The 57,671-nt window shown below is 27.4% G+C and carries 60 protein-coding genes, 2 riboswitches and 1 other annotated feature (1 of these 63 running past the window's edge); of the genes, 9 read left to right on the forward strand and 51 right to left on the reverse strand.

Annotation, left to right across the window (positions count from 1 at the left end; all coding sequences use genetic code 11):
- Positions 1 to 19: 19 nt before the first annotated feature.
- From EIH23_RS12705 to EIH23_RS12750, 10 genes are all read right to left on the reverse strand, one after another.
- Positions 20 to 1,057: a sulfate/molybdate ABC transporter ATP-binding protein gene (locus EIH23_RS12705; protein ID WP_122640713.1), complete on the reverse strand. Its 1,038-nt coding sequence runs from the start codon at positions 1,055 to 1,057 to the stop codon at positions 20 to 22.
- A gap of 4 nt (positions 1,058 to 1,061) precedes the next feature.
- A complete protein-coding gene (modB, locus tag EIH23_RS12710) occupies positions 1,062 to 1,754 on the reverse strand; it encodes a molybdate ABC transporter permease subunit (RefSeq protein WP_122640715.1) in 693 nt (230 codons plus the stop codon).
- Positions 1,755 to 1,776: 22 nt separating this feature from the next.
- The gene (modA, locus tag EIH23_RS12715) at positions 1,777 to 2,574 is read right to left on the reverse strand and encodes a molybdate ABC transporter substrate-binding protein (protein WP_122640716.1); all 798 of its coding nucleotides are present in this window, start codon (positions 2,572 to 2,574) and stop codon (positions 1,777 to 1,779) included.
- 214 nt (positions 2,575 to 2,788) lie between these two features.
- The gene (locus EIH23_RS12720) at positions 2,789 to 3,898 is read right to left on the reverse strand and encodes a DUF362 domain-containing protein (RefSeq protein ID WP_122640718.1); all 1,110 of its coding nucleotides are present in this window, start codon (positions 3,896 to 3,898) and stop codon (positions 2,789 to 2,791) included.
- 187 nt (positions 3,899 to 4,085) lie between these two features.
- Positions 4,086 to 5,108 (reverse strand): ketol-acid reductoisomerase, encoded by a 1,023-nt coding sequence (gene ilvC / locus EIH23_RS12725; RefSeq protein ID WP_122640720.1) that lies wholly within the window; start codon positions 5,106 to 5,108, stop codon positions 4,086 to 4,088.
- A gap of 42 nt (positions 5,109 to 5,150) precedes the next feature.
- A complete protein-coding gene (gene ilvB / locus EIH23_RS12730) occupies positions 5,151 to 6,827 on the reverse strand; it encodes a biosynthetic-type acetolactate synthase large subunit (protein ID WP_122640722.1) in 1,677 nt (558 codons plus the stop codon).
- Positions 6,828 to 6,845: 18 nt separating this feature from the next.
- Positions 6,846 to 8,495 (reverse strand): dihydroxy-acid dehydratase, encoded by a 1,650-nt coding sequence (ilvD, locus tag EIH23_RS12735; RefSeq protein ID WP_122640724.1) that lies wholly within the window; start codon positions 8,493 to 8,495, stop codon positions 6,846 to 6,848.
- Between the two features lie 24 nt (positions 8,496 to 8,519).
- Entirely contained in the window at positions 8,520 to 8,747 is a 228-nt protein-coding gene (locus EIH23_RS12740) for an ACT domain-containing protein (protein ID WP_122640725.1), read from the reverse strand.
- Positions 8,748 to 8,828: 81 nt separating this feature from the next.
- Positions 8,829 to 9,078 (reverse strand) — a binding site (T-box leader).
- Between the two features lie 107 nt (positions 9,079 to 9,185).
- Positions 9,186 to 9,614: a hypothetical protein gene (locus tag EIH23_RS12745; RefSeq protein ID WP_122640726.1), complete on the reverse strand. Its 429-nt coding sequence runs from the start codon at positions 9,612 to 9,614 to the stop codon at positions 9,186 to 9,188.
- A gap of 41 nt (positions 9,615 to 9,655) precedes the next feature.
- A complete protein-coding gene (locus tag EIH23_RS12750; RefSeq protein ID WP_122640728.1) occupies positions 9,656 to 10,402 on the reverse strand; it encodes a M48 family metallopeptidase in 747 nt (248 codons plus the stop codon).
- A gap of 136 nt (positions 10,403 to 10,538) precedes the next feature.
- Here EIH23_RS12750 and EIH23_RS12755 point away from each other — a divergent pair, with 136 nt between their 5' ends.
- A complete protein-coding gene (locus EIH23_RS12755; protein WP_122640730.1) occupies positions 10,539 to 10,700 on the forward strand; it encodes a DUF3006 domain-containing protein in 162 nt (53 codons plus the stop codon).
- 82 nt (positions 10,701 to 10,782) lie between these two features.
- On the opposite strand, the gene EIH23_RS17000 is transcribed toward EIH23_RS12755, so the two are convergent.
- The 7 genes from EIH23_RS17000 to EIH23_RS17140 form a co-directional block, all read right to left on the reverse strand.
- Complete coding sequence (locus tag EIH23_RS17000; protein ID WP_330566288.1) at positions 10,783 to 10,935, reverse strand: hypothetical protein; 153 nt, start codon at positions 10,933 to 10,935, stop codon at positions 10,783 to 10,785.
- 208 nt (positions 10,936 to 11,143) lie between these two features.
- Complete coding sequence (locus tag EIH23_RS17005) at positions 11,144 to 11,602, reverse strand: hypothetical protein (RefSeq protein WP_330566289.1); 459 nt, start codon at positions 11,600 to 11,602, stop codon at positions 11,144 to 11,146.
- An 80-nt stretch (positions 11,603 to 11,682) separates the two neighbouring features.
- Positions 11,683 to 13,449 (reverse strand): hypothetical protein, encoded by a 1,767-nt coding sequence (locus tag EIH23_RS12765; protein ID WP_243113409.1) that lies wholly within the window; start codon positions 13,447 to 13,449, stop codon positions 11,683 to 11,685.
- Positions 13,450 to 13,680: 231 nt separating this feature from the next.
- Complete coding sequence (locus tag EIH23_RS12770) at positions 13,681 to 14,994, reverse strand: O-acetylhomoserine aminocarboxypropyltransferase/cysteine synthase family protein (protein WP_122640732.1); 1,314 nt, start codon at positions 14,992 to 14,994, stop codon at positions 13,681 to 13,683.
- A gap of 79 nt (positions 14,995 to 15,073) precedes the next feature.
- A riboswitch (SAM riboswitch) is annotated at positions 15,074 to 15,181 on the reverse strand.
- A gap of 85 nt (positions 15,182 to 15,266) precedes the next feature.
- Complete coding sequence (gene metA / locus EIH23_RS12775; protein ID WP_122640733.1) at positions 15,267 to 16,205, reverse strand: homoserine O-acetyltransferase MetA; 939 nt, start codon at positions 16,203 to 16,205, stop codon at positions 15,267 to 15,269.
- A 99-nt stretch (positions 16,206 to 16,304) separates the two neighbouring features.
- Positions 16,305 to 17,360 carry an ABC transporter substrate-binding protein gene (locus tag EIH23_RS12780; RefSeq protein WP_122640735.1) on the reverse strand — a complete coding sequence of 352 codons (1,056 nt, stop codon included), beginning with the start codon at positions 17,358 to 17,360 and terminating at the stop codon, positions 16,305 to 16,307.
- 572 nt (positions 17,361 to 17,932) lie between these two features.
- A complete protein-coding gene (locus EIH23_RS17140) occupies positions 17,933 to 18,079 on the reverse strand; it encodes a winged helix-turn-helix transcriptional regulator (protein WP_122640736.1) in 147 nt (48 codons plus the stop codon).
- Between the two features lie 66 nt (positions 18,080 to 18,145).
- On the opposite strand from EIH23_RS17140, the gene EIH23_RS17010 reads away from it, so the two are divergent.
- Both EIH23_RS17010 and EIH23_RS12800 read left to right on the forward strand, forming a co-directional pair.
- Positions 18,146 to 18,304, forward strand: coding sequence for a hypothetical protein (locus EIH23_RS17010; RefSeq protein WP_330566290.1), 159 nt, complete (start codon positions 18,146 to 18,148; stop codon positions 18,302 to 18,304).
- A gap of 588 nt (positions 18,305 to 18,892) precedes the next feature.
- The gene (locus EIH23_RS12800) at positions 18,893 to 20,440 is read left to right on the forward strand and encodes an ASKHA domain-containing protein (protein WP_122640737.1); all 1,548 of its coding nucleotides are present in this window, start codon (positions 18,893 to 18,895) and stop codon (positions 20,438 to 20,440) included.
- Between the two features lie 36 nt (positions 20,441 to 20,476).
- On the opposite strand, the gene EIH23_RS12805 is transcribed toward EIH23_RS12800, so the two are convergent.
- The 21 genes from EIH23_RS12805 to EIH23_RS12900 all read right to left on the reverse strand — a co-directional run bounded on the left by EIH23_RS12805 (position 20,477) and on the right by EIH23_RS12900 (position 39,126).
- Positions 20,477 to 20,935 carry a YdeI/OmpD-associated family protein gene (locus EIH23_RS12805; RefSeq protein WP_122640739.1) on the reverse strand — a complete coding sequence of 153 codons (459 nt, stop codon included), beginning with the start codon at positions 20,933 to 20,935 and terminating at the stop codon, positions 20,477 to 20,479.
- A gap of 265 nt (positions 20,936 to 21,200) precedes the next feature.
- Positions 21,201 to 21,317, reverse strand: a complete 117-nt coding sequence (locus EIH23_RS12810; RefSeq protein ID WP_122640741.1) for an ArsR family transcriptional regulator — start codon at positions 21,315 to 21,317, stop codon at positions 21,201 to 21,203.
- A gap of 156 nt (positions 21,318 to 21,473) precedes the next feature.
- Positions 21,474 to 22,664, reverse strand: coding sequence for a sensor histidine kinase (locus tag EIH23_RS12815; protein WP_122640743.1), 1,191 nt, complete (start codon positions 22,662 to 22,664; stop codon positions 21,474 to 21,476).
- 151 nt (positions 22,665 to 22,815) lie between these two features.
- Positions 22,816 to 23,439, reverse strand: coding sequence for a hypothetical protein (locus EIH23_RS12820; RefSeq protein ID WP_122640745.1), 624 nt, complete (start codon positions 23,437 to 23,439; stop codon positions 22,816 to 22,818).
- A gap of 706 nt (positions 23,440 to 24,145) precedes the next feature.
- Positions 24,146 to 24,454 (reverse strand): hypothetical protein, encoded by a 309-nt coding sequence (locus tag EIH23_RS12825; RefSeq protein ID WP_122640747.1) that lies wholly within the window; start codon positions 24,452 to 24,454, stop codon positions 24,146 to 24,148.
- A 169-nt stretch (positions 24,455 to 24,623) separates the two neighbouring features.
- Positions 24,624 to 24,881, reverse strand: a complete 258-nt coding sequence (locus EIH23_RS12830) for a (2Fe-2S)-binding protein (protein ID WP_122640749.1) — start codon at positions 24,879 to 24,881, stop codon at positions 24,624 to 24,626.
- A gap of 71 nt (positions 24,882 to 24,952) precedes the next feature.
- The gene (locus EIH23_RS12835) at positions 24,953 to 25,381 is read right to left on the reverse strand and encodes an MOSC domain-containing protein (protein ID WP_122640751.1); all 429 of its coding nucleotides are present in this window, start codon (positions 25,379 to 25,381) and stop codon (positions 24,953 to 24,955) included.
- A 4-nt stretch (positions 25,382 to 25,385) separates the two neighbouring features.
- The gene (locus tag EIH23_RS17015) at positions 25,386 to 25,943 is read right to left on the reverse strand and encodes a hypothetical protein (RefSeq protein WP_330566291.1); all 558 of its coding nucleotides are present in this window, start codon (positions 25,941 to 25,943) and stop codon (positions 25,386 to 25,388) included.
- Positions 25,944 to 25,966: 23 nt separating this feature from the next.
- Positions 25,967 to 26,356: a radical SAM protein gene (locus EIH23_RS17020; protein ID WP_330566292.1), complete on the reverse strand. Its 390-nt coding sequence runs from the start codon at positions 26,354 to 26,356 to the stop codon at positions 25,967 to 25,969.
- Positions 26,357 to 26,392: 36 nt separating this feature from the next.
- The gene (locus EIH23_RS12845; protein ID WP_122640753.1) at positions 26,393 to 27,595 is read right to left on the reverse strand and encodes a molybdopterin molybdotransferase MoeA; all 1,203 of its coding nucleotides are present in this window, start codon (positions 27,593 to 27,595) and stop codon (positions 26,393 to 26,395) included.
- Positions 27,596 to 27,756: 161 nt separating this feature from the next.
- Positions 27,757 to 27,891, reverse strand: a riboswitch (molybdenum cofactor riboswitch).
- Positions 27,892 to 28,398 (reverse strand): molybdopterin-guanine dinucleotide biosynthesis protein B, encoded by a 507-nt coding sequence (gene mobB / locus EIH23_RS12850; protein WP_122640754.1) that lies wholly within the window; start codon positions 28,396 to 28,398, stop codon positions 27,892 to 27,894.
- A gap of 41 nt (positions 28,399 to 28,439) precedes the next feature.
- Positions 28,440 to 29,666 carry an NAD(P)/FAD-dependent oxidoreductase gene (locus EIH23_RS12855; protein WP_122640756.1) on the reverse strand — a complete coding sequence of 409 codons (1,227 nt, stop codon included), beginning with the start codon at positions 29,664 to 29,666 and terminating at the stop codon, positions 28,440 to 28,442.
- 4 nt (positions 29,667 to 29,670) lie between these two features.
- Positions 29,671 to 30,078 carry a 4Fe-4S dicluster domain-containing protein gene (locus EIH23_RS12860; protein ID WP_122640757.1) on the reverse strand — a complete coding sequence of 136 codons (408 nt, stop codon included), beginning with the start codon at positions 30,076 to 30,078 and terminating at the stop codon, positions 29,671 to 29,673.
- Between the two features lie 12 nt (positions 30,079 to 30,090).
- A complete protein-coding gene (locus tag EIH23_RS12865; protein WP_122640759.1) occupies positions 30,091 to 32,181 on the reverse strand; it encodes a molybdopterin oxidoreductase family protein in 2,091 nt (696 codons plus the stop codon).
- 49 nt (positions 32,182 to 32,230) lie between these two features.
- On the reverse strand, positions 32,231 to 33,214 hold the full coding sequence (locus EIH23_RS12870) for a TDT family transporter (protein WP_330566293.1): 984 nt from the start codon (positions 33,212 to 33,214) through the stop codon (positions 32,231 to 32,233).
- A 184-nt stretch (positions 33,215 to 33,398) separates the two neighbouring features.
- Entirely contained in the window at positions 33,399 to 34,184 is a 786-nt protein-coding gene (locus EIH23_RS12875; protein WP_122640761.1) for a PhzF family phenazine biosynthesis protein, read from the reverse strand.
- Positions 34,185 to 34,231: 47 nt separating this feature from the next.
- Positions 34,232 to 34,603 carry a DUF6483 family protein gene (locus tag EIH23_RS12880; protein WP_122640763.1) on the reverse strand — a complete coding sequence of 124 codons (372 nt, stop codon included), beginning with the start codon at positions 34,601 to 34,603 and terminating at the stop codon, positions 34,232 to 34,234.
- Positions 34,604 to 34,748: 145 nt separating this feature from the next.
- The gene (gene panF, locus EIH23_RS12885) at positions 34,749 to 36,251 is read right to left on the reverse strand and encodes a sodium/pantothenate symporter (RefSeq protein ID WP_122640765.1); all 1,503 of its coding nucleotides are present in this window, start codon (positions 36,249 to 36,251) and stop codon (positions 34,749 to 34,751) included.
- The gene (locus EIH23_RS12890; protein WP_122640767.1) at positions 36,251 to 36,559 is read right to left on the reverse strand and encodes a YhdT family protein; all 309 of its coding nucleotides are present in this window, start codon (positions 36,557 to 36,559) and stop codon (positions 36,251 to 36,253) included. Before EIH23_RS12890 ends, panF begins: the two co-directional genes overlap by 1 nt.
- A 125-nt stretch (positions 36,560 to 36,684) precedes the next feature.
- A complete protein-coding gene (locus EIH23_RS12895; protein ID WP_122640768.1) occupies positions 36,685 to 37,821 on the reverse strand; it encodes an NAD/NADP octopine/nopaline dehydrogenase family protein in 1,137 nt (378 codons plus the stop codon).
- Between the two features lie 129 nt (positions 37,822 to 37,950).
- Entirely contained in the window at positions 37,951 to 39,126 is a 1,176-nt protein-coding gene (locus tag EIH23_RS12900; RefSeq protein WP_122640770.1) for a cation diffusion facilitator family transporter, read from the reverse strand.
- A 142-nt stretch (positions 39,127 to 39,268) separates the two neighbouring features.
- Between EIH23_RS12900 and EIH23_RS12905 the strand changes: the two genes are divergently transcribed.
- Positions 39,269 to 39,829 (forward strand): NUDIX hydrolase, encoded by a 561-nt coding sequence (locus EIH23_RS12905; RefSeq protein WP_122640771.1) that lies wholly within the window; start codon positions 39,269 to 39,271, stop codon positions 39,827 to 39,829.
- A 17-nt stretch (positions 39,830 to 39,846) separates the two neighbouring features.
- Here EIH23_RS12905 and EIH23_RS12910 read toward each other — a convergent pair whose 3' ends face one another.
- The 13 genes from EIH23_RS12910 to EIH23_RS12970 form a co-directional block, all read right to left on the reverse strand.
- Positions 39,847 to 40,422: an HDIG domain-containing metalloprotein gene (locus tag EIH23_RS12910; protein ID WP_122640773.1), complete on the reverse strand. Its 576-nt coding sequence runs from the start codon at positions 40,420 to 40,422 to the stop codon at positions 39,847 to 39,849.
- A gap of 283 nt (positions 40,423 to 40,705) precedes the next feature.
- Positions 40,706 to 41,866: a SpoIIE family protein phosphatase gene (locus EIH23_RS12915; protein WP_122640774.1), complete on the reverse strand. Its 1,161-nt coding sequence runs from the start codon at positions 41,864 to 41,866 to the stop codon at positions 40,706 to 40,708.
- Positions 41,866 to 43,578: a [Fe-Fe] hydrogenase large subunit C-terminal domain-containing protein gene (locus tag EIH23_RS12920; RefSeq protein ID WP_122640775.1), complete on the reverse strand. Its 1,713-nt coding sequence runs from the start codon at positions 43,576 to 43,578 to the stop codon at positions 41,866 to 41,868. The genes EIH23_RS12915 and EIH23_RS12920 overlap by 1 nt, the downstream gene beginning before the upstream one ends.
- A gap of 15 nt (positions 43,579 to 43,593) precedes the next feature.
- Positions 43,594 to 43,839, reverse strand: a complete 246-nt coding sequence (locus EIH23_RS12925) for a (2Fe-2S) ferredoxin domain-containing protein (RefSeq protein ID WP_122640776.1) — start codon at positions 43,837 to 43,839, stop codon at positions 43,594 to 43,596.
- Between the two features lie 30 nt (positions 43,840 to 43,869).
- Complete coding sequence (locus EIH23_RS12930; protein WP_122640777.1) at positions 43,870 to 45,279, reverse strand: MATE family efflux transporter; 1,410 nt, start codon at positions 45,277 to 45,279, stop codon at positions 43,870 to 43,872.
- A gap of 105 nt (positions 45,280 to 45,384) precedes the next feature.
- Positions 45,385 to 46,317, reverse strand: a complete 933-nt coding sequence (locus EIH23_RS12935; protein ID WP_122640778.1) for a peptidylprolyl isomerase — start codon at positions 46,315 to 46,317, stop codon at positions 45,385 to 45,387.
- A gap of 25 nt (positions 46,318 to 46,342) precedes the next feature.
- Positions 46,343 to 47,140, reverse strand: coding sequence for a polysaccharide deacetylase family protein (locus tag EIH23_RS12940; protein ID WP_122640779.1), 798 nt, complete (start codon positions 47,138 to 47,140; stop codon positions 46,343 to 46,345).
- 244 nt (positions 47,141 to 47,384) lie between these two features.
- Positions 47,385 to 48,140, reverse strand: a complete 756-nt coding sequence (gene hisF, locus EIH23_RS12945) for an imidazole glycerol phosphate synthase subunit HisF (RefSeq protein WP_122640780.1) — start codon at positions 48,138 to 48,140, stop codon at positions 47,385 to 47,387.
- Between the two features lie 157 nt (positions 48,141 to 48,297).
- A complete protein-coding gene (locus EIH23_RS12950) occupies positions 48,298 to 48,948 on the reverse strand; it encodes an FMN-dependent NADH-azoreductase (protein ID WP_122640781.1) in 651 nt (216 codons plus the stop codon).
- Positions 48,949 to 49,113: 165 nt separating this feature from the next.
- Entirely contained in the window at positions 49,114 to 50,532 is a 1,419-nt protein-coding gene (gltA, locus tag EIH23_RS12955; RefSeq protein WP_122640782.1) for an NADPH-dependent glutamate synthase, read from the reverse strand.
- A 1-nt stretch (position 50,533) separates the two neighbouring features.
- Complete coding sequence (locus tag EIH23_RS12960) at positions 50,534 to 51,424, reverse strand: sulfide/dihydroorotate dehydrogenase-like FAD/NAD-binding protein (RefSeq protein WP_122640783.1); 891 nt, start codon at positions 51,422 to 51,424, stop codon at positions 50,534 to 50,536.
- Between the two features lie 304 nt (positions 51,425 to 51,728).
- Positions 51,729 to 52,274 (reverse strand): NADH peroxidase, encoded by a 546-nt coding sequence (locus EIH23_RS12965; RefSeq protein ID WP_122640784.1) that lies wholly within the window; start codon positions 52,272 to 52,274, stop codon positions 51,729 to 51,731.
- A gap of 196 nt (positions 52,275 to 52,470) precedes the next feature.
- Positions 52,471 to 53,697, reverse strand: coding sequence for a VanW family protein (locus EIH23_RS12970; RefSeq protein ID WP_122640785.1), 1,227 nt, complete (start codon positions 53,695 to 53,697; stop codon positions 52,471 to 52,473).
- A 144-nt stretch (positions 53,698 to 53,841) separates the two neighbouring features.
- Here EIH23_RS12970 and EIH23_RS12975 point away from each other — a divergent pair, with 144 nt between their 5' ends.
- From EIH23_RS12975 to EIH23_RS12995, 5 genes are all read left to right on the forward strand, one after another.
- Positions 53,842 to 54,027, forward strand: a complete 186-nt coding sequence (locus EIH23_RS12975; RefSeq protein WP_122640786.1) for a hypothetical protein — start codon at positions 53,842 to 53,844, stop codon at positions 54,025 to 54,027.
- 342 nt (positions 54,028 to 54,369) lie between these two features.
- Positions 54,370 to 54,963, forward strand: coding sequence for a GNAT family N-acetyltransferase (locus tag EIH23_RS12980; RefSeq protein ID WP_122640788.1), 594 nt, complete (start codon positions 54,370 to 54,372; stop codon positions 54,961 to 54,963).
- A gap of 124 nt (positions 54,964 to 55,087) precedes the next feature.
- On the forward strand, positions 55,088 to 56,176 hold the full coding sequence (locus EIH23_RS12985; RefSeq protein ID WP_122640790.1) for an efflux RND transporter periplasmic adaptor subunit: 1,089 nt from the start codon (positions 55,088 to 55,090) through the stop codon (positions 56,174 to 56,176).
- The gene (locus EIH23_RS12990; RefSeq protein ID WP_243113411.1) at positions 56,169 to 56,861 is read left to right on the forward strand and encodes an ABC transporter ATP-binding protein; all 693 of its coding nucleotides are present in this window, start codon (positions 56,169 to 56,171) and stop codon (positions 56,859 to 56,861) included. The genes EIH23_RS12985 and EIH23_RS12990 overlap by 8 nt, the downstream gene beginning before the upstream one ends.
- Positions 56,852 to 57,671 carry the 5' portion of an ABC transporter permease gene (locus EIH23_RS12995; protein WP_122640794.1) on the forward strand. 422 nt of this gene lie beyond the right edge of the window, so the window shows 820 of its 1,242 coding nt (coding positions 1–820); the start codon lies at positions 56,852 to 56,854; the stop codon falls past the right edge of the window. Before EIH23_RS12990 ends, EIH23_RS12995 begins: the two co-directional genes overlap by 10 nt.

Here is a 57,671-nt window from a genome sequence, read left to right on the forward strand (position 1 = left end):
TTACATACTTTTTTATATATTAAAATAAGAATATTTTATCTTCTTCAAATTTTACTAACACATTATCTCCAATATTTAAAGGTTTTATATTTTTACTTACCTCTAATTGAATACTTTTTATACAATTATCATTTTTTGCAAACAAAGTATAACTAAAAGGATTTTCAATTATATTATTTATTTTTAAATTAAATGTATTATTAGATTCTTCATGTACAATTGATATATAGTGAGCTCTTATTCCTATGTACTTTATTTTTTTATCTATATTTTTATTTAGCTTAAATTTAATATTCCAATCTCTTGAATAAATTATATTATCATCGAATATATCTATTTCACTTATATTTTTGCATCCAGTAATTTTAGCCTCAGTATAAGACATAGGCTTATCAAATAAATCATGAACTTCCCTTTTGGGCATACTTATTCCCTTATCATATACTAATATATCATCACATACACGATAAGACTCCTCCCTATCATGCGTAACAAATATAACGTCACCTTTATATGCATTTAATATACTTATTAACTCCTTTTCCATACTTCCTCTTAAATGATAATCTAGGGCTGAAAATGGCTCATCTAAAAGTAGTATATCTGGTGAAGGTGCCAAAGCTCTAGCCAATGCCACTCTTTGTTGCTGACCACCTGATAGTTGCCATGGATACCTATCTTCTAATCCGTCTATACATAATCGTTTTATGTATTCTTTAGATATCTCTTTTCTTGTTGATTTTGGTAATTTAGAAAGACCTAGTTCAATATTTTGAGTTACATTCATATGAGGAAATAAGGCATAGTTTTGAAATAAAAAGCCAACTTTCCTTTCTTGAGTATTTAAATTTATATTTTTCTCTGAATCAAATAATACCCTATCATTTAATATTATTTTACCTTTACTTGGATTTTCTAACCCAGCTATACATTTTAATGTCATACTTTTTCCAGATCCAGACTCTCCTAAAAAACCTAATATACCACTTTTTTGTTCAAATTTAGTTTTTAGGGTTAAGGAAGATAAGTTCTTTTCTATATCTACATATAAGCTCATTTAGCTATATTCCTTTCTTTCTACTTTTTCCAATTATCTTTTGCTGATTTTCAGACCAATAGTTAAGTACTAATATCATAATTATAGAAATTAATGTAATAATTAATACCCATATCATTGCCTTTTGCATGTCTCTTCCTTCAACTGCAAAAAATATTGCAAGTGGCATAGTTTGAGTTTTACCTGGTATATTTCCTGCAATCATTAATGTGGCTCCAAACTCACCTAGTGCTCTTGCAAAAGATAGCACAATTCCTGCAATTATACCCGGCAATGCTAGAGGAATAGCAATTTTATAAAATATCTTCCACTCACTTAGACCTAACGTTCTTGCTGCAGATATTAGATTATCATCTATTTGTTCAAAGGCTGATCTTGATGTTCTATACATCATAGGAAATGCTACCGCTGTCGATGCTATAACCGTTGCAGTAAAGCTAAATACTAAGGTTAGATCAAAATTTAATAATAATTTTCCTACAAATCCATTTTTACCTATTAATAATAGTAAAAAAAATCCTACTACTGTAGGAGGCAATACTAATGGAAGGGTAAGTAATCCATCTATTAGTCCTTTATATCTACCTTTGTAATTTGCCATCAAGTAAGATACTAATATTCCAATTACAAAAGTTATTGCTGTTGATAAAAATGCTGATTTTAACGATATCCATAATGGAGAATATTCTGCAATCACTCCGTAGCCCTCCATTTAAAGTCTATTTAATACTTTTATACCCAAATTCTTTGAAAATTGATTGTCCTTGTTCACTTAATAAAAATTCTTCAAAATCTCTTGCTTCTTCTTGTTCCTTACTATCTTTTATAACAGCTATAGGATATATTATTGCAGTATGTGATGTATCCGATGTAGTTTCAACTATTTTTATTTTATCAGAATTTATAGCATCACTATAATATACAAATCCAACTTCTGCATTTTCCGATTGCGTCCATGCTAAAACCTCTTTAACATCTTTGGCAAAAACTAGTTTATCACTTACTTTATCTTTTAACTCTAAGTTTATTAAAACTTCATCTGCATACTTTCCTGCTGGAACACTTTCTGGCTCTCCAACAGCTATGTGTTTTACTTTATTTGTAGTTAAATCATCAATACTATTTATATCGCTACTTTTTGATGATATTAAAACTAAATCATTTTCTAATAAATCTTTATATGTACCTTCTAGCAAAAGCCCTTTATCATCTAATGCTTTCATTTGCTTTTGACCTGCTGATATAAATACATCGCATGGTGCTCCTTCTTCTATTTGAGATTGAAGAGATCCTGAAGAACCATAGTTTACAACTAATTTTACATTTTCATTTATATTGATATATTCTTCTTCTATTTTTTCCATAACTTCTTTTAAGCTTGCTGCTGCAGATATATTTAGTTCTATTAATTGTTTTGAATTAGATAAATTGCTACTCCCACTATTATTGCATCCTACTAATCCTAATGATAGGCATAGGCTCACAAATAACAGTCCTATAGATTTTTTTAGTTTCATTTTATTACCCTCCCAAATATGAATACTTTTTATTGAATTTTTAATATTTTAATCACTTTTTGTATATTTGTTTGATAAATTTATTTTATTATATTTTTCATAAGTTTATCAATAGACAATACCATTTTTATATTATATTTTTTAATTATAATATAAAAATGGAGCTGTTTTACTAATTATTATAAAACAACCCCTTTTATATACTTAATATACCTTATATTTCAATTAATTCATATTTCTTATTACCTAACCCTAACTTAACAGAGTGATCTATACAGACCTCCCAGTTAGTTTCTGGATGATTATTTATAAAGTGATCACAACAATTGTGATCCATTTCATCTAATCTACTTCCCTTTATTACACTCTGCTTATTACAAGCATCAGCACATGCCATATCAAGTGCAACTGGATCAAATGATGCAAACATACCTACATCTGGTATTATAGGTAAATCATTTTCTGCATGGCAATCACAATATGGAGATACATCAACAACTAAGCTTATATGGAAGTTTGGTCTTCCATTTAATACTGCATAAGAATATTCTGCAATTTTTTTATTTAATACATCATTTACTTCATCTCCAGCAGCTTTTACTGAATCAAAATTACAACTTCCTATACATCTTCCACATCCAACACATTTATCATGATTTATCTGTGCTTTTTTATTTACATTAAAACTTATAGCTCCATGAGCACAATTTTTGTAACAAGCCTTGCAACTCACACATTTATCTTCTTGTATAAATGGTTTACCACTACTATGCATCTCCATCTTACCAGCACGAGAACCACATCCCATACCTATATTTTTAAGTGCTCCTCCAAATCCAGTTGACTCATGTCCTTTAAAGTGATTCATACTAATAAATATATCTGCATCCATTATAGCTTGTCCTATTTTAGCTTCTTTGACATATTCTCCACCCTTAACTTCTACAAGAGCTTCATCTGTTCCCTTAAGTCCATCCGCTATTATAACATGGCATCCTGTAGCAAAAGGGTTATATCCATTTACATAAGCTGTATCAAGATGTTCTAAAGCATTTTTTCTTTTTCCAACATATAATGTATTACAATCTGTTAAGAATACTTTTCCACCGTTATTCTTTACTAAATCAACTATAACTTTTGAATAATTAGGCCTTAAATAAGCTAAGTTACCAGCTTCTCCAAAGTGTATTTTTATAGCAGTAAACTTATCCTTAAAATCTATTTCTTCTATACCTGCTTTTTTTACAAGCTTTTCTAGTTTTAATGGTAAAGTTTCTCCAAATTTTGTTCTTAAGTTCGTATAATATACTTTTGATTTATTCATAAATCTATTCTCCTTCCCCATTTGTAATATATACTTACTTTTCAACTTAATATTAATTATATTATAAAATTTGTTGCACCTCTACCATCTAATTGGTAATAATTAAAATTCTTTTATCTAAAAAATAAAAGTACTGCTATAATAAATATTTATTATAGCAGTACTAAGTAATCTTAATTTGTGTTAATTAACAATTTGTTGCCTTTACTTTTTGTTCATTTTTATTTAAAAAAGACATCATATTTCTTAAATTTCTTCCAACTTCAGATATTTGCGAATTGTATTCTTCATTTCTCTTAGCTAAAAAGTTTACGCATCCACTTTCATTTTCTTCTATCCATTCTTTTGCAAACTTACCATTTTGTATATCATTTAAGATATCTCTCATTCCTTTTCTTGCTTCATCAGTTATTACTCTTGGACCTGATACATAATCACCATATTCAGCAGTGTCACTTATACTGTATCTCATTGCTTCAAATCCACCTTCATAGATTAAATCCACTATTAATTTCATTTCATGTAAGCATTCAAAATATGCTACTTCTGGTTGATAACCTGCATCTACTAAAGTTTTAAATCCTGATTTTATAAGCTCACTTACTCCACCACAAAGAACTGCTTGTTCTCCAAATAAATCAGTTTCAGTTTCTTCTTTAAATGTAGTTCTAAGTACTCCAGCACGAGTTGCACCTATTCCTTTTGCATAGGCTAAAACTGTAGTTTCAGCATCACCAGTGTGATCCTGCTCTACTGCAAATAATGCTGGAACTCCACTTCCATTTTTAAATACACTTCTAACTAAATGCCCTGGTCCTTTTGGAGCTACCATTACAACATCTACAAAATCCGGTGGAGTTATTCTATTATAGTGTATATTAAATCCATGAGCAAAAGCTAAGGTTTGACCTTCTCTTAAATTATCTCTAACACTATCTTCATATATTTGCTTTTGAGCTGTATCTGGAAGAAGTAACATTACTATATCACTCTGTTTTGTAGCATTGGAAACACTTACAACTTCAAATCCATCATCTACAGCTTTTTGTCTTGATTTGCTGCCTTCATGTAATCCTACTACTACTTCTACTCCACTATCCCTAAGGTTTTGAGCATGTGCATGACCTTGACTTCCATAACCTAATATTGCAACCTTTTTATTTTTTAAAACATCTAAGTTTACATCATTTTCATAGTACATTTTTTTCATTTTTAAATCCCCCTATATTCTTAAGTATTTTTATATTTTAATCTAATGACATATTAAGTTTTCTAATGCATCATTAGGCGGTACTATCGGATATACATTATAATCTTTATTTATATTGCACTGTAAGATTATTGGTTTATTAAAATCTACTTTATTTAAAACTAAATTTAATTCATCTATATCACTTATACTGTATCCATCTATATTATATGCCTTAGCTAGAACTACATAATCTAAACTATTATCTATATCTGTTTCTGAGTATCTTTCATGTGAAAATAGTTTTTGCCACTGCCTTACCATTCCAAGTGCTCCATTATTAAGAAGTACTATAACTATTGGTATTCTATATTTTGACACTGTTGCAAGCTCATTACAGTTCATTCTAAAACTTCCATCTCCAGTAACTAAAACTACCAGTTTATTTTCATTACCAACCTTACTTCCTATTGCTGCACCTAACCCAAATCCCATAGTTCCAAGGCCAGCTGAAGTTATTAGTGTTTTTCCCTTAGAGTACTCCCAGTACTTCGCTGTCCACATTTGATGTTGACCCACATCTGTTACAACGATGCTATTTGAACCTATCTTTTGGTTTAATAACTTTAATATATTCTTAGGATGAAACTCATCTTTTTTTAACATTATATCTTCTTTAAATTCTTTTATATTCTCTTTCCAATTCTCATTATTTTTAACTTTTACGCTATTAATTAGTACTTTTAATACATTTGCTACATCTCCAGTTAAAACTACATCTGTCTCTACATTTTTATTTAATTCTGATGGATCTATATCTATATGAATTATATTTGCTTTTTTTGCAAATTCAGATGTCTTTCCTACAACTCTATCACTAAATCTAGCTCCTATTGCTATTACTAAATCTGAATTAGAAAGAGCTAAATTACTCTCTCTACTTCCATGCATACCAACTAATCCTAAAGATAGTTTATCTTTTCTATCTATACTCCCTAGCCCCATAAGTGTATTTACAACTGGAGTATCTATTTTTTTAGCAAATTCAAGTAATAAATCCTCCGCATTAGATGATTTAACTCCTCCACCAGCATAGATAATTGGTTTTTTTGATTTATGTATTAAATCTATAGCTTTATTTAAACTTTCATTATTAACTTCATCCAATTCAAAAGTGTTTAATTTATTTAAATCGATTTTATGTAAATAAGAAGTGTAATTGTCTGGATTAAAATCAATCTCCTCTAAAAATAAATCCTTAGGTATATCTATAAGTACAGGACCTTTTCTTCCAGTGTTAGCAACCTTAAAAGCTTCTTTTATAGTTGGAGCTATATCTTTAATATTTCTAACTAAATAATTATGCTTAGTTATTGATAATGTAACACCTGTTATATCTATTTCTTGAAAGGAATCCTTACCTAGTAATGTAGTTGGAACTTGGCCGCTTATTACTACTAAAGGGCTAGAATCCATATAGGCTGTAGCTATACCTGTTACAGCATTAGTTGCTCCTGGTCCAGATGTTACAAAACATACAGCAACTTTTCCTGTACTTCTTGCATATCCATCAGCTGCATGTACAAGTCCTTGTTCATGGCTAGTTCTTACATGCTTAAAATCATTTTTATAGTCATATAGTGCATCATATAAAGGTATTACCGCACCTCCTGGATATCCAAATATAGTGTTTACACCTTCTTTTTTAAGACACTCTAATACAATCCTAGCACCCTGCATACTACACCTCCTCATTTACTATTCACATACAGCTCCCTTACCTGCTGAACTAACTAAACTTGCATATTTCCTTAAGTACCCACTTAAGTTCTTAAGTTTTATTTCTGTATTTTCTTTTCTTTTGGTTATAACACCTTCATCTACTAAGAGTTGTAAACATCCTTCTTTCAAGTTTACTTTTATTAAGTCACCATCACATACATATGCTATAAGTCCACCTTCAGCTGCTTCTGGTGATACATGTCCTATTGAAAATCCCCTACTTCCTCCTGAGAACCTTCCATCTGTAATTAAACAAACATCAGCATCTAAACCCATACCACAAAGTGCAGATGTTGGAGTTAGCATTTCTCTCATACCAGGACCTCCCTTTGGACCTTCATATCTTATAACTACAGCATCGCCTTTCTTTATTTTTCCTGAAAGTATAGCATCTACACAATCTTCTTCACTTTCATATACCTTAGCTACTCCAGTAAATTCAACTACTTTAGAATCTAGTGCAGATTTTTTTATTACAGCTCCATCAGGTGCTAAGTTCCCTCTAAGTACTTTTATTCCACCCTCTTTGGAATATGGATTATTTATATCTCTTATTACACTATTATCATTTTTTTCTATTAATAGTTCTCCTACAGTCTTAACTTCACAAGTTAAAGTGTCTGTATTAATTAACCTCTTTTTATTTAGCTCATTCATTACTGCATACACTCCACCACATGCATTTAAATCTTCTATGTAATCATTTCCTGCCGGACTAAGCTTACATAAATTAGGAACCTTTGAGCTTACTTCATTTATTTTATCTAAGTTCATCTTTACTCCTGCTTCATGAGCTATAGCTGTTAAATGAAGAACTGTGTTTGTAGAACATCCTAAACTCATATCAAAAGCTAGAGCATTCTCAAATGACTTTTTATTCATAATATCTCTTGCTTTTATATCCTTTTCAATTAGTTCCATTATTTTCATACCAGTTTTTTTCGCAAGTCTTTTTCTTTCAGAGTAAACTGCTGGTATTGTACCATTACCTCTAAGTGCCATTCCAAGACCTTCAGTCATACAATTCATAGAGTTTGCAGTAAACATACCTGCACAAGAACCACAAGTTGGACATGCTGCATCTTCTAAATCTAAAAGTTCATCTTCACTAATTTTATTATCAGCAACTTTTCCAACAGCTTCAAAAGTAGTTATCAAATCAACTCTATTTCCATTAAGATTTCCTGCAAGCATTGGTCCACCACTTACAACTATACATGGTATATTTATCCTTGCTGCAGCCATTAACATCCCTGGAACTACCTTGTCACAACTTGGTATAAGAACTATACCATCTAATCCATGTGCTTTAACCATTATTTCTATACTATCTGCTATAATTTCTCTACTTACTAGAGAATATTTCATTCCTTCATGATTCATAGCTATTCCATCACAAACTGCAATAGATGGAAATTCAAGAGGTGTTCCTCCTCTCATTAAAACACCTCTTTTTACACATTCAGTTAACTCTCTTAAATGTATATGACCTGGAACTATCTCATTAAAAGAGTTTACTATGCCTACAAAAGGTTTACCTATCTCTTCATCTGTATACCCACTTGCCTTAAATAAAGATCTATGTGGTGCTTTAGTTAATCCTTCTTTTACTTTATCACTTCTCATTTTATCCCCCTTATTAACTGTTAACTATTGTACTTTTAAGTCTTTTACATCATACAACTTATTCATATAATTTATAACTTCTTGCAAAGAAGTTTTATCTTCATTTATTGTTAATTTTATCCCAGTATTTTCATATTTATCAGTAGTCATACTAATAGCTTTTATAGCTATCTCTTTTCTTCTTAATGTCATGGCTACTCTTAAAAAAGAGTCTATTCCTTGATTTAAATTAGCATATAAATTTCTATCCATATAAAACTACCTCCTAATTATATATAATTCACTATTTTAAATAAAAAAAACTCTCATCAATATAAGCAAACCTATCTTACTTATAAGGACGAAAGTTGTCTTCCGCGGTACCACCTTATTTGTAACTATAAAAATATAGTTACCACTCTTTTTCAGGTCATATATTAACCCTATCCATATAACGCTGGAATACGTTCATACTTACTAATAATTTCAGTATGAAAGCTTAGGAGTGATCATTATATACTTCAATTAATACCAACTCTCAGCAACAATTGGTTCTCTGTAATTAATTGTACTTAAGTATTTTTGTCTCCATCTTTGCTTTTTTAATAAAGTTGTTTGTTGTTAATAGAATTATATTCAATATATATATCTATGTCAATCGTATTATTTAAATTTTCTGAATATTTATTTTTTTACGTTAATTCATTTCTTTTATTTTTCTTTTTTCTTTTTTCTTTTTATCTTTTTTATACGTTTTTTCTTTTTTGAATTAGATCTAACGTTCCCAACAGATGCTAAAGTTGATGATGATGTTGAAGTATCTTCTGATCCAATTATAGATTCTGATTCTGTCTCTTCCTCTTGAGTAGATATTTGTTGAGCATTGTTAATACCACGACTAGTTCTAAGTATTGCTAAATCAGATACAATCATACCAAAAAATGCTATAAGCATATCCAAATCTGCATCATTTAGCTCTTCAGCTATTGCATATGACAAAGTAGACGATAAAATAACAAAATCTGCATAACTAATAGATGCTAATCCTAGACCACTTTGATTACTATTATTACTTGAACCATTAGTATTGCAATTGCTATTTCTAGAATTAGTTTTTCTACTATTAGTCTTATCTGCCACTCTAACGCCTCCTTTACATATCTATTACTAAAATTATATGTTTAAAGCTTTAATTTATAAGAGTTTTCTTTAAGCCATTTTTCTTGTTCTTTATAATTTGGCATCATTTGTTTTACTAAACTGTAAAAGTCTTTTGAATGATTCATATGTACTAAATGACTAAATTCATGTATAAGAATATAATCTATTGCTTCTTTTCTAGCCATAGATATTTTAGAATTTATATATATAGATCTTTTAGATGTACAAGTACCCCCTCTCTTTTTTTGTTCCTTGACCTTTAATTTACTTGGTATTAGCCTCATCATCATGCTACAGTGTTCTCTACAATAAACTAACCTTTCAATTACTATTCTTTCACTTTCTTTTTTATACCAAAGCTTTAGTTTATTTTTGATATATTCTTTTTCAGTATTTTTTACCCTTACTATAAGTAAGTCATTATCTATAAATACTTCTTCATTCTCATCGATAATAATTTTTAAATTATATTCTTTTCCCAAGTACATATACTTTTCATTATCTACAAACTCTTTTTCTTTATATATATGCTCAACCTCTTTATACTCATCAAACTTCTTTAAAATCCAATCACTTTTTTCAATTAAAAAATTCTTTAAAAGTTTTTTAGGAACGCCTAAAGGGCTTATTATACTTACTTCATAATTAGGCTTGATTTGTATAGTTATATTCTTTCTTTTTCTATATATTAAATTTACATTAATATCTATACCTTTATACTTTATAGATATTGTATTTTTATTATGTAATAATTTATCTTTACTCATATAAATACCCTCTCTTTTGAGTTTAATATTAAGATTATAGCATACTTAAATAAACACCAAAAGGACACCAAAATTAATTGTTTTTTGTCAGTTAAAAATATATAATATGAATATAACTTTAAGAGGGGATAAAAATATGATTACAAGAGAGTATATAGTTGCACTAATAAATGGAGACTATGCTATACTTGAAGATGAACATAAGGAAAGAATAAGCATAGCAAGGGCCCTTCTACCTTTGGAAATAGATGAAGGAACTCGTTTATTATTTGAAAATTTCCAATACACTATAATCTAATAGTCTAAATATACAAAGATGGCATGAATTTTAGTTATAACTAACTCTTATTCATGCCATTTTATCTTTTTATTTTTAAATTTTATCCTATTCCACCTAGAATTCCCCCACCTACTAATACAATTAATGTTAATAACACAAATACATATTTTGCCATAGGTTCAAACCAAATTCCAAGAGGCTTTTTAGCTCCAGTTTCTATTTCAGCTTTAGCTTTTTTAATACCTATAATCAAAAAAACATCACTCCAGATATAAAAGCCCCAAAAGGTATTATGTATATGGATACAATATCCATCCATCTGCTTAAAATATATCCATTTTCTATAAATATACCAATTAAAAATGTCACTATACAAACTAAAAAAACAGATGTATTTCTTTTTAAATTTAACTTATTTTCTAAAGCTTCTATTGGAACTTCAAGTAAATTTATAAGTGATGTTATAGATGCCCAAAATTTCCGGATATTTCTCCAAAATAAACTCCAGAATCTAGAGTTCTTAGCATATCACCAGTTATAGAACCTACTAAAAATTTAATAAACCATCCCACGACTACTGCGTATCCTACAGCTATACCAAATGCTCCTAGAACTGGAATTATTCCAAATACACTTCCTCCTTTATATCCTCTAGATTTCATTGCATAATCAAAAGATCCTATAGGACCAGTTTGAGTCATTCTCCCAAATGCAAACTCTTCTATAAGACCTGTATATCCTAATAATACAACAAATAATAAATACGGTATAAGAAATGTTGCTCCTCCAAATTGACCTACTCTATATGGAAACATCCATATATTACCCATACCTACCGCTGAACCTACACACGCAAGTATAAATCCTAACTTAGATGTAAATCCATCCCTATTTATTAATATTCTACTTTTATTTGACATAACTCACTCCCCTTTATAAAATATAATATTAAATAAATATTCATTAAAATACCATATTTATACCCCTATCATTTTAACTTTTAATTTTGAGTCATATCTAAAAAATCAAATAAGGTAATAGTATTTTCTGGAACAAAGCTATCAAGTCTTTCCTTTGCTAATGATATATACCATGATTTATCAAGATTTTCAGGTACTTCTTTATCTTTAATATTACTATTATCTATAAATACTCTATCTGGAGTATAACTTATTTTTTCTAACTTATTATCACCCTTCATCTTCATAATAGGATAATCAAAGTATCTTTTACTAGCAAATACCCTAAGTACTTTTAAATTTATATTTTCATCTCCATGTACTGCATGGCTATATTTTCCCGTTATTTTTACGCACTTTTGAAACTCTATAAGCTTATTACAATTATTAATTGTATCTTCAATATCAATATTATTAATTAATTTTTCTTTTATAGCTTTATTAACTATTGGTAAATCATTATCTATTATGCTCAATTTTTTTACATAAGCACCTTTGCTCTTTACCTCTCCATTTTCTTTGATGTATACATAATTATTAACGTCTTTTTGTATTATTTTTTTAATAAAATCGTGTTCAAGTTCCATTTTAGTTCTTTCACACCAAGTTTTACATATTTCTAAATATCTATTAACATCTTCTTTAGAATTAAACTTAAACATAACACCATCTGTATTTCCTTGTATAAACTGAGCATTATCCTTAAATTCTAATTCAACTTTTTCTATAAGATCTAATAATAAAAGTTGACCATTTACACAAATAGCTGTTCCTTGTCTTGGGTCATAAAGATCATTAGTTGCATCCATACAAGCTCCATATGCACTATTTAAAACTATTTTCAAAGACTTCTCTATTGGATTTTTCTCTTTTTTTAAATTAAATCTTGTATCTCTTATTTCCTTATATTTATCTGGATTTTTTACATTCCTACTATTAAGGTTATATTCTATCATTATAGATGGATAAAAAGAACTTACATCAGAATTAACAATATAATCTTTAGCCTCATATTTTTTTCTAGCAGAATGAAGTCCTCCCCATCCAAAATCGGTTTCTATTCCATATACAGTGGTTCTTAGATACTTTTTCAAATCTCTATTATTATAATCTTCATACCACTTCTTTATATCATTGTATTTACTAAGCCTTATTGTATCTATTATCTCAAACTCATTAGTATCATTTCTGTCGTAGTTAGGCCTTTTTGCTCCTAATATGTATGCACTTAGCTGAGCCTCTGTTTTATTAAACATAATTTCATCTAAATTAAAATACTCTATAAGACCACGCTGAGCTTCATATTTATAATAAACTTCTTCAAATACTTTTGTAGTCATTCTAACATCATGTAGACAATATGTAGTAAGTTCTTTAATTTCTTCTTCATTTGGATATCTATTTAAATCAAAAGATACTGTACTTTCCCTTATATCTTCTCCCATAAATAATTCAAGCTCTTTTAAACTTCTAAAATTATCATTTATTTCAAAAATATATAATGGGATTTTATGTAAGTTTCTATCAATTTGCCATCCTGATATTTTTTGTTCTATAAGCTTATCTGATACTTCACAAGGATTCAATCCTGCTATAATTGCCTTTAGTATCCATTGATCATATCCTTTTATATTATATCCAACCCAAATTGAATTTTTATTTTTATTATAAACTCTTATAAGTTCATCCCTATTGTTTATTATTGTATGTTCCTTTTTTGTCTTATAATCTTTCATACAACACATCCAAAACCCACCTTTGGATAATACTTCAAAATCTATTATTATACGTCTTTTTTCCTTAGTCATAATCCTTATTCCTTTTATCTTTAATAGTTTTATATTTAGTATTTATATATACTTTATCTAATATTCTTAAACATATTTAGTTTTTTATCTACGTTTTATTTTCAATGTTTCTTTTTATGATTTCCTTCAATATCATCTTCTTATATAATTTATAAAAATATTAACTACTCTAGAAGTTTAATATCTAGTATAGTTACTATTTTTAATGGTAAACTTATATTTGACTATTTTTTAATCAGCAATTTTTTCTAAACAAATTTCGCTTGCTTTTTTTAAACCATTTTCTAAGTCAGCAATTAAATCCTCTACGTCTTCTATACCAACAGATACCCTTATCATATCTGGTGAAACACCTGCTAGTTTTTGTTCTTCTTCATTTAATTGAGCATGAGTTGTACTTGCTGGATGTATAACAAGAGATTTTGCATCGGCAACATTTGCCAGGTGGGAGAAAATTTTTAATGACTCTATAAATACTTTACCAGCCTTGACTCCACCTTTTATTCCAAATGTAAATATAGAACCTGGTCCCTTAGGACAATATTTACTAGCTAGCTCATAATATTTGTTATCTTTAAGGCCAGGATAATTTACCCATGATACTTGTGAGTGATTAATTAGATATTCTGTTATTTTTTTAGTATTACTAACATGTCTATCAAGTCTTAGTGATAAGGTTTCAAGCCCCTGTAATAATAAAAATGAATTAAATGGACTTATACAAGCACCTGTATCCCTTAAAAGTTGGACTCTTAATTTAGTAATGTAGGCTGCTTTACATGCATCTTTTGTGTAGCTCATACCATGATAACTTGAATCTGGCTCCACAAGGACATCAAATTTACCACTACCTTCCCAATCAAAATTCCCAGAATCAATTACAACCCCTCCTATAGACGTTCCATGACCACCTATAAACTTTGTAGCTGAGTGAACTACTATATCTGCACCAAATTCAAAGGGCTTAACTAAATATGGTGTTCCAAAAGTATTATCAACTATAAGTGGTATATTATTTTCATGTGCAATTTTTGCAATAGCTTCTATATCCGCTATATTTATTACCGGATTACCTATAGTTTCAATGTATAAAGCTTTAGTATTTTCATTAATAGCATGCTTAAAATTTTCAGGATTATCGCAGTCTACAAATGTGGTCTTGATTCCAAGTCTTGGCAGCGTTGTAGAAAATAAGTTAAAAGTACCTCCATATAAAGTTCCTGCTGATACTATTTCATCTCCTGATCCTAATATATTTAAAATAGCATAAGTTATAGCTGCTGAACCTGATGCTACCGCAACTGCACCTACTCCGCCTTCTAATAGTGCCATTCTTTGTTCAAAAACATCTGTTGTCGGATTCATAATCCTTGTATAAATATTACCTTCTTCTTTAAGTGAAAATAAGTTTGCTCCGTGTTCAACACTGTTAAATACATAAGATGTAGTTTGATATATTGGCACAGCTCTAGAACCTGTTGTTGGATCTGGATTTTGTCCTCCGTGAACTTGTATTGTATCAAATCCTAATTTTCTATTTCCCATTCTTAATGCCCCCTATAATATATAAAAAAAATAATAAAACCCTCTTTTATAAAAGAGGGCCTAATTTCCAAAGCATACTCTCTTATCTTTCTTATGAATAATACATAAGTAGGAATTAGCACCATATATTTTTAATACTGGTTGCTGGGTTTCATAGGGCCTATCCCTCCACCTCTCTAAATAAGATTTCATTTAAGTTTATTTAATTAAGTATATTGTATTTTACATTATATCATCATGCAACAAACTTATTTATTTTATTTATATAAAATTTATTTTACTTTAACCAAATTAATTCCTATGTCATTAATATTATAAGGTGTATCTTGATATACACAGTAGTTTAGCCAATTTCCAAATACTATATTAGCACTTTCCCTCCAATTAACTCTAGGTATAGAGTTTACATCGTCATTTTCAAAGTAGTACATAGGAATTTCTATTTCAAGACCTTTATTTAAATCTCTAAAGTATTCATTTTTTAAAGTATCTCTATCATACTCTAAATGACCCGTTATAAATATTTGCCTTCTATCATTACTTGCTACTATAAATACTCCAGCTTCCTCAGATTCTGACAATATATCTAATTCTTTTATATTTTCTATATCTTCTCTTTTTATTGATGTGTGTCTTGAGTGTGGAGCATAAAATATATCATTTAATCCTCTTGTCAAATTTTCATACTGGCAGTTATTCCAATGTTTATATACTCCAAATAATTTTTTATCTAAAGTATATTTTTCAATATTATAATGATAGTAAAGTGCAGCTTGAGCCCCCCAACATATATGCATTGTTGAAAATACATTGCTCTTAGTCCACTCCATTATTTCTTTTAACTCATCCCAATATTCAACATCTTCAAATTCCATTTTCTCTACTGGTGCTCCAGTTATAATTAGCCCATCAAACTTTTGATCTTTTACATCATCTATATATCTATAAAATTTTTCTAAGTGTTCTATTGGTGTATGGCTACACTTATAAGTTCTAGTTTGAAGTAATGTTATTTCTACTTGAAGTGGTGTATTTGATAAATACCTTAAAAGTTGATTTTCTGCTTGAATTTTTATAGGCATAAGATTTAATATTCCTATTTTTAAAGGCCTAATGTCTTGTGTGTTAGCCCTTTGTGTATTCATTACAAATATATTTTCATTTGATAGAACTTCAAATGCTGGTAGTTCTTTTGGTATTCTTATTGGCATATAAGCCTTCCCCCTTTTTTATCTCTAGTTTCCTAAGCTCATTTGAATTAAATTATAGCATAAAAATAAGGAAAGATATTTAATCTTCCCTCACATATATTAATCATTTGATTTTATATTTAACCAAACTTCATCATACATCTTTTTAACATCTAATGTAAAATCTGCATAAATTTCACATCTATCCATTATTTCTGAAGTCATATATGCATTTGGATTATTCTTTACTTCTTCTGGTTGCATTTCTCTAGCTTCCTTATTTGGTGTTGTATATCCTATCTCATCTGCTATTCTCAATGCACTTTCTTTATCACTTACAAAATTTATAAACTTCTCCGCAGCTTCTACATTTTTAGCATTTGATGGTATACATAAACTATCAATCCAGAAGTTTGCTCCTTCCTCTGGGACTACATAAACTAGGTTTGGATTTTCTTCTTGAAGATTTAATCCTTCTCCAGACCATATCATATTTATATCACTTTCTCCAGCTGGAATCATTACTGTTCCATTATCTACACCATATATTGGATCAACTAGTTTTCTTTGCTCTAATAATAATGTTTCTGCTTCTTTTAATTCTTCTGGGTTAGTTGAATTTAAAGAATATCCAAGTTTCTTTAACGCTACTCCTATTGTATCTCTATATGTATCAAACATAAATATTTTGCCTTTATATTTTTCATTCCACAATATGTCCCAACTATTTACTTCTTCTTTTACTACATCTTTGTTATATATAAGGCCTACTGTTCCAAACATATATGGAACTGAGTACTTATTACCTGGGTCTATATCTAAATCTAAATAATTTTCATCCATTTGAGATATATTAGGTATGTTATCCTTATTTAACTTCTGTATAAGATTTTTAGAAATCATTCTTGGCATTAATGCATCTGATACTAATATAACATCATATTTAACTGCTCCACTGCTAACTTTTTGATACATTGCTTCCATATCATCAAAAGTTTCCATATTTACTTTTATGCCGTACTCTTTTTCGAATTCTTTTATTGTTTCATCGTCTATGTTTTCTCCATAGTTGAAAAAGTTTATTTCTTCTGTATAATTTTTACTGCATCCTACAAAAGATGTAGCAACAATTATTGTACATATTGACAAACTTAATAATTTCAATAATTTTTTCATACTATAATTTCCTTCCATTATTATATAAATTTGATAATACCCTTAAATAAGTTTTATAAACTACTTTATGAGTAATTTTAACAATTATTTAAATAGCATTGTATATTATAATTAAAATAAAAAAATCCAACAAGTATTTTGTAGGATTTTTTTATTTTAAATTTACTTTACTATGTACAAAAACTAGATAATAACTTATATATACTTTTTACCATTTTAAGCTTTATGATTAGTCATTATATTTTTTACTTCTTCTATACATTCAGGTTTGATTAACTGTAACATTCTTGGAATAAAGCTTATCATATATTCTTTGTTAAAAGTTCCTTAATCTTGCTTTGAGAAGCTTTCATTTAATAATTTTTTTGCTTTATTTTGATTTTGTACATCAACTCTTTCAATTATAAAATTAAAGAATTTCTCTTGTCCACTATTCATTATGCTTTTCTCCTTTAAGTATATAATATACTTATATTTTAATTTACTAATATTTATTATATACCTAAAGTTCAATAAAAAAACTTATATTTTTAATAACTATTATCTCTATTATTTTCACCCCATTTACACATTTACTCTAAAATAGGCATTAATGATAAACATCTTTTTGAAAGTGAATACTCAACCTTAGAAGGAATTTGAAGGTATTCTTTTCGTATAATAATCCCATCTCTTTCTAAGTCTTGTAGTTGATTATTAAGAATCTTATCACTTAACATTAATTAAATCAGATTTATTATATTTTTTCATGCTCATTTTTTAATATTTATTAGGAGGCTTTTTTTATGAAAAAGTGTAAAATAGAAGTTTTAAAAACAACATTTCACGAAGATTTATCAAAAAAGTATGGATATAAGAATCTAGGAAACTGCCCTATATATAAAGTTGGAGATATACTTTACGGGGACTATGCAAATCCTGAAGGATCATGTGATGAAGCATAGAAGGTGATGTATCAATATGTATTTGCTTTATCTCATGGTAGTGAAGAGTTTTACTATGATGATTGGATAGACAATAAATGAATTGCAATCTGCTCATATAACGATGGTATTAGACCTGTTATATTTAAAATTGAGGTAACTGATGAAGAATCTAAAATAGATTATGAATCTATTAAATAATAATTTCTAAAGGTATAGTTAGTTTTTTATAAAAACTTACCTATATCCATTAATTACATATATATGTTAAATTTATTTGATATTTTTCTATTCCTTTTTCCACCTTAACTTTATAATTACTACAGATATAAAAAACTAAAAAGTTGCTTATATCGTCATTGCTATCATTGATATTCTAGTAAAACCTCCCATTATAATCACCACCTTTTCATCTTAATACGATATTTATACATATTCTTTTACTATTCCACAAATTTTTATTTTTTTCTAATTAAATTCTAACATATGAGCATTATTAAATTTATATCAAAACAATTACAAAAACTTATTAATAACAAAATTACTGAGATATTATAAATTTTATACTATTATTTATAATGTGAACTAAAATTAATAGAGGTGAAAATATTGAAATCATTAAGTGAAAAGATATACCTAGAACTAAATATCCCTGATAGTAATGATACAACTGGAGATAAGGATAGGATATTAAATTTTTTAAATGCTAAATATAAAAATGTTATAATGCCATACAATATAACAAAATCCTTATATCCATTGTGTCGTAATAATAATTTTAAAATCACAGTTACTATGGTTAAAAGAGAAAATGACTGGATAATTACAAGAATAGAAGAAAACGATACAACAAATGAACATTATGGACTGGCTGTAGATTTGGGAAGTACAACAATAATAATGCAATTAATTAACTTAAATAATGGATATATAATTGCAGAAGAAAGTGTATTTAATAAACAAATTAAATATGGTGATGATATCTTAAGTAGAATATTTTATACAAAGGAAAATAAATATGGATTAGAAGAAATTAAAAATATAACTATAGAAAGCCTAAAAGAATTACTAAGTTCACTAGAAAATAAGACTAATATACATGTAAGAGAGTGTCCTATAATGACTATTGCAGGAAATACAACTATGATACATTTCTTATTAGGACTCGATCCATGGACAATTTTCCAATATCCATTTACACCTGTACTCAATGACTGTGGATTTATTTATGGAAAAGATTTAGATTTGCCCATAAATGGATATGTTTACTGTTTTCCATCTGTAGCAAATTATCTAGGTGGAGATATTATAAGCGGACTCTTATATACTGGTATTCATAAAAAAGATAAATTATCAGCTTTTATAGATATAGGCACAAATGGTGAGTTAGTTATAGGAAATAAAGATTTTCTTGTTGCAGCTGCAGGTGCTGCTGGACCTGCACTAGAAGGTGGAATTAGTAAGTATGGTATGAGAGCTACTACTGGAGCTATTGATAGTATAAAAATCATAAATAATAAAATTATATATACGACTATTAATAATGAAAAGCCTAAAGGAATTTGTGGTTCAGGAATAGTTGATTTAATTTCAGAACTATTTTTAAATAAATGTATTGATTTTGCAGGAACTTTACTTCCTAATAATTCACCATCAATAATTAAATTTGAAAATGATTATGCTGTTGAATATGTATCTCAGGAAGAGAGTTTCAATGGTATAAGTCTAACTTTTACTCAAAATGATATAAAGCAGTTTTTAAAAACTAAAGCAGCTGCAAATACAATGGTAGCTTATTTATTAGAGGAGATAGGCCTAGATATAAATGATTTAGATTTATTTTATATAGCTGGTGCTTTTGGAACGCATTTAAATCTAAACGCTGCTATAACAATCGGTATATATCCTGATTTAGAATCCAATAAAATAATTTGCCCAGGAAATACATCTTTAAAAGGTGCATATAATTTACTTACTAATAGATATTTATTAAATGATATTTATGAAATAAAAAATAATATAGAGTATTTACAACTTAGTAATGCTACAGACTTTGTTGGAAAAATGAGAGCTGCAAGCTTTCTACCACATACTAACTTAGATTCTTATCCAAGTGTAAAAAAAGAACTTATAAAAAGAAATATTATAAAGTACTAAAGGTTATAAATAAACCTTTAGTACTTTATATATTATTTAAAGTTTAATTTTATTTTCTAATTTTGAAACTGCTTCAACTATTCTCTTCTCTCTTGTTTCAACTTTTTTAGCACTATCTATCCATTGTACATATTTTCTTTTGGATGAATATGATAAACTATCATAAAATTTCATAGCAAATTCATTTTCAATAAGAGCATATTTAAAATCATCTGGTAATTCAACTACTCTAATTTCTTCATCTTTTTCTATTTCAACAAATACGTTGTCTCCTGCATCTTTACTAATTTGCTTTCTTATATCTTTAGTAATACCTATAATGTAACAAGGGGTACCCATTTTTACAATAGATCCTCTATATTTTATTCCATCGAAAGTCGCTTTTACCTTTACTCTTTTTGATCCAAATTCTTTTTCTACATCAAATGGTATTTCTATATAAGTAGCATCTTTATCTTGCCTATTTTGTATTATTGCTTTAAATTTATAGACCATATTATTTCCTCCAAACTGTAATCTTCTTTTAAGTCCAATCTATTTCTCTTCTTTATATACTTTTTCTATATTTTCACAGTTAAGTCCAGCATTGTTATAGCATTGAAGTATTTTATAGTCATTTTTTTAACTTTTCATCTTGTTTCAATTCTTCCTCTAGTATAAAATTTATAAATTCATGATTCTTTAATATATCATCATTTATTTTATAATAAGTTACTAAGTTTGCATTCATCAATTTATTTAAATATCTTGATACACTTAATTAACTTATTTCTAATATTGACTCTATTTCACATACGCAAAGCGTACCATCGCTTAAAATATTTATAATCCTAATTCGGGTTTCATCACATAATGCCTTTATTTTCATTAGTTCCATTTTATAATCTCTTATATCAAATTGATTTTACTCATATAATAATTTACTTTATTATAAATGTAAATACTCTCGTATATGTTAGAATAAAAAATATGAAGAATTTAGCACTTATAAAAGTGATATATCCTTCATATTTTTTATTATTTTAAATATCTACTATATACTAACCTCATATATATCTGATAATTCCAATTTTACTTTATAATTATCAACATTGTATATAGTTGAACTTTTATTTTCTATGCATTTATTCGGTAATACTATTCTAAATACTGTACCTTTATTTAGCTCACTCTCTACATTTATAATTCCTTCATGAAGATTTATTATAGACTGTACTATACTTAAACCTATGCCACTTCCTTCATTTGCTCTTGTAAATGATTTATCTATTTGCACAAATTTATTAAATATTATATTTTGATTTTCTTTAGAGATTCCTATTCCTTCATCTGTTACATTTATTTCAATCCATTTTTTATTTGTTAGTATATTTACAAAAATATTTGCATTTTCACTAGAAAATTTAATTGCATTTGACAATAGGTTAAGCATAACTCTCTCTATCATATAAGCATCACATTTTATTATTTGCTCTTCTTCATCTGTATCAAATTGTATATTTATATTCTTTAGTGATGCATATTCTACAACAGATAAAGTTACATCTTCTACAATAGATATTATATTATAATTTTTAAAATCAGCTTTTAAAACACCTATATCTATCTTAGATAAATCCATAATATTGTTTACTAACCTTGTCATTCGATCACAATTTGTATGTAATACTTTATTATATTTTTTGTAAATAAGCTTAAAGTCTATTTCATCTATTTCAATAAATTTATCTAATAATTGAATAGATGAATAAAATAAATTTAATGGTGTTTTTAGTTCATGAGAAATATTAGCTATAAATTCACTTTTTTCTTTATCATACAGTCTAAGTTTTTCTACTTCTAACTCATTTTTAACAGCTTCTGTTATATCTATATATGTAACAGCTATATATTTTTTATTTTTTGCTAAGTTAATTGGCTGAACACAACAATCTATAGTTTTATCATATTTTCTACTCTTTATTATCCCTCTCCATGAGTTATTTAGCTCTAATGCTTCTATAATATCTCTTTGCTTATCAATAGAGTTAATTTTTTCTTTAAAAATTAATTCTAATTTATTAATATCATTATTACATTCGTAATACTCTTTTACTTTATCATTAACATAGAATAAGTTTGTATCCTCATCGAATATTAGAGTAAAACTGTGATTATTATTCTCTGCTAAACTGTGAAATATCCTTAATCTATCATTCAGTGCATTAGTTCTAGATATATACATAAATAATTCAATTAATGCTCCTATGATAATAATAAAAAAACATATATATGTTAGCGATACTGATATTAATTTAGTATAAAATGTTAACTTATTTGATATGTATATAGCATAAGCAGCTTTTATAGCAGGATAAATATACTTGAGCTTAAAACTACAAACATATACTCATTTTCTTCAATTCAGTAAGTAATTTTATTGAGCAGGTAGTATAAATGATTATTAAAAAAATATTATATACTATCAAAAAATTATTACTGTATTGTGAACTATATATCGTAGTTATCTTTCTTTCAAATGTTCCAAGTATTATAGTTAAAAATATAGTAATTAAAACTGAAATAAGTTTATTATTATTTATTTTATTTTTCAATTTATTTTCTGGTAATACAGAAAGTGTAAGTAAAAAAATTCTAAGTAAAGAAGATGAAACAACTATATATGTAGACAGTTTTAATTCATCATGATAAAACGGTAAATAATCTATCTGGCCAAATAATATTCCAACTGCTAGTCCTATATACATTAATGATGTAATAAACATATCATTATATTTACTTCTATTATATGATACTAAACAGCTAACTACACCTAGTATAGAAATTATAACGTTGAATAGCTTTATGAATTGTAATGTCGAACTTAAATAATCAATTTCAATATTATCTTTAAAAAATACATTTACAATAAGAGTAATTGATAATAGTATCATACTTAAAATAATATAAATTAGTAACGTATTTTCATTTTTTGTATGTTTTTTGCCTATCATATACATATATACCCCCCTACTTTTATATAAATTTTATCATATAAATCTATTTTTTTATGTCGTTATTTGTCTTTTTTATGTAATTTTTGAAATTTAATTTATAATATAGAATACATTCTACTGGGAATTAAATAACATATATTTTATATAGTCACAATATTAGTTTCATGCTAAGTATAACTAAATTACTGACGTAATATCTACTCATTAGTGATTTCCTAATAAAACAGATACATTTTCACAAAAGTCATTCATAAGTGTTTTTAGTAATGTATTTATGTGTATATGAATTGATATTTCACTCTTAATATAAAAAATATAGGATGTTAAATTTTATTTATTAATATATTAATTACAACAGCCAATGCAAGTGATATAAACCAGCTTCTACTATATTATTAATTATAATAGATTATATGTTATAAAACATACTTATATTATGAGTCATAAGATAAATATAAAGATGTTATTGTGTAGGTTGGAGTCTAAATATAAGAACTATAAAAAAGATAATACTCATAGTTGCTTTATTTGTTGCATGTAATATTTAAGTAAGTTATATAAAAATTATCATATTACAAAATAGAATCAGTACCTGATTATGCTGATTCTATTTTTATATTTAAGTACTACTAATCTTAATTACATTCAATTTAAGTATAATAAAATACAGTTTATTGAATTGTAAAAGTAACATTTTACATTACATATTTTAAAAGTAGTCATGCTCTATTCCTTCTTTATATTTACTATCTCTATATTCTATGTTGTAAGCAGTATCTTTAAACTCATCAACTTTATTAATATCAAAAAAGTTTTCTTTAAATTCTCTTTCTCCTGAAATAGATACAATATAACAATTTTCTACTTCTTCAGAGTTTGATACTTCTATATAATAATATTTAAGTTCATCTTTAATGTTACTCATATATTCTCTTAATCTTGGAATATAGTATTTAAAATTATGATTATCTAAAAATTCTACAACGTCGTCTCTATTTTTAAAAGTGTATTGCTTCATATGTTTCTCCTTTTCAAAACTATATATATATTTTCAAAAATTCTATAAATCTATATGATTATTATCCCTTATTTTCATATAATTATTTAAAACTCATCATTTTTCGTAAATAAAATAATAAAAATCCTTATGATTACATATATTTTCATAAGGATTTTTATTATATTAATTATCTTTTATTTTCTATAATGTCAGATATTATTCCTTTACATCTACCGCATCCAGTACCTGCTTTAGTAGCTTCACCAACTTTTTCAACAGTATCTGCACCATTTTCAACCGCTTTTACAACTTCATCTATGGTTACATTTTTACATGCACAGGCATTTCTTAATAATGATTCTATTTCTTTAAGTTCTTCAACTGTTCTAACACCTTGTGCTTGAGCTTTTCTAATTTTTAAATATTTTTCTTTTTCTAATCCCATATTAATTCTCCTTTTATTTAAAACTTAATACTTTTATTATTCTATTTAATATGGGGTATTATTCACTTTATCTAAACTAATTCACACTTATCTCCAACTTTAACTCTTCCTCCAGATAATATCTTTGTGAATATACCATTTCTAGGCATTATACATTCTCCTACTTGATAATATATCTGACATTTGTCATGGCACTTTTTACCTATTTGAGTAACCTCTAAAAGCACCTCTCCTATTTGTATCTTTTGACCTATAGGAAGTTTTTCAAGCTCTATTCCTTCAACAACTAAATTTTCTCCAAAAGCACCAAAATCTACATTAGCACCTTTTTTTCTAAATGCATCAATTTTTTCAAACCCTAATAAGCTAACTTGTCTATGCCATTTACCAGCATGAGCATCATTTTCAATTCCAAAATCCTCTATAAAATTAGCTTCATTAATTTCATTTTTTAATGTACCCTTTTTCTCACTTATACAAATTGCTAATATCTCACCCATAATGTTATCCTCCAATGCTATTCATATACTTATTTTCTTTATCATCACATAGATCCATAAATAAATGCTTTTCTGGTTTATCAAATATAGTCTTTTGTATTATTTTTCTAAGTTCATTTTCAGAAATATCAGATCTCAAATGCTTTCTTAAATCTACTCCATAATTATAATGAAGACATTTCTTTAAAAAACCTTCTGATGTTAATCTAATTCTATTGCACTGATCACAAAAACAATTCGATATTGGACTAATAAATCCTATTTTACCTTTATAGTTATTTATTTTTAAGTAAAAAGCAGGCCCGCTACTCTTTACTCTTTTTTCTTCGTGAATGTTTTTAAAATTAGATTTTATTATTTCTATAATTTCATCATTTTTTATGCCTTTATGCTTTTTACCTTCACCTATTGGCATAAGTTCAATAAATCTAATATCTATATCCATATACTTTGTTAAATTAACAAAATCTAGTATTTCATCTTTATTTATTTCATCAACTATTACTGTATTTATTTTAACCTTTATACCAAGACTTATAGCCTTATCTATTGATATTAACACATCATTTAACTTATTAAATTTAGTTAATTTTCAAATCTATCTTCTTTTAATGAATCTAAACTTATATTAACACCTTTAAGTCCATTTTTATATAATTCTTCTATTTTTTCACCTAATAATACTCCATTAGTTGTTATATATATTTCATCTATTCCATCTATACTATTTAATTTATATAATAAGTCATTTATATCTTTTCTTACTAAAGGTTCTCCTCCTGTTATCCTAATTTTTCTAATTCCTAGATTTGAACATTCTTTAGCTACTTTATATATTTCATCATGGGTAAGCTTTTTATCTTCTTTTAAAAAAGAAATATTATTTTCATCTATGCAATAAATACATCTTAAATTACAATTATCTGTAACTGATATTCTTAAGTAATCTATATTTCTTCCAAATTGGTCTATCATCGTCTTTAGTGTTATTTATATAACATAACACTCCTCCTATAACTTAATAATCGTTGCTATTTCTCCTTTTTTTAACCCTATATTTCCCTTTTCTATCTCAATTAAGCAATTTGAATCCAAAGTAGATGATAAAATACCATTTCCACTTTTAACTTGAGTTATAGATACATATTGCTTTTCATCTATATGAAATACTTTACCTCTTAAAAATCGTCTTTGTTTACTACATTTATTATAATAATCACTAAGTACAGCTTTTTCTCTATTTATAGATATTTCATCTTTTCCACTAAGCTTTTCTAATATGGGTTTAACTAAAAGTTCAAAAGTTGTTAAAGCTGCTGTTGGATTTCCAGATAAACTTATTATAGGTGTTTGATTAAATTTACTAGCTAATACGGCTGAACCTGGCTTTATCGTTATTTTCCAAAATAACTTTTCGCCATTTATCATATCAATAGCCTCTTTTAATAAATCTTTATCTCCTACAGAAGCTCCCCCTGTTGTTATTATTAAATCTACTTTGTTAGATAACTCTTTTATTCTACTTCCTATATCATAAGCATTATCGTCAGAGTGCTCTATATACTCACAATTAAAACCTAATTCTAAAATCCTTGCTAATATGCTATACTTGTTGCTATTATATATCTTTCCTTCTTCTAATTCTTTATCTATATCAAATACTTCATTTCCTGTGGTCAAAAAAGCTATTTTAGGTTTTTTATAAACTGTAATTTCTTTTATACCAGAACTTGAAAGTATTCCTATATCTGAATACTCTAACTTCTTTCCACATCTTATCAAAATTTGATTTTCCTTTATATCTTCTCCCTTAAAACATATATTTGCATCTTTTTCTATATCTTTTAGGAGTGTTATATATTCATTTTCACTTAATACATCTTCCTTTTTTATTACACCATTGCATCCCTTAGGTATTGGTGCTCCAGTCATAATTTTCACAGCTTCATGTTCTCTTACTTCACCTTTAAATACATCTCCTGCAAAAACTTCCCCTATTACCTTATATCTAGAGTTTTCATTAATATTTTTAATATTTATAGCATATCCATCCATAGCTGATTTATCAAAAGGTGGATTATTGATTTTTGAGTAAATATCTTCTGCAATTATGTTACCTATGCCATCAAGTATGAATACTTTTTCTTTTTCACACTTTTCAATATTAGAATTGAGTATTTCTAAACTTTCTTCTAAACTTATAAATGATTTCATTTTTATCCTCTTTTCACATAATTTTAATTTATATATCAAAATATTTAATTATATGTAAAAATTCGCTTTCTTCAAGTGAAAATCCCCCTAAAAAATAAAAACTTATTACTTTTTTGTACAAGTAATAAGCCTTATCATTCAAATTAATACAGCATTTATAATAATTTGATGCTTATTTTCCTTCCCAAAATGTGGAGATAATTTCTTTTCAAAAATTACCCTGTGAATTAAATTAATTCAGGCATAGCGTCCATAGTATTATCTTTAGGTTACTATGCTCAAGAAAATATAATCAATTAATTTTCAATTTTATAATCTTCTTCTTTTTCTATTAAGTCAGCTAGCTCTTTAAAGTTGCTTTTGTTTATTACAGCTATATCCCCATAATTAAATGGTATATCACTAGCTATAGCTACTAATTTTTCCTTCGGTGAAATTATAGATTTACTTATTTTATCTCTATAAATTTCTATTTTTCTAAGTGAACTCCTCTTATAACCTTCAACTAATATAATATCATTTTCACTATGTATATCTTTTATAATTTCATTTAAATTCATTTCTTCTTTTAATTCTTTTATTTTTGCATATCTATTTTTTGAAGATATTATAACAGTATCTGCTCCCGCTTGTCTATGTTTATATGTATCTTTTCCTTCATGATCTATATCAAATCCATGTACATCATGTTTTATTGTGGCTATTTTATAATTTCTAGCTTTAAGTTCTTTTATAATGCCTTCCATTACAAAGGTTTTTCCAACATTAGAGCAGCTGCCTACTATATTAATTACTTTTGCCACTTCTTACCTCCTAAAATCATACCCGTATAACTATAAAAATATTAATTGTAACTAAATTCTAAGTTTTTTTCTAGGTTAAAGAAATCTGCATAATCTATATCAAATATATTTTTCTTAACTCTTGATATATCTATATTTTCTTTTATCAGCTGAGTTAAAACTCCAGCGTAAGATAAATCACCTTGAATTATAGCTCCATATATTTTTCCATTCTTGTGAATTATCTTTTTATAATTACCATCACATTGTTGTATCTCTATATTATAACTTTTATCTTCTACTTCTACCATACCTAATGATAATGTCGGTATTCCTAAAAAATTCATTGTATTTTTACTTCCAAAAAAGTCAGTCATCTCCGCACTTATACCTAAAGCATTCTTAGCTGCTATTATGCCTTCTTTTACTGCTGTTGGCCATATTGGATTTCTTCCAGTAACATCTCCTGCACCATATATATTATCTACAGAGGTTTTACCAAAAGTATCTATTATTAATCCAAATCTATCACACTCTACATTGCTATTTTCTAAAAAAGTTAAATTAGACCTTACCCCTGTAGCTACTACTACTAATTCGCATGGTATTTTTTCACCAGTATTTAAAAGTAATGCTTTTGGATTGTTATTTTTATCAATAAGTAACTTTTCAGCTTTTACTCCTAATTTTATACGTACATTGTTTGCCTTAAATTTATCTTCATATACTTTTGATGTATAGTTATCTAATTGAAGGGGAAGTATCTTATTACCCATTTCAACTAATGTTAATTCAATATTATAATGAAGTAGTCCACTCAATGCGTCTATACCTACAAGACCAGCTCCTAAAACTACTACACTTTGTACCTTACTTGCCTTTTCTTTTATAAGTATAGCATCATCTAAGTTTCTAAGTCCTACAACATTATTAGCTTCTCTTAAATTTTCTATTGGTGGTATAAAAGATGATGCTCCACTAGCTATTATTAAATTATCATAATCAATTACTTTATTATTAGATAAAACTACTTTATTTTCAGTATCAATAACTTTCTTTACTTCTACACCTTTTATCCAGTTTATATTATAATTTTCAAAGAATTTTTCATCTGTAAAATTAAGTTGTTCTATATCTCTATGTTCAGATATATAATGATGTAGTATACATCTTGAATAAACATACTCATCCTTTGATATTAATGTTATTTCACAGTTTTTATCAAACTCTCTTAATGTTTTTGCTGCACTAATTCCTGATGCTGAAGCACCTATAACTATAAATCTCATAATATTATACCTCCTCTAATGTAATAGCTCTCATAAGGCATTTCTCTACACACTGAGGTGTACCTTTTTCTGTACTTTTACATCCATCACATTTCATGATCTCTTTGTGAAGCGTACTCTCTGCTTTTAATACACCATATGGACAGGCCATTATACACATATAGCAACTAGCACATTTATCTTTATCATATTTTACAAGACCAGCTTCATTATCTTTACTCATAGCACCTGTCATACAAGTATATACACATTCTGGTTTATCACAGTGTCTACAGAAAATTGGAGCATATATCCCATTAGAATCTATTGTTATTCTACTTCTACTTTCTTCAGAATTATGCGATACGATACAGGCTGTAGTACAAGTTAAACATCCAACACATTTAGATCTATCAATTTTTATTCTCTTCATATTTACTACCTCTTACTTTTTCATTATTTTTACTGGTACTGTTTTAAATGATGGTTCTTTTGAATATGGATCGTAAATAGATGGTGTAAGTGCATTTGTTTCTATATAGTGTATTGGTGCATATAAGTGATCTTTTTTTACTGTATCACTTATTTTTACATCAAATTCACTACAAACTCCATTCATTGACTTCACCTTTACTCTTTCATTTTCGCTTATATTTAACTCTTTAGCTAATTCTGGATTCATAAACATATAAGATTTTTCAGAGTATATTTTTATACTTTCATCAATCTCTCTAGTTCTTACATTTGTATGCCATTGTCCTACTGTTCCTCTTCCTGAGTTAAAAATATATGGATACTCTTCATTTGTTTTCATAGGATTTTCTCTTACATCTTCAAAGTGGAACTTAGCTTTTTTAGAAGGTGTATAATATTTACAATCTTCATAGAGTCTTCTTTCATCCTCACTTATAATGTCCCCTTCTTTAAATGGCCATTGAACTCCTTTTGAGCCTTCTTTATTTGGACCTTCTAGTAATTCATAAGTAACACCTGTTATATCACAAGGCATTCCCTTTGAACATTTTTTTAATAATTCAAAGGCATCTCTTGGAGTTTTCCAATTATCTAGTAAGCTTCCCATTCCTAAATGTTTACCTATGTTGTATATTATTTCATAATCACTTAGCTCGCCTTCTTCTTTTTGTAAAACTGGATTAACTTTAGATAATCTTCGTTCCGTATTTATTAGTACTCCTTCTTTTTTAATTGCAGGCACTGATGGTAAAAATAAATCAGCCAACTGTGCTGTATGTGTATCTGAATATATGTCTTGAACAACTAGGAATTCAAGATTCTGTGCCGCCTTTCTAAATTCGTCATTATTTGCCCAAGAATGTCTTGGATTAGTACATAGTATCCATAACCCTTTTATTTCTCCAGCTATAGCTTTTTCTATTATTGCATTGTATGGAATAGTTGGTTTTGTAGCAAGTATACTTTCATCTACCTCTAAAGCCTCTGATACTGCTTTTCTTCTGATTGGATTATCAAAATCTCCTCCGCCATATAATCCTGAAGTATTGCTAAATGCTCTTGATCCCATGGCATTACATTGTCCTGTTAATGAATTTGCTCCTGTGCCTGGTTTGCCCATATTTCCGGTCATTAAAGCTATGTTTATTATTGCTTGAGCTGTTCTTACCCCCTCATAGCTTTGGTTAACTCCCATAGTCCACCATAACGAAACTCTTTTTCCTTCATATATTGTTTTAGCTAAATTATATACTCTCTCTTTAGATATACCAGTTTTTTCATAAACAGTATCTAAAGTAAATTTACTTACATGTTCCTTAAATTCTTCGAAGCCTTCAGTGTTATCTTCTATATAATTTTTATTTATCCATTCATTTTCTATTAATACATTGGCAACGGTATATAAAAGACTTAAATCCCCTTTAGGATTTATATCTATCCATTCATTAGCCATCATAGCAGTTTCCGACTTTCTTGGATCTATGACTATTATATTTGCGTCTTTATTATGTTCCATTATACGCCCCCAGAATACTGGATGAGCTATTACTGGATTTGCTCCTATAAATATTAATGTATCTGAAAGCTCAGCATCTTTTAAAGTATATGGAGGTGCATCAAATCCAAAGGTTTGCTTGTGAGCTACAACTGATGTTGCCATACATAATCTCGTATTTCCATCACCATTTATCTTCATATAATTTCTACCTACATGGCCAAGTATAGCCATGTCTTCTGTTGTCATCTGACCTGTGCTTATATAAGCTACACTTTCTTTCCCGTACTTTTCTTGAATATCAGTCATTTTCTTTACAAATACTTTAAATCCTTCTTCCCAAGATATTTCTTTTATATTTCCATTTTCATCTTTTAAAAGAGGATATATGCTTTTTTTAACTTTAGTTTGTTGTTTATCTAAATTTAATCCTTTTATACAGCAAAAACCTTTATTAACAGGATAATGCTTTGTTGGACTTACTTTTATTATTTTTTCACCTTCAACATAAAAATCTATGTTACAAGCTAATGCACATAAGTTACAAGTAGATTGAATTTTCTTCATATATTTATTCTCCTATTCGGTTAAGTTTTAACAATTATTTTTAGTTTACTTATTTTTTATAACTATTCACTAACATTTTCATAAAATTAAATAAAACAAATGATATTATTGCCGTTGTTATATAAATTTGAACACCTGATAATTCTTTTACAATTATTGATAAAGTAGTATATCCATTAGCTTCTAAAAAACCACTCATTTTTACGGATGCTACAATTCCTATAGCCATTGGGAAAGTAAGTCCTGCAAATCCAGGATTAAACTTAAAACTAAAGAATTTTGGCATTTTGTATAAAACAAATACTAATGATAATAAAACTACAATGTATAATCCATAAACTATTGCTGAGTTTGGATTTTGTATAAAGTTAAAATAACTTACCAAGCAAAGACTTGATGGTGCTAATATTATCGCTTGAGTATGATACATCGGATCTTTTACATCATATTTTACTAATCTATAAATCATAAATGGCATTATTATACATAAAACAGTTATTCCATAATACACTACTATTTTGCATATTTCCGGCTCATTCATGACTCCACCAACTACTGTTGATACCATTATTCCATTGTAAGTGACAAACCAGCTCGGTAAAAAAGTATTCATATTAAATCCTTTTATAACATTCCTATAAGTAAATATAACTATATGTATAGCATGAATTATAAGACCTACAAACCACAAACATTTTCCTAATATTGAGTTAAAAGTAAAAACATAACTTCCTAAAATCATAATAACCATTGTTATTCCTGCATATAAACTTGCTGGAACTGTATTAGAGTATTCTTTTTTTACTGTGTCAAAACAACATATTATTTTTATTATATATGCTATTAAAGTTATTGTTGCTGCCAATGCAGTTATATGCCTTATTCCATTATATCCAAGCGGTAAATATATATTTGAAAGAGTTAATGCTCCTACAAATGTTGGCATAACCGCAATTGGCATATTCCTAACTTTCTCAATAAATGAAGTTTTCTCCATAATTCCATTTATTTCCTTTAATGTAACATTCTCCATAGAATATCCCCCTCATTACTTTTCAAGTTATTTTTTTAACAAATATTCATGTCGTTTATTGTTAATTTTTATACAATATAATATTATAATATATTCATATTTATTTCTGTGATATATGTCACATATTTTTCATGTATACAAAAAAGAGCAAATTTAACTTTAAATTTGCTCTTTTTTATATTATTTATATATAAATTTCACCCTTTAAGTATAATCTTGCTTTTCCACTTATTTTGACTCTATCTCCGTCTACTTCACAAACTAAAATACCTTCTCTATCTGATAATTGTTTTGTAATCATCTTATTCTTTTTTAATTTTGCAGACCAAAGAGGTATCAAACTACTGTGAGATGAACCAGTTACAAGATCTTCATTCACTTCTAATTTTGGAAAAAAGCAACGTGATATAAAATCTTCATTTTTTCCAATTGATGTAACAACTATACCTATACCATCTGTTAATAACTCTAATTTTGAAAAATCGGGATTTAATGATTTAATATCATCTTCTTTATTGTAAATAAGAATTAAATCCCTTGATAAGTATGCTTCTAATGGTGCCTTTCCAATTGCTTCTATTATGTCATTACTTATATTTACTTTTTTAGGCATCCTATTTGGAAAATTCATTGTATAAGATTCTTTGTCCTTAGTAACTTCTAATACCCCACTTAATGTTGAAAATTTTATTTTATCAATATTTTTATCTATATAGTTAAATATTACAAATGCTGATGCAAGCGTTGCATGTCCACATAAATCTATCTCAGCTTTTGGTGTGAACCATTTTAAATCATAACAATCTTCACAGTTTTTATTTTTTGTGACAAAAGCTGTTTCTGATAAATTATTTTCAGATGCAATTTTTTGCATTATACTATGTTCAATTGAGTTATCTAGTATACATACACCTGCTGGATTCCCACCAAAAGTTTTTTCTGTAAAAGCATCTACAATATAGTACTTCATAATATTTCCCCCTTCTATACGCTTTAGCGACTTTATAACATACTTTATTATATTACTATGGTTGGTATATTATAAATATTTAAAACATCTTTCAATCCATCTATTATTTCTTCTCTTGAAAAATTATATACTTCTAATTTTTTATCATCATATTTATTAATAGTACTATAGAAATCAATTGCTAATTTTAAGTAATCATTATTATCTTTATCTAGATTTTTGAAAATTAAATCTTCGCTTTCACATATTTTATCTTCTTGTAATAATGACTTTATTTTTTTATATAAAAGATCACACTCTGTTAAATTACTATCATTTTCTATTTCATAAGTAATTGTATCTTTGTTAAATATTATTTTAGCTACAAATCTAACTAAATCTTCTATTTGATTAAGTAACCAGTCTTGTTTATATCCCATAACTTTCCCTCCTTATTGTGCCCTACTAAAAGTATATCTTTTATTTTCTATTTAGTATAATTAAATATATTAATTTATTAAAATAATATAAATAGTAATAACCTAAATTATTTTACTTTAACTTTTTAATATTCTTAAATTTATATTATTTTTTATAATATACTCCCCAAAAAGTTTCAATAATTTCTTTATCTGTTTTTTTAGTTATACTTGATACTAACACAAATAGCATTAATGATATAAATAGTGGAAGTACAATCGTATGTAAACCAAAGGGTCTTGGCCAAATTTTGCTAAATAATACATATGTACCTATTCCAGAAACAATAGATGCAATAGCACCATAAGAATTTGCTCCCTTCCAGTATAAACCTAATATAATAGGCCATAAGAAAGTAGATATTATTCCTGCATTAGCGTATAAATTAAGCCAAACAATTAAATCTGGTGGATTAAAAACAACTAAGTATATAGCTACTCCAATAATAGCTGTAGCAATTATACTAATCATACCAGTTTTTTTAGAATTATTTTTTAATTTTGGATTAATGTAATTTATATATAGGTCATTTACTATCGTTCCAGATGCAACTAGTAATTGTGAGTCAACCGTTGACATTATAGAAGCAAGCGGTCCTGCTAGAAGTATACCTGCAATTATTGATGGGAACAGCTTTGTTGTAAGAGTCGGAATTACCAGGTCACCTGATTCTATTCCACTTATTAAAGTAACTCCAAAAGCTCCCACTAAATGCATTCCTAAAAGTAATATCATAGAAACTATAGTTCCATATTTTATACCTTGATGTAAACTTTTAGTATCTTTATAACTCATAGCTCTTTGAGATACTGATGGTATTCCAACAACTGCAAATCCAACTAAGATCCAAAATGATGTAACCCAAAGTATTGTCATATGCCCCTCACTTATACCAAATGGAGTTATCATACCTTCATTTATTAGTTCCATATTAGAAATTATATTTTCAATTCCACCACCAGCAATTACTGTCCCTACAAATATAGTTATTGTTGCAATTGTCATTATTATTCCTTGAACAGTATCTGAAACAGTAACTGCTCTAAATCCACCTATTACAGTATGTACTATTACTGTTATTCCAAAAGCTGCTAAGGCTACATTGTAATCAAGTCCAACTGCTCCTTGTAATAGTCTTGAAGCACCTACCCATTGTGCTGCCATAGCTGCTACAAAAAATGCTACTATTGATAATGATGTAATTACCACGACTATATCTGATTTATACCTAGCTCTTAAAAAATCTGTAATTGTTACTGCATTTATTCTTCTTGCTATTATAGCAAACTTCTTACCTAAAACTGCTAGCGTAAAATATCCAGTCGGCATTTGAGCCATGGCTAAAAACACCCATCCTAATCCTTGTGTATAAGCTGTTCCAGGTCCTCCTATAAAGCTCCCTGCACTAAGATAAGTAGTAACTAAGGTCATTGCTAAAACAAATCCACCAAGCCCTCTATTACCAGTCATATATTCATCCATAAATCCATTTTCACTTTGTGAATTTCTAGCTGCATTTACATATCTCATGGAGTAAAATCCTACAGCAAAAACTACTAAAAAGTAAATTAATATTGGAATTAAAACTCCATAATTAATATCATTCATTAATCAAACTCCTTTTTATATTTTTCAAATTCTTCTTTTGTAAGCCCTTCTAATGACATATTTTTAAATAATTTATTTATCATAACTACAGTCAATATTGAAAATAATATTCCTCCTATTATACAACTCATAAAAAACCAGGTTGGAAATCCTAATATATATGTATATTCACTTACAGGCTTAGACCCTAATCCATATCCCCATGCAAACCACCATATTAAATTTAATAATCCAAGTAATAAACCCATTATTGCTTCTCTATTACATTGTTTGAATCTAGGATCTTCTATTATTTTATCTTCTTTCATTTAAGCTCTCCTTTTTGTATTTAAACTAATATACTTAAATATAAAATTCCCATAAAAAAATTAATTCATTCAAATAATAAAAGGGATATCTTATATATATAAGACATCCCTTTTATTATTTGAATTTATAAACTTGTATAAAACTCTATTAATTCTTTTTTCGTTTTAATACCTTTGTTTTGAGGAATTAATAATTCCTTAGAATCTCTACCTTTTAATTGAGTTCCTACTAAATACTCTTTATTTAATAAGTATTCTGACCATCTTATAATCTCATCTAACTTAGGAGTATCTAACTCACAAAGCTCTGCAAATGCCTTTATAATACATAATCCAAACTCAACATCTTCTATAAAGTATCGAGAACTTAAATCTGGAATAAATCCATCTATACACTTAACTATTGGTGAACCTATGCCTTGAAAACCTGGTGCTGTATTTATTTTATGGCTTAAAACGCTTGGGTCTTCTGTTTCAAATCTAGTTTTTATTTGCTCAATACATTTTGAATTAAAGTTATTATTTTCATTTAATGATTCAAATATAGTATATAGCTCTTCATCTAATTCTAATAATGTTTTAGATGCTTCATCTCCCCATTCTTCATAGAATAGAGGACTTCTTTTGTATACAGTTTCTCCATGTTTATAATCTTTAAATAATTCATACAATCTTGATGGATGCATTATTGGATTTGATGGAGATAATGTTATAGCTAAATAATTGCTTACTGGCTTACATGTAATGTCTATTAACTTGGTCATATCTTCACATATTTTTTCTGTATATTTACTTGGTATTGCTCCGATTTTCATAAATGGATTTTTTTCTTTAAGTACAACACATTCTCCATATTTTTCTAATCTTATTATTGATGGTACTCTTTGCGTTCCAAAGAATATAGCACCTTTTTCTATTAATTTTTTAGCAAAATACTCTTTTCCTCCAAATCCCGGTATAATCCCTACAACAGCATTTGGTTTTACAAAATTACTTATTTCATTAATTGTTTTTTCAATTAAGAATGATGGATGCGTTATTAAAATATAATCCGCATCTTTAACTGCTTCTTCTAAACTTGAAGTAACGCAGTGTAACTTTACATTGTGACTTAAGTTCTTTTCTTCCTCAATTAGAATTAGTTCATCCTTAAATAAGTGTGGTTTTGAAGTATGTATCCATACCTTACAATCTTCCTTCATTGATATATAAGCTGCAAGGTACGTTCCTATGTTTCCCGCTCCAATTATACATATATTCATATCATTTCAACACCTTTCCTTTGATGAATTTTTAAATATTTTTACATTATACATGATAAATCCATAAAATGGTACCTTTATTTTCAAATTGTAATCTTTGTAATATTTTCAATATATAATCATTTTAGTTTAAAATTCTTTGTCTATAGTGATTATACAGTTATATTTCGGATTTAAATTTATTATTTCTTCGGTTATATTATTTTTTATTTTATCTTCATTTTCTTTATCCTTTAAATAACTTGCATCAACTACTATATCAAAAATTAAGTTTATTTCTTCTTCACCCTCAGTAATTCTAAAATCATGCATAGATTTTATATAATCATATTTACTAATTATTTTTTCAACCATATCTTTCTCTTTTTTAACCTTATCACAATGTATACACATCGGATCCATATGAATTACTAAGTATATATTTAACTTCTCTGAAATCTCACGCTCTGCTCTATCAATAATATTGTGAATTGTAACTATATCTAAATTTGATGGAATTTCTGCATGAATAGATGCCATACATTTTCCAACTCCATAATTATGTATTATTAAATCATGTACTCCAATTATATTTTCATAGGATAATACCCCTTCAGTAATAGATTTGACCATATTTTCATCTGGGGCTTCTCCAAGAAGAGGACTAACTGTATCTTTTACTAAAGAGAAACCAGCATAAAGAATGGCAGCTGATACTATTAATCCTACATAACCATCTATTGGTATAGATGTAAATCTAGCTGCTACAAAAGATATTAATACACAGCTTGATGTAAATACATCTCCAAGTGCATCAAGTGAAGTTGCTTTTAATGCATTTGAGTTTATTTTATTACCTATAGTTTTATTAAATATACTTAACCATATTTTAATTAAAACAGATAATAAAAGTAATATAAATGGTATAAATTCAAATGTTATTTCTACTGGATTTATTATCCTTTCTATTGATGACTTTACAAATTGAAATCCTACAATCATTACCATAAATGCAACCACAAGAGCTGATAAATACTCCATTCTTCCATGACCAAATGGATGCTCTTTATCAGGTGGTCTATTTGCTAATTTCACTCCAATTATAGTTATTATTGAAGATGCCATATCTGATAAATTGTTAAATCCATCTGCAGTAATCGATACACTATTGGTTATAAATCCTACCCCTAATTTTATAATGGTTAATATCAAATTAGAAATTACCCCAATAAGACCTGCAAAATATACGTACTTATTTCTTACAACCTCATTTTCTATATCTTCGCTATTAGATATAAGTTTTTTTACTAAAAAGTTTGAAAACATAGTATTTCTCCTTAAACTTTAATAATTATATAACTATTTATAGTATTATTTTTATACTAATATTTATTCTATACTTAATTATACATATCTTTATAATCTATGGTAATATAAATATATCAACTTATTTTAAAAGGAGTAGAATATGGATTATATAAAAAGTATTCAAAATTATAAACCTTATAATGAACAAGAATCACGTGATAAAGAACTTATTTTAAGTTGTTTAAATAATTTTTCTGATATTTTAACTAGAGAAAATACGGTAGCTCATATAACTAGTTCTGGATATATAGTTAATAAAAATAGAGATAAAACACTTATAATATTTCATAAAATCTATAACTCTTGGTCTTGGACTGGTGGACATGCTGATGGAGATAGTGACTTGCTTAAGGTTGCGATTAAAGAAGCTAAAGAAGAAACTGGCCTAAAAAATGTAATTCCTATTATTGAAGATATTTTATCATTAGATGTACTTACTGTAGATGGTCATGTGAAAAAGGGTAATTACATATCATCCCATTTACATTTATCAGTTGCGTATTTACTAGAAGCTGATGAAGATGAAGAACTTATAATCAATGAAGATGAAACTAAAGGTGTTATGTGGATTCCAATAAATGAAGTTGATAAGTATTCAACTGAACCTTATATGATCGAAGTTTATAAAAAATTTAACAAAAAAATTAAGGGATTACTTTAAAGTATTCCCTTAATTTTCTATAATTCACCTTTTAATCCAATATCCTCTGCTACTTCACGCATTCCAAGTATGGAATTATTTATTACATCATCTAAGCTCATACCAAGCATTTCTGCTCCATTTTTTATAACTTCTCTATTTACACCTTCAGCAAATCCCTTAGATTTAAATTTCTTTTTAACCGATTTTAACTCTAAATCCATAATACTTTTAGATGGTCTCATTATAGCTGTCGCACTTATAAGTCCTGTTAGTTCATCTATAGTATATAATACTTTTTCCATATTGCTTTTAGGCTTTACATCACATACTAATCCATATCCATGACTAACTACTGCCCTAATTAATTCTTGATCTAATCCTTTATCTTCCATTATATCTACAACTTTTTTACAATGTTCATTAGGATACATCTCATAATCTAAGTCATGAAGTAGTCCAACTACACCCCATTTTTCTTCATCTTCACCATATAGTCTTGCAAAGTACTTCATAACTCCTTCTACACTAAGGGCATGCTTTATTAAATGATCTTCTTTGTTATATTCATTAAGTAATTTTAATGATTCTTCTCTATTTGGAAATTTACCCATGAGTTTACCTCCTTTTTATATGTTACTTAATTATTTACATATATGTTGTGTTGTATTCAACTTAGATGTAATTGTAGGATTCTTTAATTATAATTTCAATAATAATTTAAAATTATAAAAAAATTAGCCTTAGAATTTTGGAGGAATTCTAAGGCTTTTTAAATAAGTTAAGGGTTATTTATTTCATTTAAAATTAGGTTAAGGGTTTGATTCTGTTTCTAATTACATTATATATATTAATTGTGTCATTTTTATGGCAAAATCAGTACAATACTAGTACATGTCAATAGTATTCAACCTCTACTATTTTTCCCAATTCTATTAAAATATTTTTAAGTTCATTTAATAGGTATAATTTAATGCTTAATTCATTTGGAAAATCGGGGTTTTGATGTGCTGGATTTATTGCTCTTCCTATAATCATTTTAATATGAGTACAATCTTCATATAGTATTCTAGCTAACTGTGATGCCCCATCTTCTTTATAAATAAAACTTAACTCGTTGGATGATTTTATTTTATTTAATTTTTCTATAGCTTTTCTTAATGTAAGAACGCCCTCTGTAACTAAATCAATTCTATCTATGTAGCCAATTGGTGGTACATCTTTGTCTATAAATCTAAAACTTGTTTTTACTTGAACACCTAACTCTCTAGCAACTATATTACCTGCAGTTCCTCCACATACTATTCTTTTTCCGTGGGTAGCCATAATTTCTTGTACTATTTCTCTATCTTTATTTTTATCTATTGGAGGACCTGAAAATAATACAGCTTTATTTGAAGAAACTGCTTTTATAGTCATTACAGTTGTATCATCACCTGGCTTTTCCATATATAATTGATTACATGCCCCTAATAAATTGTTATTTACCTTCTTAGCACTCATTCCACTATTAGTGAATCTTCTTAGATAAACTGCTATATCTTTCCATCCCCATCCTAAATTTAAGATTTCACCTACACCAGCATAAATAGCACCATCACTTACTACTACTAAAAGATCATTTTCTTTTAACTCAAATTTACATTCTCTTATTTTACGGTTATCAATTATTTTTTCATTCCAATTTATAGGTCTGGTATCTCCATTTCTTAAAAAAAATACACTTGGATTATCAAACTCTGCAATATATGCTATTCCATTTGTATCTACACTAATAATAGTAAATGTGGAATAAGATACTTGTCTTACTTTGCATATTGGTAAAGTATTTATAATAGTATCTACAACCTCTTCTATATCTAAACCTTCTTTTAACATAGTTAAAGCTATTTTAGCAGTTAAGGTTGCTAAAATATTGGCTTTTACTCCACTACCTAAACCATCTGACATAACAGCTATAAATTTATCATCACCATTATAAAATTCTACTCTATCTCCGCATAACTCTTCTTTATATTTATTTAAGCTCCCTGATGCAAAGTCTATAAAAAACCTCATTAATTAATTCCTTCCTTTTCTAATATAAGCTTTTTTAGTTTCGTTAAAGTTACCTTTGTTTCAGCTGTAGTTTCACCTAGTAAGCTTGCTATTTCCTGCGCTACCATCATTTGCTTATTTATAACTTCTTGAGCCATATTTATAGAATCTACTTTCATTTTTTGAAGCTTTTTTTCGATATTTTCATCTTTTGTTATATCATCTGCAATCCATATTATTACATTATTTTCTTCTAACCATATTATTGTTTGAATAAGAGTTCTGTTATTTTCTAAAGTAATTTTTTCTCTTATAATATTAGTCTTTTTGTCTTTTACATTTTTAAATGTATCTTCATCTAAATACATTATAATTGGCATTCCTTTACTAAAACCTCTTTGTATTGAGAAAAATTTTTCTGCAGCTGGGTTGAACTGTATTATATCTAAGTTTTCATCTATTAATCCTATTAGATTTGGAGTTGAGTCAAAAATTACATCCGATAGATTTTCAGCCTTTTGTCTCATAAATGGTAGGCACATATCAACTTCTGCTATTTTGTTATAAACAGCAACTGCTTTTTCTCTACATGTGGAATAACCACATACACCACAATTTAATTCATCACTTTTTTTATTCTTCCCCATAGAGTTTAATATTTGCATTATTTCACTTTCATTTGGCTCTTTAAGTGGACAGCTTAGATTTTCAAATTCTTTATCTAAATTTATTTTATATTCCAATATTTCTGTTGATGGTTTGCTATAATCATAATTTTTTTCTTTAATTGATTTTGCATAATTAATTAAATTTATTTTTCTTTCATAGTATGTAACTCCATCTGTAGGCATGCCTGACCCCCCTAAACACCCATGTCTACATACATTTAGCTCAAATAATGTATTTGTAAATCTTTTGTCTTGGATTGCATCTAGAATTTTAATGCTATCTTCTATTCCATCTACTGCTATTATTTCCTTTTTAGTATAGTTATCCTTTATAAAATTACTAGTTTCTCCAACTATAGATACTAGTAATTTTTCTTTATACGTTTCATCAAAATCTTCTTCACTTAAACTTTCCAATTTTACATTACTTGATTTAATCCATTTTTTTAACTCTCCAAATGTAATTACAGCATCAACAGAATTTTCATAATAAGCTTCTGCTTTCTTTGCTAAACATGGACCTATAAAAACCACTTTAGCATCTTCACCATATTTCTTTTTCAGTATTCTTCCATGATATATAAATGGTGAAATTACAGGTATTAAATTTTCTTTAATAAGTGGATAGTGCTTTTGAATAAGATTATTCATTGCTGGACAAAAGCTAGTTATATAGTTATTTTTATCATCTTTATTGGCATATATTTTATATTTTTCTATAATTGGATCAATTGATACAACAGTTTCTTCTATATAGTCAAAACCTAGTCTTCTTAATAATTTAGGTATCTTTTTACTATCATTTCCAAATATTGATGAAAAACTTGGAGCTACTGAAGCTACTACCTTACTATCGCTTTTTATATATTGCTTTACTTTAGATAATTCTGATTTTATAAGTTTATTTTTTTGTGGACATACTTTAGAACATTCGCCACACACTATACATCTCTCTTCCATAATTTGCGCTTGCCCATTTTTTACTTTAATTGCATTTACAGGACATACTCTTACACATGCGTAACAGCTTCTACAGTGATTTTTATTAAAATTTGTATACCACATGTTATCCCCCTTCTTTTATATATATGGTATTATCTCTTTTTCAAAAATTTCCCTTACATTATCTCTTGAAACAGATAAAATTTCTCCATCCCATCTCATAACAGATACACCATTAGTGCATCTATCTAAACAAAATGAACCATATAACTCTATATTATCTTCTAATTTAAATTCATTTATTAATTCTTGAAACTTTTTTATAACCTCATCTGAACCCTTTAAATGACACGAACTTCCTATGCATATTTTTATATTTTTCATAAACTATCCCCTCAACTATCAAAATAGTATTTATTTTTTGTCTGAAGATGATGCAACTTCTTCTCTAAAACTAAAATTATTATTTATTTTTGAATAAAGTTTATTACTTTTTAGTAAAAATTCAAATATACTTAATAATAAAATCCCCTTAAATATACTACTTAAACTTATACTCCACCATATTCCATCAATCCCTAAAATTTCAGGCTTAGATAAAAAATATGCCATTGGGATTCTAGCTCCTGTAAAAATTGTAATTATTATAGATGGTATGTAAGTTCTTCCTATACCCTTCAGCGCTCCACTTATTATTATTTCTAAACACATAAATAACTGAGAGTATCCTAAAATTTTTAAATACATTCCTCCTTTTGATATAGCATCACTTTCATTTATAAATAAAGAAAATATTTTTTCTCCTAAAAATACTAATACCAGTGTAGTTATAATACCCAATATTATTGAAGTAATTATACCTATTTTACATCCTTTAGTAACTCTATCGTAATTTTTAGCTCCATAGTTTTGCCCTACAAAGCTAGATAAGGCAACTGCTAACCCATCCGTACTCATCCAAGAGATAGATTCAATTTGAGATCCTACTTTCTGAACCGCTATGGCTACAGGACCAAATGATGCAACTATAATTCCAATTGCCATTGAGAATAATGTAAACATACCATTTTGTATTGCTACTGGTAATCCAAGCTTAAATAGTTCTTTGTAGTAATTTAATTCTATTCTTCTGAATAACTTAATTCTAAAATACTCATTTTTACTTATTATTATTTTCAATAAAAATGTTATAGTAACTATAACTTGAGATGCTACTGTTGCTATAGCTGCTCCTATTACCCCAAGACTTGGAAAACCTAACAGTCCAAATATTAATATTGGATCTAATATTATATTTGCTATTAATCCTATAGTATTTATTCTAAATGGTGTTTTACTATTTCCAAGTCCATTGAAAATTGCAGTAAATACTGGGTTAATAAAATAAAATACAAATCCACATGCTACTATTATTAGATATTCTCTAGACATTAATATAACTTGATTATCTCCTAATTGAAAAATATCTACAAAAAATTTATTAAACATAATTATTGTTAATGAATATAAAATTGCTAATATAATATTTATTTCTATTGCAGATTTTATATACGATATTGTATTTTTAAAGTTATTTTCTCCTATACTTTGGGAAACCTTTACTTCTCCACCAACTCTAGATATAATTATAAAAGCCATAGCTAACCAAGGATAAAATCCTGCAGTTCCAACTGCTGCTACTGCTTTACTTCCAATTTTACCAACCCACATCATATCTGTTAGATTATATGCCATTTGTATAAAAGATGTTCCCATAATGGGTAATGCTAGTTTAATTAGTTTATCACTTATACTGCCACTAGTTAAATCTGTTCTATCTTTCATATTTCCTCCTAATAATTCTTTATAGCTCTCTTATAATTATATCATTTTATTTATAGAAAAAAGGAATGATATAAATTTTATTTAACTCATTCCTTTTTACAATATTTATGATTTTATTTTTGACTTTTTATTTAATTCTTCTATATGATTCATATATTTTTCATTTAATATAATTTCCCTTATTTCATCCTTACAGTCATCATATTTTTTCATAGTATTTCTTATATCATTTATTTTAACTATGTGATATCCATATGAAGTTTCAAATACTTCTGATACTTCACTTTTATCTAAACTAAATACTACACTTGTAAATTCAATATTTTTATCATCTTTAGTAAAGTATCCAAGATTTCCACCATTTTTACCAGTTAGTCTATCATCAGAATATTTTTTTGCTAATTCTTCAAAGCTTTGTTTTTCTTTAATCATTTGAGAGATATTTTCTGCTTTTTCTTTTAATCTAACTTTTTTGTCACTACTTACTTCAATATTATTTTCATCTAAAGTAGAAATTAAAATTTGAGATGCATTAACTTCTTCTATAAAAAATTTATTTTTATGCTTAAAATAATAGTCTTTAATTTCATCATCTCTTACTTCTAAATTGCTTTTGTATTTTTGTTTATATTTTTCTATTGCTATATCTTTTTTTACTATATTATACAAATATTCTTCATCTATATTAGTACTTTCAATTGCCTTTTTATACGATGGATTAGATGCAATTGCTTTTTCTAATTCCTTATATTTTATTTCTACTTCTTGTTTTGTGGGTTCAAATCCATTTAACTTTGCTTGTTGATATACAACTTCATTATCTACCATAAAACCTACTATTACATTTTTTAGATCATTATCTTCATTATAATTGTAATTATAATTTATATAGTTACTTGTTGCTTCTATAATGTTTTTTGTTTTTTCATATTCATCTTTACTTATTTTCACTCCATTTACAGTAGCTATATTATTGCTACAACCACTAATTTGCAAACATGCTAAACTTATTAATCCAATATATAATACTTTATTCATAGTTATGCGCTCCATTTTTAGTCTTTTATTTTAAATTTCTTAACCAATAGTTTTGTGGCGTTTCATCTTCTTCTATTGGTACAAATATATAACCTTCATTACTTAAATAACTTAATATTGAATCTAATGAGTTTGCAGTTTGCTTTCTTTCATGCATAAGTATCACTATATTATCTTTTCCCCTAGAATATGTTTTTACATTTTCTAAAACTTTTTCAGAATTAACCTTCCAATCTTCTGTATCGATATCCCAATCCCACATCTTATATCCAGCTTCTACTAAACTTTCATAACATTCATATGGTGTATATGGTTTACTACCATATGGTAGCCTAACTATATTAGACTCAACTCCAACTAAATCTAGTAAAGTTTGTTTATTTATATCAAACTCTTCTTTTGCTGACTTACTAGTTTTATATAACTTATGAATATCATGAGATACACTATGAAATCCTGGTGTATTTCCATTTTCAATAATAGCTTTAACTTCATTTGGATATGATTTCATATTAGAATCTATCATGAAAAAGGTAGCTCTAGCATTATACTTATTTAATACATTTAGGATTTCATTTGTATATTTAGAAGGTCCATCGTCTATTGTTATATATGCTACTTTACCAACACTCTTTGATGGTCCTTTATTGATTTCATTTGTAGATTTGTAAATTATATTAGTTATTGTTGTATTATATAGTTTATCATCTCTTATTAGCGGATTATTATTGGCATAACTAAATCCAACCATTAATCCGGCTCCAAAAAGTGATATACAAAGTATAACAAAAAAACTGTATTTGTATTTTTTGTTTTTGCTCATCGCATCGCCTCCCCTTCCTTAAATACCTAGATTGTCTAAACTTAGGCATTTTGATAAACAAAAACTTTAATTGATTTTTTATTTATATATATTATTAGTAAAATTTTATCTTTTATAAACGATATTGAATTTTTGTTATTTTTAAATATTGTATATTCTTTAATTTTTTTACATTTATTAAATATAAAAAAACATACTAGTAAAATGTTTCATACTAGTATGTTTTTTTCCATTTGTTTTTTAATCAACTAATTGAAATACCATTACATACCATATAGTCCTTTAACTCTCTTATATTTATTTCTCCAAAGTGAAATACTGATGCAGCAAGCACACCATCTACATTAGCTTCTTTTATAACCTTACAAAAATCATCCATACTTCCTGCACCCCTGGATGCTATAACTGGTATATTTACAACTTCTGTAATCTTAGATAAAAGCTCTATATCATATCCACATTTCATTCCATCTTCATCTATACTACTTATAACTATTTCTCCTGCACCTAGATTTGCACCCTTTTTTGCCCATTCTATTACATTTATATCTGTTTTTTCTCTACCACCTTTTATATATACATTCCAAGATCCCTCACAATTTTTTTTAGCATCTATTGATAATACTACGCTTTTAGTTCCAAACTCTAGTGATGCTTGTTTAATTAATCCTGGATTTTTTACGGCTGAAGAATTTATTGATACTTTATTAGCTCCTTGCCTAAGTATATTGCTAAAATCATATAAGCTACTTACCCCTCCACCTACACAAAATGGGATATCTATATACTCTGCTACTCTTTTGATAAAATTTAGAGATGTTTTTCTGTCTTCATATGATGCTGTTATATCATAAAATATAAGTTCATCAGCTCCACTATCGTTGTATAATTTAGCCAATACTTCTGGTGAATCTACATCTATTATATCTTTAAATTTCCTCCCTTTTACGACTCTACCATTTATAACATCTAGGCACGGTATTATCCTTTTTGTAAGCATAATTCTAATACCTCCTTAAGATATATTTTTCTCAATTATATAATTTATGCTCATTTCAAAATTTTTATAACTTTTTTATGTAATTATTCTAAAATTTATTAGATTAATATCAATATACTTAATTTATTAATAAAAAATAAGTATATAGGGTAATACCCTATATACTTATTTTTTCTATAATCTTATCTATTTTTTCACTTGCTTTTTTTATAGCTTCTAACCTTTCTTCTTCTGTATTTCCAGTACCTGATACCATAAGTTCTTCAATCTTTTTAATTCCTAATATCTTCATTATACTAGCAATATAATTTTCACCTTTATCAAGTATTGGGTCCAATATCCAAGGAATATTTCCTCCACTAGATTGAATATATACTAATGCTCTATTTTGATCTCCTAGTAATCCCTTAGGTTTATTATTCTCAAATTTAATTGTTTTTCCAACTTGTATTATACAATCCATATATTCTTTAAGGGGAGCAGGAAATCCTAAACTCCACATAGGAGATGCTATTACATAAACTTGAGCACTTGCAAACTGATCGCATAAATCTCTAATTTTTTGTATTTCTCTTTGATCCTTGTCATCTAATTTTTTAGCATCGTCCTCTTTTATTATGGCATTTCTACCTTCAAAATATTGATATTCAAGTCTTGGTATATGATCTTTATATAAATCAACTTCCTCAACTTTAAAATCTTTGTTTTTTTCTAAAAATTTGTTTATAAACTCTCTAGCTACAGTTTTGCTAGAAGATAAATCCTCAGGCTTTGAATTGACACTTATATATAATAATTTCTTTTCCATTAGTTCACCTCTAAGAGAAATCTTATTTTATTCATTTATTATTATTTACTCAAGTTAACTATTATATTCTTATTTAGATTTCTTCTAAAAATCAACTTAATTTCTATGTATTAAACCTTATTATATAATCTATATCATCATAGTAAAATTTTTATTTATATTATTTTATGCAAGTTGAATTTTTTCTTCTGATAAGGATTTTTCTTGTATATATTCATCAATTGCCTTAGCTGCCTTTTTACCTGCCCCCATTGCAGATATTACTGTAGCCGCTCCAGTTACTGCATCTCCTCCAGCATAAACACTTTTTCTTGATGTAAGACCATTTTCATCTGTTACTATACATTCTCTTTTATTAATTTCTAAACCTTCTGTAGTTGAGCTTATAAGTGGATTAGGGCTTGTTCCAAGTGACATTATAACTGTATCTACATCTATAATAAATTCTGATCCACTTACCACTATAGGTCTTCTTCTTCCTGATTCATCAGGTTCTCCTAATTCCATCTTCACACACAGCATACCTTTAACATTTCCACTCTCATCAAGCAAAATTTCTACTGGATTAGTTAATGTATCAAATATTACACCTTCTTCTTTTGCATGATGTATTTCTTCTTTCCTTGCAGGTAACTCTGATTCACCTCGTCTATATACTATATGAGTTTTTGCTCCTAATCTAAGAGCCGTTCTTGCTGCATCCATAGCAACATTTCCTCCACCTACAACTGCTACAGACTTACCAACTCTTATTGGAGTTGCATAATCATCTTTATACGCTTTCATTAAGTTTACCCTAGTTAAAAATTCATTTGCAGAGAATACACCATTTGCATTTTCGCCCTTTATTCCCATAAACTTAGGTAGACCTGCTCCAGATCCTATAAATATAGCTTCAAATTTTTCTTCTTCTATTAATTCATCTATAGTTATAGTTCTTCCTATAACTACATTAGTTTCTATTTTCACACCTAATTTTTTAATACTATCTATTTCAGCATTGACGATTTCTTTTTTAGGTAATCTAAATTCTGGTATTCCGTAAGTTAAAACACCACCTGCTTCGTGCATAGCTTCGAATATAGTTACATCATACCCATTCTTAGCTAAGTCTCCTGCACATGCAAGGCCTGCTGGTCCACTTCCAATTACAGCTATCTTTTTATTATTTTTAGGTTTTGTTTCTGTTAAATCTATATTATTGGCTCTTGACCAGTCTGCTACAAATTTTTCTAACTTTCCTACAGCAATTGATGCAGATTTTCTAGCAAATACACATTTGCCTTCACATTGATTTTCTTGTGGGCATACTCTACCGCATACAGCCGGTAGTGAACTACTCTTAGCTATTATCTTTGCCGCACCTTCTATATCATTCTCTTTTATCTTTCCTATAAATCCAGGTATATCTACTCCTACAGGACAAGCTGATACACATTGAGGCTTTTTGCAACCTAAGCATCTATTTGCTTCACATATAGCTTCTTCCATATTATATCCTAAGCATACTTCATCAAAATTAGTTCTTCTTTTTTCTGCATCTTGTTCTTTAACTGGAACTCTTTCCATTTTATTCATTCCCATATTATCTACCCCCACATCCACAATTACTATGATGAGATGTTCCATCTTCCTCTAATTCTAAGATTGCTCTTCCCTCTTCTGTCTTATACATGGATTGTCTTCTCATAGCTTCATCAAAATCAACTAAGTGACCATCAAATTCTGGACCATCTACACAAGCAAATTTAATTTTATCTCCTAAACTTACTCTACATGCTCCACACATTCCAGTTCCATCAACCATTATAGGATTTAGGCTTACTGTAGTAGGTATTTCTAACTCTTTAGTTAACATGCTTGTAAACTTCATCATTATCATAGGGCCGATTACAACTGCATGATCATATTTTTTGCCTTTATTTTGAACTAAATCTCTTAATAACTCAGTAACTCTTCCATTATATCCATATGAACCATCATCAGTTGAAATATATAAACTTTTAGCAACTGCTTTCATTTCATCTTCTAAAATAAGTAACTCTCTGTTTCTAGATCCAATTATTACATCAACATCTAGATTATTCTCTTTAAACCATTTAACTTGCGGATATACTGGTGCTGCACCAACTCCGCCTGCTATAAATATAATCTTTTTTTTCTTAAGATTTTCTATATCTTCATGTATAAACTCACTTGGTTGACCTAATGGTCCAACAAAATCTGTTATGTAATCCCCTTCATTAAGGTTTGCTAATAACTTAGTTGAGGCGCCAACTATTTGAAAAACAATTGTAACAGTATTTTGATTTCTGTCATAATCAGCAATAGTAAGAGGTATTCTCTCGCCTTTTTCATCCATTTTTACTATAACAAATTGGCCAGGTTGTGCCGATTTTGAAATCCTCTTTGATTCAATTTCCATTAAATAAATATTATCTGCTAATACTCTTTTACTTATAATTCTATTTCCCATAATAATTTTCCCCATCCTGTCTTTATAGTTTCCCCAATTTTATTTATGTACTTCAAATAACTTTTGTTATTTTTTTAACTTTTTATAGTGTTATGTATACATAAAGTATACTATATTTTATATGTTTTGTAATAATTTACTACTAATTTAAACATAAAATTTTACTATTATATCTAGTTTTTTTATAATAATTTTAATTTATAATAATATTATGTATACAAAATTATGTTGTTAAATTCACAACTTAATTATTATATAAAAAAAGAAACTATATTTTATATAATAGTTTCTTTTTTATAATTTATTATTTTTCAAAATGTCTTTTAAGAAGTCCTAAGAATGCCTTACCATGTCTTGCTTCATCTTTGCACATTTCATGTACTGTATCATGAATTGCATCTAAACCTAGCTCTTTAGCTTTTTTAGCTAGTTTTAATTTTCCATCTGTTGCTCCATATTCAGCTTCAACTCTTACAGATAAGTTTTCTTTAGTATCAGCAACAACTACCTCTCCAAGAAGTTCAGCAAATTTAGCTGCATGTTCTGCTTCTTCATAAGCTATTCTTCTATATGCTTCTGCTACTTCTGGATATCCTTCTCTATCTGCTTGACGACTCATAGCTATATACATTCCAACCTCAGTACATTCACCTATAAAGTTATCTCTTAATCCTTCCACTATCTCTTCATCTACTCCCTTTGCTAATCCGATTCTATGTTCATCTGCCCATTTCATTTCCCCTGACATTTCTTCAAATTTTTCTGAACCAACCTTACAAACTGGACATAAACTAGGAGCTTCATCTCCTTCATATATATATCCACACACTGTACATACAAATTTTTTCATAATTTTTTCCTCCTTATATTAATTTATTTATATTAATTTATTTAAAATTCACTTTTAATTTTATTATACTTAACTTATACCCTTGTGTTTCTAATCTAAACATGATTATATAAAATTTGTTTATATTTTCATAAAATTCGTACTTTTATCCATTAATTTCTCTATAAAAAAGACCTACCATATATGGTAAGTCTTACTATTTTATCTTATATTTACTAGTAGATATAAGTTCTTCTATTATTTTATTACTTTCTTCATCTAAATATATCCTATATGTTTTTACTATAATATTATCTTTCTTATGTTCTTCCTCTGTTTTTATATAAAGTTTTTGTTTATCCTCTTTACATCCATATATTCTAGATGTTATACATCCATTACCTACTATATTATAAATATATATAGGATGTGTAAAATTATTTTTTAACTTTAAATCTGTATATCCATAAGATACACTTGCATCTCTACCTCTTGGAACATATCTAGATTGGAATGTATGATTGTGTACTTCTTCTATGCCAACACCAGATAATAGTGCTGCATTATATATAGTAGTAGATACTTGACATACACCACCACCTTCTCCATCTACGTATTTACCTCCAACTATGACTTTAGCAGTTTTGTATCCATTGACCCAGTTTCTAGCTCCTGTTGCTTTATTATAAGAAAAAACCTCATTAGGCATTATTAACTTATTACTTGTACTCTCTCCTGCAACATGTATATTACTCCCTCTAGACGTACTATCATTGAAGGATGTGCTAAATTGACCTAATATAGTATCAATAGAATTTATATCTTCTGTTGTTATGCTTGGCTTTACTATTTTTACAGGAAGCTTTATATCTTCTATTTCTTTATTTACCAACATATTATATATTTTTTCTTTTAACTTTATTACTTCTACTTCTTTTCCTACTTTAGATTCTGTTCTTACTATTTCTCCATAACCTTTAATTTCAAAGTTTGCCTCTGTTACATCTACATCAATTTCTTTTCTTATATATTCTATAAACTCACTTAATTTACTTTCATCATAAGTTGCATTAAGATTTATATTGTAATTTTTATTAAACAAAAGCCCTATTTTTCTTTTTGTATTTTCTAAATTATCATCTGTATTGGTATATAAGTAGGCTTTATTTAAAGCATCTTCTACATTATAGCTCAAATTAATTTTAGACGGTTGTAATATCCATGTTTTTTCCTCATAGGTAATTTTTATAGGCTTTATTTTATACTTGTCATTAATTTTATTTAAAGCTTCTTTATATCTCAATCCTCCTACATCTACATTTTGTATACTTATATTGTTAAATATCTTTTTATCTTCAATATTTTCTAATTTATTCATACCTAATAAAAAAATGCTTAATATTAAAGTGAAAAATAAATAAGTTAATCTTTTATATCTAACCATATTGTGCTCCTTAGTTTGAAATTATATCTTTATATTTTCCCATAAACAATTTTATATTCTGATACATGTCATTCAAAATATGAATATATATTTTTTTTATGCTAATACTTTTAATAAATATTTTTATTTTCATGGAGGTTAATTATGAAAAATTCAAAAGATGAATTAAAAGACGCATTTGCCCAACTTCAAAGCGCACAAAGTTGCTTAAATCATGCATTAAAAACTGTAGAAAAACAAAATAATAAACATCAAATAGAAAATACAATAACATATGTAAAAGAAGCTGTGTTTGCAGCTAGCAACGCCTTAGCAAATTACCAAGATTAATTTATATAATTATCAAAAAATTTTTAAGACTTAGATTTCTAAGTCTTTTCTATTGTCTTATCTTAATCGTTTTCCTAATTATTATATCATTTCTTCAGATTTCTTATTTTTTTCGATAAAAATCGACTTTTTTCACTTTAATTTTTTTAAGTTTATGTTATAATATCTTATACTTATTTTTAAGTTACAATATACAGACTATAATATAGTCTGTGACTAGGTTACATACCTATTTTATATTTACAAATTCACTTTGGAGAAAACATATTTTCTACCTATTATTCGATATGAAATTTATAAATTACTTTATAGGTCTATCCTATAAGATTCGGAGGTACTTAATTGATAAAAACAATACAATTATCAAAATTTAACGGGAACCCTTGCGAAAATTTATACGGTAATATTTGCTATATAACTAAAGATAAATTTAAGGACGTTATTAACTTATACAATAAAGTAAACCATTCTATGGAAAATAAAAGCTGGCTTAAATCTCGTGATATATCTTATTTAGAAGATGTATTAGATAATGGAGGTTTCATAGTTGGATGCTATATAGAAGATAACTTAGTTGCTTCTGCATTATGTGAAGCACCTAGAGGAGAATATAAAGATATGCTTTTTGAAATTGGAATGAGCAATGATGATATAGATACTACTTATATCTCTGGATTTGTTATGGTTGATCCAATTTATCGTGGAAATGCTCTTCATCGCATATTACTAGAAACTAGAATTGATTTATCAATAGAAAGAGATATGAGAAATATCGTTACTGTTGTTAACTCTCAAAATATATTTAGCTTAAATACAATTTTAAGCTTAGGATTTGAATTAAAATTAGAAAAACAAAATGAAATTGGATCTATAAGATATGTTCTTCATAAAAATTTAGATAACCTAAGAAGTAAATCAATTGAGATTACAGCTTAATATATATACTTTAATATTTCTTTCAAAAGTTACAATTTAGTAATTTTTATAATTAGTTTTGACTTATTGTACCATTTACCTCTATAATTTTATAGAGGTATTATTTTTTTAAAGGAGTGGGTATATGTTATTTAAAGATAAATTTAAAAACAAAAAGTCTAAAATCATTATAGGTATTACTACTGCATTATGTTTAACTATAGGTATTACTTACGCTTTTAATAGAGGAAAAGATGTTGAGGTAAGTAGTGAAGATGATATTCCTTATATAGAAACTTATGTTATTCCAGAAAATGAAAAAGTTTATATAAATGGTATAGTTATGCCTAAACAATCTCAGGATATAAACTTGTCAGAAGGCGAAGAAGTTGATAGTTTAAAAGTAGAAAATGGTCAATCTGTAAAAAAAGGGGATACACTTTTTACTTGTAAAAATCAATCTATTTTAAACGAAATAAGTGAGCTTAAAGCTCAAATATCTCAATTACAGTCATCTCAGGATCCTAACGACAATTCACTTAATATTGAGATTAATAAGTTAAATGCTCAAATAAAGTCATTAAGTGAAAAAGCATCAGTTACATATTACGCTCCATTTGATGGAAATGTACATTTAAACGAAGTTAGTAAAGATTCAGAAGTTGCAAACTCATATATAACGGTTCAAAGTAATGAATTCTATATGCAAGGTCAAGCTAGTGAACAAGATTTAGCAAAAATAAAAATAGATCAAACTGCAAAAGTTTTAGTGTTCTCTACTAATCAAGAATTGATGGGAAGAATAAGCTTTATATCTCAAAGGCCTAAAAGTTCTTCATCAAATGACTATCAGCAACAATCTAACTTATCTTACTATGACATAAATATTTCATTTGATAGCCAAGATGGGTTAGTAAATGGATTTCATGTTCAAGCATCAGTTATATTAGATGATGCTTATACTAAGGTTCCTGTATCATCTATTCTAGGTTCTGAGGGTGATTACTACGTGTTTAAAGACTTAGACGGTATATTAAAAAAACAAGTTGTTGAAATAGATAGCAAAACAGAAGAATTTGCTGTAGTCAAATCTGGTTTAAGTGAAAATGATGTTATATTAAAAAACCCTACTGAAGAAATGCAAGAAGGACAATCTTTAACTTTATATGAAAATCCAGAAAATATACAAAATACATCTAAAGATATAACAAATGAGGAGTCTGAAGTTGAGTAGTCTAATAAAGTTACAAAATATAAAAAAATACTATAAGGTAGGGAAAGAAAAAGTTCAAATATTAAAAAGTCTAGATTTAAATATTCAAAAAGGTGAATTTGTTATGATTATGGGAAAATCAGGTAGTGGAAAGACAACCTTACTTAATATTTTAGGATTTTTGGATAAATTTGATGAAGGTGACTATTTATTCAATAATGAGAATGTAAGTAAACTTAACGAAAACCAACGTTCCGTTTTTAGAAATAAAAATATAGGATTTATATTCCAGCAATTTAATTTAATAGATAGTTTAAATATATATCAAAATGTTGAGCTTCCACTGATTTACAATAAATCAAATAAAAAAGAAAATAGAAATATAGTAGAAAAATGTTTATCTGATGTAGGTCTTTTAGAAAAAATAAATCAATTTCCTAAACAATTATCTGGAGGTCAACAACAACGTATAGCTATTGCTAGAGCGTTAGTTAATGATCCTCAAATAATATTCGCAGATGAACCTACAGGAGCTTTAGATAGTGAAACTAGCAAAGAGATAATGGAATTATTAAGAGAACTTAATTATAATGGTAAAACTATCATTATGGTCACTCATGATCAAGATTTAACTAAGTATGCTACTAAAGTCATAACTTTAAAAGATGGTGCTTTTACTTCATTGGAGGTGCCCCTATGGACTTAATAAAAAATGCTTTAGTAAATATAAAAGGTCATAAACTTCGTGTTTTTATGGCTCTTATATGGATAATTATTGGTATCACATCAGTTATATTAATAAGCTCAATAGGTAATGGCTTAAAAGAGGAAGTTAGCAAAACTGTTACTAATGTTGGCCCAAATAAAACTAGTATATATTTTGAATCTGAAAATGCATATATGAATGACTATAATATATTTTTATCACCTTTTACTTATTCAGATATAGAGGAATTATCATTTATAGATGGTGTTGAGAAAATAGGTCCTACTAACTCTGGTATAGATGAAAGCTCTATATATTCATTCGATGCTTCTTTTGATAAAAAAACAACATACATAGATCTATCTCCTCTTAAGGAAGATTCTAACACGAACACCTTATATGGTAGAAGTTTCTCATTAGATGATGAGGATAGAAATGTAATTATGATTACTATGCAAAATGCTACAGACTTATTTAATTCTCCTGAGGATGCAATTGGTAAGGGTATTACTATAAACGGATATATATTTGAAGTTATCGGAGTTCTTGATGAAAATTACGCTTCTGATATGTATGATACTTCTTATAATTATGACGAATACTATAATATGCCAACTGCTTATGTGCCAAATAAATCATTTGAAAATTTGGTTAAGCAATACGATTACTCTACTGAAATTTATGGATTAGATCTAGTCGCTTCAAAAAATTATGATGTTTTTGAAGTTGCCAATAAAGTCATTGAAAGATTATATAACTTACATCCAAGTATAGAAGGTACTTATATGACAGAAGATTTATCTTATTTAG

Origin of the sequence: Romboutsia sp. Marseille-P6047 (assembly GCF_900604535.1) — a bacterium.
Lineage (GTDB): Bacteria > Bacillota > Clostridia > Peptostreptococcales > Peptostreptococcaceae > Romboutsia_E.

Bases quoted from the DNA above. Each gene is read 5' to 3' on its own strand.
- EIH23_RS12705 (WP_122640713.1), bottom strand. From the start codon at position 1,057: ATGAGCTTATATGTAGATATAGAAAAGAACTTATCTTCCTTAACCCTA.
- modA (WP_122640716.1), bottom strand. From the start codon at position 2,574: ATGAAACTAAAAAAATCTATAGGACTGTTATTTGTGAGCCTATGCCTA.
- EIH23_RS12720 (WP_122640718.1), bottom strand. From the start codon at position 3,898: ATGAATAAATCAAAAGTATATTATACGAACTTAAGAACAAAATTTGGA.
- ilvC (WP_122640720.1), bottom strand. From the start codon at position 5,108: ATGAAAAAAATGTACTATGAAAATGATGTAAACTTAGATGTTTTAAAA.
- ilvB (WP_122640722.1), bottom strand. From the start codon at position 6,827: ATGCAGGGTGCTAGGATTGTATTAGAGTGTCTTAAAAAAGAAGGTGTA.
- ilvD (WP_122640724.1), bottom strand. From the start codon at position 8,495: ATGAGAAGTGATAAAGTAAAAGAAGGATTAACTAAAGCACCACATAGA.
- EIH23_RS12740 (WP_122640725.1), bottom strand. From the start codon at position 8,747: ATGGATAGAAATTTATATGCTAATTTAAATCAAGGAATAGACTCTTTT.
- EIH23_RS12750 (WP_122640728.1), bottom strand. From the start codon at position 10,402: ATGAGTAAAGATAAATTATTACATAATAAAAATACAATATCTATAAAG.
- EIH23_RS12755 (WP_122640730.1), top strand. From the start codon at position 10,539: ATGATTACAAGAGAGTATATAGTTGCACTAATAAATGGAGACTATGCT.
- EIH23_RS17005 (WP_330566289.1), bottom strand. From the start codon at position 11,602: ATGTCAAATAAAAGTAGAATATTAATAAATAGGGATGGATTTACATCT.
- EIH23_RS12765 (WP_243113409.1), bottom strand. From the start codon at position 13,449: ATGACTAAGGAAAAAAGACGTATAATAATAGATTTTGAAGTATTATCC.
- EIH23_RS12770 (WP_122640732.1), bottom strand. From the start codon at position 14,994: ATGGGAAATAGAAAATTAGGATTTGATACAATACAAGTTCACGGAGGA.
- metA (WP_122640733.1), bottom strand. From the start codon at position 16,205: ATGCCAATAAGAATACCAAAAGAACTACCAGCATTTGAAGTTCTATCA.
- EIH23_RS12780 (WP_122640735.1), bottom strand. From the start codon at position 17,360: ATGAAAAAATTATTGAAATTATTAAGTTTGTCAATATGTACAATAATT.
- EIH23_RS17140 (WP_122640736.1), bottom strand. From the start codon at position 18,079: ATGTTAAGTGATAAGATTCTTAATAATCAACTACAAGACTTAGAAAGA.
- EIH23_RS17010 (WP_330566290.1), top strand. From the start codon at position 18,146: ATGAAAAAGTGTAAAATAGAAGTTTTAAAAACAACATTTCACGAAGAT.
- EIH23_RS12805 (WP_122640739.1), bottom strand. From the start codon at position 20,935: ATGGTCTATAAATTTAAAGCAATAATACAAAATAGGCAAGATAAAGAT.
- EIH23_RS12810 (WP_122640741.1), bottom strand. From the start codon at position 21,317: ATGGAACTAATGAAAATAAAGGCATTATGTGATGAAACCCGAATTAGG.
- EIH23_RS12815 (WP_122640743.1), bottom strand. From the start codon at position 22,664: ATGTATATATCTAGAACTAATGCACTGAATGATAGATTAAGGATATTT.
- EIH23_RS12820 (WP_122640745.1), bottom strand. From the start codon at position 23,439: ATGTATATGATAGGCAAAAAACATACAAAAAATGAAAATACGTTACTA.
- EIH23_RS12825 (WP_122640747.1), bottom strand. From the start codon at position 24,454: ATGAAGCAATACACTTTTAAAAATAGAGACGACGTTGTAGAATTTTTA.
- EIH23_RS12830 (WP_122640749.1), bottom strand. From the start codon at position 24,881: ATGGGATTAGAAAAAGAAAAATATTTAAAAATTAGAAAAGCTCAAGCA.
- EIH23_RS12835 (WP_122640751.1), bottom strand. From the start codon at position 25,381: ATGGGTGAGATATTAGCAATTTGTATAAGTGAGAAAAAGGGTACATTA.
- EIH23_RS17020 (WP_330566292.1), bottom strand. From the start codon at position 26,356: ATGATAGACCAATTTGGAAGAAATATAGATTACTTAAGAATATCAGTT.
- EIH23_RS12845 (WP_122640753.1), bottom strand. From the start codon at position 27,595: ATGAAATCATTTATAAGTTTAGAAGAAAGTTTAGAAATACTCAATTCT.
- EIH23_RS12855 (WP_122640756.1), bottom strand. From the start codon at position 29,666: ATGAGATTTATAGTTATAGGTGCTTCAGCATCAGGAATTAGTGCAGCA.
- EIH23_RS12860 (WP_122640757.1), bottom strand. From the start codon at position 30,078: ATGAAGAGAATAAAAATTGATAGATCTAAATGTGTTGGATGTTTAACT.
- EIH23_RS12865 (WP_122640759.1), bottom strand. From the start codon at position 32,181: ATGAAGAAAATTCAATCTACTTGTAACTTATGTGCATTAGCTTGTAAC.
- EIH23_RS12870 (WP_330566293.1), bottom strand. From the start codon at position 33,214: ATGGAGAATGTTACATTAAAGGAAATAAATGGAATTATGGAGAAAACT.
- EIH23_RS12875 (WP_122640761.1), bottom strand. From the start codon at position 34,184: ATGAAGTACTATATTGTAGATGCTTTTACAGAAAAAACTTTTGGTGGG.
- EIH23_RS12880 (WP_122640763.1), bottom strand. From the start codon at position 34,603: ATGGGATATAAACAAGACTGGTTACTTAATCAAATAGAAGATTTAGTT.
- panF (WP_122640765.1), bottom strand. From the start codon at position 36,251: ATGAATGATATTAATTATGGAGTTTTAATTCCAATATTAATTTACTTT.
- EIH23_RS12890 (WP_122640767.1), bottom strand. From the start codon at position 36,559: ATGAAAGAAGATAAAATAATAGAAGATCCTAGATTCAAACAATGTAAT.
- EIH23_RS12895 (WP_122640768.1), bottom strand. From the start codon at position 37,821: ATGAATATATGTATAATTGGAGCGGGAAACATAGGAACGTACCTTGCA.
- EIH23_RS12900 (WP_122640770.1), bottom strand. From the start codon at position 39,126: ATGTTTTCAAACTTTTTAGTAAAAAAACTTATATCTAATAGCGAAGAT.
- EIH23_RS12905 (WP_122640771.1), top strand. From the start codon at position 39,269: ATGGATTATATAAAAAGTATTCAAAATTATAAACCTTATAATGAACAA.
- EIH23_RS12910 (WP_122640773.1), bottom strand. From the start codon at position 40,422: ATGGGTAAATTTCCAAATAGAGAAGAATCATTAAAATTACTTAATGAA.
- EIH23_RS12915 (WP_122640774.1), bottom strand. From the start codon at position 41,866: ATGAGGTTTTTTATAGACTTTGCATCAGGGAGCTTAAATAAATATAAA.
- EIH23_RS12920 (WP_122640775.1), bottom strand. From the start codon at position 43,578: ATGTGGTATACAAATTTTAATAAAAATCACTGTAGAAGCTGTTACGCA.
- EIH23_RS12925 (WP_122640776.1), bottom strand. From the start codon at position 43,839: ATGAAAAATATAAAAATATGCATAGGAAGTTCGTGTCATTTAAAGGGT.
- EIH23_RS12930 (WP_122640777.1), bottom strand. From the start codon at position 45,279: ATGAAAGATAGAACAGATTTAACTAGTGGCAGTATAAGTGATAAACTA.
- EIH23_RS12935 (WP_122640778.1), bottom strand. From the start codon at position 46,317: ATGAATAAAGTATTATATATTGGATTAATAAGTTTAGCATGTTTGCAA.
- EIH23_RS12940 (WP_122640779.1), bottom strand. From the start codon at position 47,140: ATGAGCAAAAACAAAAAATACAAATACAGTTTTTTTGTTATACTTTGT.
- hisF (WP_122640780.1), bottom strand. From the start codon at position 48,140: ATGCTTACAAAAAGGATAATACCGTGCCTAGATGTTATAAATGGTAGA.
- EIH23_RS12950 (WP_122640781.1), bottom strand. From the start codon at position 48,948: ATGGAAAAGAAATTATTATATATAAGTGTCAATTCAAAGCCTGAGGAT.
- gltA (WP_122640782.1), bottom strand. From the start codon at position 50,532: ATGGGAATGAATAAAATGGAAAGAGTTCCAGTTAAAGAACAAGATGCA.
- EIH23_RS12960 (WP_122640783.1), bottom strand. From the start codon at position 51,424: ATGGGAAATAGAATTATAAGTAAAAGAGTATTAGCAGATAATATTTAT.
- EIH23_RS12965 (WP_122640784.1), bottom strand. From the start codon at position 52,274: ATGAAAAAATTTGTATGTACAGTGTGTGGATATATATATGAAGGAGAT.
- EIH23_RS12970 (WP_122640785.1), bottom strand. From the start codon at position 53,697: ATGGTTAGATATAAAAGATTAACTTATTTATTTTTCACTTTAATATTA.
- EIH23_RS12975 (WP_122640786.1), top strand. From the start codon at position 53,842: ATGAAAAATTCAAAAGATGAATTAAAAGACGCATTTGCCCAACTTCAA.
- EIH23_RS12985 (WP_122640790.1), top strand. From the start codon at position 55,088: ATGTTATTTAAAGATAAATTTAAAAACAAAAAGTCTAAAATCATTATA.